This is a genomic window from Pseudomaricurvus sp. ABR4_320 (assembly GCF_056159445.1).
This window is the reverse complement of the sequence record NZ_JBSWVF010000003.1, coordinates 461,373-519,043: the sequence shown is the minus strand read 5'-3', so window position 1 is coordinate 519,043 and position 57,671 is coordinate 461,373. Positions and strand designations below refer to the sequence as shown.

General features: G+C 52.4%; 50 protein-coding genes and 1 pseudogene (1 of these 51 only partly in view). 21 read left to right on the top strand and 30 right to left on the bottom strand.

The window, feature by feature from the left end; translation table 11 throughout:
- The first annotated feature begins 86 nt into the window (after positions 1–86).
- On the top strand, positions 87–770 hold the full coding sequence (locus tag ACXAFR_RS08445; protein WP_475175503.1) for a hypothetical protein: 684 nt from the start codon (positions 87–89) through the stop codon (positions 768–770).
- A 156-nt stretch (positions 771–926) separates the two neighbouring features.
- On the opposite strand, the gene ppa is transcribed toward ACXAFR_RS08445, so the two are convergent.
- Positions 927–1,463: an inorganic diphosphatase gene (gene ppa, locus ACXAFR_RS08440; protein ID WP_475175499.1), complete on the bottom strand. Its 537-nt coding sequence runs from the start codon at positions 1,461–1,463 to the stop codon at positions 927–929.
- A 219-nt stretch (positions 1,464–1,682) separates the two neighbouring features.
- Between ppa and ACXAFR_RS08435 the strand changes: the two genes are divergently transcribed.
- The 3 genes from ACXAFR_RS08435 to ACXAFR_RS08425 all read left to right on the top strand — a co-directional run bounded on the left by ACXAFR_RS08435 (position 1,683) and on the right by ACXAFR_RS08425 (position 5,135).
- Positions 1,683–3,176 carry an alanine/glycine:cation symporter family protein gene (locus tag ACXAFR_RS08435; protein WP_475175492.1) on the top strand — a complete coding sequence of 498 codons (1,494 nt, stop codon included), beginning with the start codon at positions 1,683–1,685 and terminating at the stop codon, positions 3,174–3,176.
- A gap of 52 nt (positions 3,177–3,228) precedes the next feature.
- Positions 3,229–4,227: a glycosyltransferase family 2 protein gene (locus tag ACXAFR_RS08430; RefSeq protein ID WP_475175487.1), complete on the top strand. Its 999-nt coding sequence runs from the start codon at positions 3,229–3,231 to the stop codon at positions 4,225–4,227.
- Positions 4,228–4,367: 140 nt separating this feature from the next.
- A complete protein-coding gene (locus tag ACXAFR_RS08425) occupies positions 4,368–5,135 on the top strand; it encodes a ParA family protein (RefSeq protein ID WP_475175483.1) in 768 nt (255 codons plus the stop codon).
- Positions 5,136–5,142: 7 nt separating this feature from the next.
- On the opposite strand, the gene ACXAFR_RS08420 is transcribed toward ACXAFR_RS08425, so the two are convergent.
- Genes ACXAFR_RS08420 through ACXAFR_RS08395 form a run of 6 tightly spaced genes read right to left on the bottom strand, consistent with a single transcriptional unit; the run spans position 5,143 to position 12,167 of the window.
- Positions 5,143–5,946: a symmetrical bis(5'-nucleosyl)-tetraphosphatase gene (locus ACXAFR_RS08420; protein WP_475175479.1), complete on the bottom strand. Its 804-nt coding sequence runs from the start codon at positions 5,944–5,946 to the stop codon at positions 5,143–5,145.
- A gap of 21 nt (positions 5,947–5,967) precedes the next feature.
- Positions 5,968–6,339 (bottom strand): Co2+/Mg2+ efflux protein ApaG, encoded by a 372-nt coding sequence (apaG, locus tag ACXAFR_RS08415; protein WP_475175476.1) that lies wholly within the window; start codon positions 6,337–6,339, stop codon positions 5,968–5,970.
- 22 nt (positions 6,340–6,361) lie between these two features.
- Complete coding sequence (rsmA, locus tag ACXAFR_RS08410) at positions 6,362–7,153, bottom strand: 16S rRNA (adenine(1518)-N(6)/adenine(1519)-N(6))-dimethyltransferase RsmA (RefSeq protein ID WP_475175472.1); 792 nt, start codon at positions 7,151–7,153, stop codon at positions 6,362–6,364.
- A gap of 9 nt (positions 7,154–7,162) precedes the next feature.
- Positions 7,163–8,152 carry a 4-hydroxythreonine-4-phosphate dehydrogenase PdxA gene (pdxA, locus tag ACXAFR_RS08405; protein ID WP_475175470.1) on the bottom strand — a complete coding sequence of 330 codons (990 nt, stop codon included), beginning with the start codon at positions 8,150–8,152 and terminating at the stop codon, positions 7,163–7,165.
- Positions 8,153–8,155: 3 nt separating this feature from the next.
- Positions 8,156–9,487, bottom strand: coding sequence for a peptidylprolyl isomerase SurA (surA, locus tag ACXAFR_RS08400; protein WP_475175468.1), 1,332 nt, complete (start codon positions 9,485–9,487; stop codon positions 8,156–8,158).
- A 4-nt stretch (positions 9,488–9,491) separates the two neighbouring features.
- Positions 9,492–12,167, bottom strand: coding sequence for an LPS-assembly protein LptD (locus ACXAFR_RS08395; protein WP_475175466.1), 2,676 nt, complete (start codon positions 12,165–12,167; stop codon positions 9,492–9,494).
- A gap of 264 nt (positions 12,168–12,431) precedes the next feature.
- On the opposite strand from ACXAFR_RS08395, the gene ACXAFR_RS08390 reads away from it, so the two are divergent.
- Both ACXAFR_RS08390 and murU read left to right on the top strand, forming a co-directional pair.
- Entirely contained in the window at positions 12,432–13,520 is a 1,089-nt protein-coding gene (locus tag ACXAFR_RS08390; RefSeq protein WP_475175464.1) for an aminoglycoside phosphotransferase family protein, read from the top strand.
- Positions 13,517–14,224 (top strand): N-acetylmuramate alpha-1-phosphate uridylyltransferase MurU, encoded by a 708-nt coding sequence (gene murU / locus ACXAFR_RS08385; RefSeq protein WP_475175461.1) that lies wholly within the window; start codon positions 13,517–13,519, stop codon positions 14,222–14,224. Before ACXAFR_RS08390 ends, murU begins: the two co-directional genes overlap by 4 nt.
- A 10-nt stretch (positions 14,225–14,234) precedes the next feature.
- Here the strand turns inward: murU and ACXAFR_RS08380 are convergent, their stop codons facing one another.
- On the bottom strand, positions 14,235–15,329 hold the full coding sequence (locus ACXAFR_RS08380; RefSeq protein ID WP_475175454.1) for a DUF3530 family protein: 1,095 nt from the start codon (positions 15,327–15,329) through the stop codon (positions 14,235–14,237).
- A gap of 134 nt (positions 15,330–15,463) precedes the next feature.
- On the opposite strand from ACXAFR_RS08380, the gene rpe reads away from it, so the two are divergent.
- The 6 genes from rpe to trpC all read left to right on the top strand — a co-directional run bounded on the left by rpe (position 15,464) and on the right by trpC (position 21,284).
- Complete coding sequence (gene rpe, locus ACXAFR_RS08375) at positions 15,464–16,150, top strand: ribulose-phosphate 3-epimerase (protein WP_475175449.1); 687 nt, start codon at positions 15,464–15,466, stop codon at positions 16,148–16,150.
- Positions 16,150–16,866 (top strand): phosphoglycolate phosphatase, encoded by a 717-nt coding sequence (locus ACXAFR_RS08370; protein ID WP_475175443.1) that lies wholly within the window; start codon positions 16,150–16,152, stop codon positions 16,864–16,866. The genes rpe and ACXAFR_RS08370 overlap by 1 nt, the downstream gene beginning before the upstream one ends.
- 327 nt (positions 16,867–17,193) lie before the next feature.
- Positions 17,194–18,678, top strand: a complete 1,485-nt coding sequence (trpE, locus tag ACXAFR_RS08365; RefSeq protein WP_475175438.1) for an anthranilate synthase component I — start codon at positions 17,194–17,196, stop codon at positions 18,676–18,678.
- Entirely contained in the window at positions 18,675–19,256 is a 582-nt protein-coding gene (locus ACXAFR_RS08360) for an anthranilate synthase component II (protein WP_475175436.1), read from the top strand. Before trpE ends, ACXAFR_RS08360 begins: the two co-directional genes overlap by 4 nt.
- 22 nt (positions 19,257–19,278) lie before the next feature.
- Positions 19,279–20,328, top strand: a complete 1,050-nt coding sequence (trpD, locus tag ACXAFR_RS08355; protein ID WP_475175842.1) for an anthranilate phosphoribosyltransferase — start codon at positions 19,279–19,281, stop codon at positions 20,326–20,328.
- A gap of 158 nt (positions 20,329–20,486) precedes the next feature.
- The gene (gene trpC, locus ACXAFR_RS08350; protein ID WP_475175434.1) at positions 20,487–21,284 is read left to right on the top strand and encodes an indole-3-glycerol phosphate synthase TrpC; all 798 of its coding nucleotides are present in this window, start codon (positions 20,487–20,489) and stop codon (positions 21,282–21,284) included.
- 58 nt (positions 21,285–21,342) lie between these two features.
- Here trpC and crp read toward each other — a convergent pair whose 3' ends face one another.
- The gene (gene crp, locus ACXAFR_RS08345) at positions 21,343–21,993 is read right to left on the bottom strand and encodes a cAMP-activated global transcriptional regulator CRP (RefSeq protein WP_475175430.1); all 651 of its coding nucleotides are present in this window, start codon (positions 21,991–21,993) and stop codon (positions 21,343–21,345) included.
- 294 nt (positions 21,994–22,287) lie between these two features.
- Between crp and ACXAFR_RS08340 the strand changes: the two genes are divergently transcribed.
- Positions 22,288–22,716: an OsmC family protein gene (locus ACXAFR_RS08340; protein ID WP_475175427.1), complete on the top strand. Its 429-nt coding sequence runs from the start codon at positions 22,288–22,290 to the stop codon at positions 22,714–22,716.
- A 109-nt stretch (positions 22,717–22,825) separates the two neighbouring features.
- On the opposite strand, the gene coq7 is transcribed toward ACXAFR_RS08340, so the two are convergent.
- The gene (coq7, locus tag ACXAFR_RS08335) at positions 22,826–23,473 is read right to left on the bottom strand and encodes a 2-polyprenyl-3-methyl-6-methoxy-1,4-benzoquinone monooxygenase (RefSeq protein WP_475175425.1); all 648 of its coding nucleotides are present in this window, start codon (positions 23,471–23,473) and stop codon (positions 22,826–22,828) included.
- Positions 23,474–23,572: 99 nt separating this feature from the next.
- Here coq7 and ACXAFR_RS08330 point away from each other — a divergent pair, with 99 nt between their 5' ends.
- Positions 23,573–25,099, top strand: coding sequence for an AAA family ATPase (locus tag ACXAFR_RS08330; RefSeq protein ID WP_475175422.1), 1,527 nt, complete (start codon positions 23,573–23,575; stop codon positions 25,097–25,099).
- A gap of 21 nt (positions 25,100–25,120) precedes the next feature.
- Here the strand turns inward: ACXAFR_RS08330 and purD are convergent, their stop codons facing one another.
- From purD to ACXAFR_RS08285, 9 genes are all read right to left on the bottom strand, one after another.
- A complete protein-coding gene (purD, locus tag ACXAFR_RS08325) occupies positions 25,121–26,413 on the bottom strand; it encodes a phosphoribosylamine--glycine ligase (protein ID WP_475175420.1) in 1,293 nt (430 codons plus the stop codon).
- Between the two features lie 87 nt (positions 26,414–26,500).
- Positions 26,501–28,084 (bottom strand): bifunctional phosphoribosylaminoimidazolecarboxamide formyltransferase/IMP cyclohydrolase, encoded by a 1,584-nt coding sequence (gene purH / locus ACXAFR_RS08320; protein ID WP_475175418.1) that lies wholly within the window; start codon positions 28,082–28,084, stop codon positions 26,501–26,503.
- A 150-nt stretch (positions 28,085–28,234) separates the two neighbouring features.
- A complete protein-coding gene (gene fis, locus ACXAFR_RS08315) occupies positions 28,235–28,543 on the bottom strand; it encodes a DNA-binding transcriptional regulator Fis (RefSeq protein ID WP_475175414.1) in 309 nt (102 codons plus the stop codon).
- On the bottom strand, positions 28,540–29,529 hold the full coding sequence (gene dusB / locus ACXAFR_RS08310) for a tRNA dihydrouridine synthase DusB (RefSeq protein ID WP_475175411.1): 990 nt from the start codon (positions 29,527–29,529) through the stop codon (positions 28,540–28,542). The genes fis and dusB overlap by 4 nt, the downstream gene beginning before the upstream one ends.
- A 209-nt stretch (positions 29,530–29,738) precedes the next feature.
- A complete protein-coding gene (locus ACXAFR_RS08305; protein WP_475175407.1) occupies positions 29,739–30,509 on the bottom strand; it encodes a DUF3426 domain-containing protein in 771 nt (256 codons plus the stop codon).
- Positions 30,510–30,611: 102 nt separating this feature from the next.
- Entirely contained in the window at positions 30,612–31,514 is a 903-nt protein-coding gene (prmA, locus tag ACXAFR_RS08300) for a 50S ribosomal protein L11 methyltransferase (RefSeq protein WP_475175402.1), read from the bottom strand.
- A gap of 22 nt (positions 31,515–31,536) precedes the next feature.
- Positions 31,537–33,462 (bottom strand): 1-deoxy-D-xylulose-5-phosphate synthase, encoded by a 1,926-nt coding sequence (dxs, locus tag ACXAFR_RS08295; protein ID WP_475175396.1) that lies wholly within the window; start codon positions 33,460–33,462, stop codon positions 31,537–31,539.
- Positions 33,463–33,576: 114 nt separating this feature from the next.
- Positions 33,577–34,482 (bottom strand): polyprenyl synthetase family protein, encoded by a 906-nt coding sequence (locus ACXAFR_RS08290; protein ID WP_475175391.1) that lies wholly within the window; start codon positions 34,480–34,482, stop codon positions 33,577–33,579.
- A 3-nt stretch (positions 34,483–34,485) separates the two neighbouring features.
- The gene (locus ACXAFR_RS08285; RefSeq protein ID WP_475175388.1) at positions 34,486–34,779 is read right to left on the bottom strand and encodes an exodeoxyribonuclease VII small subunit; all 294 of its coding nucleotides are present in this window, start codon (positions 34,777–34,779) and stop codon (positions 34,486–34,488) included.
- Between the two features lie 207 nt (positions 34,780–34,986).
- Here ACXAFR_RS08285 and pomA point away from each other — a divergent pair, with 207 nt between their 5' ends.
- The 4 genes from pomA (at position 34,987) to ACXAFR_RS08265 (ending at position 38,030) form a co-directional block, all read left to right on the top strand.
- Positions 34,987–35,748 carry a flagellar motor protein PomA gene (gene pomA, locus ACXAFR_RS08280; protein ID WP_475175386.1) on the top strand — a complete coding sequence of 254 codons (762 nt, stop codon included), beginning with the start codon at positions 34,987–34,989 and terminating at the stop codon, positions 35,746–35,748.
- Positions 35,749–35,753: 5 nt separating this feature from the next.
- On the top strand, positions 35,754–36,734 hold the full coding sequence (locus ACXAFR_RS08275; protein ID WP_475175383.1) for a flagellar motor protein MotB: 981 nt from the start codon (positions 35,754–35,756) through the stop codon (positions 36,732–36,734).
- 60 nt (positions 36,735–36,794) lie between these two features.
- Positions 36,795–37,382, top strand: a complete 588-nt coding sequence (locus tag ACXAFR_RS08270) for a PilZ domain-containing protein (protein WP_475175381.1) — start codon at positions 36,795–36,797, stop codon at positions 37,380–37,382.
- Positions 37,383–37,547: 165 nt separating this feature from the next.
- Entirely contained in the window at positions 37,548–38,030 is a 483-nt protein-coding gene (locus ACXAFR_RS08265; RefSeq protein WP_475175379.1) for a hypothetical protein, read from the top strand.
- Between the two features lie 92 nt (positions 38,031–38,122).
- On the opposite strand, the gene ACXAFR_RS08260 is transcribed toward ACXAFR_RS08265, so the two are convergent.
- On the bottom strand, positions 38,123–38,959 hold the full coding sequence (locus tag ACXAFR_RS08260) for an SDR family NAD(P)-dependent oxidoreductase (protein WP_475175376.1): 837 nt from the start codon (positions 38,957–38,959) through the stop codon (positions 38,123–38,125).
- 553 nt (positions 38,960–39,512) lie between these two features.
- On the opposite strand from ACXAFR_RS08260, the gene ACXAFR_RS08255 reads away from it, so the two are divergent.
- From ACXAFR_RS08255 to ACXAFR_RS08245, 3 genes are all read left to right on the top strand, one after another.
- Positions 39,513–40,073 (top strand): HNH endonuclease, encoded by a 561-nt coding sequence (locus ACXAFR_RS08255; protein WP_475175374.1) that lies wholly within the window; start codon positions 39,513–39,515, stop codon positions 40,071–40,073.
- Between the two features lie 129 nt (positions 40,074–40,202).
- Positions 40,203–40,517, top strand: a complete 315-nt coding sequence (locus tag ACXAFR_RS08250; protein ID WP_475175368.1) for a c-type cytochrome — start codon at positions 40,203–40,205, stop codon at positions 40,515–40,517.
- Positions 40,518–40,535: 18 nt separating this feature from the next.
- Positions 40,536–41,306 (top strand): competence/damage-inducible protein A, encoded by a 771-nt coding sequence (locus ACXAFR_RS08245; protein ID WP_475175364.1) that lies wholly within the window; start codon positions 40,536–40,538, stop codon positions 41,304–41,306.
- A gap of 8 nt (positions 41,307–41,314) precedes the next feature.
- Here ACXAFR_RS08245 and ACXAFR_RS08240 read toward each other — a convergent pair whose 3' ends face one another.
- From ACXAFR_RS08240 to ACXAFR_RS08195, 10 genes and pseudogenes are all read right to left on the bottom strand, one after another.
- Positions 41,315–42,196: a transglutaminase family protein gene (locus ACXAFR_RS08240; RefSeq protein ID WP_475175356.1), complete on the bottom strand. Its 882-nt coding sequence runs from the start codon at positions 42,194–42,196 to the stop codon at positions 41,315–41,317.
- Between the two features lie 35 nt (positions 42,197–42,231).
- Positions 42,232–44,790 (bottom strand): circularly permuted type 2 ATP-grasp protein, encoded by a 2,559-nt coding sequence (locus ACXAFR_RS08235; protein ID WP_475175350.1) that lies wholly within the window; start codon positions 44,788–44,790, stop codon positions 42,232–42,234.
- Positions 44,791–45,027: 237 nt separating this feature from the next.
- Complete coding sequence (locus ACXAFR_RS08230) at positions 45,028–48,441, bottom strand: transglutaminase family protein (RefSeq protein WP_475175344.1); 3,414 nt, start codon at positions 48,439–48,441, stop codon at positions 45,028–45,030.
- Between the two features lie 159 nt (positions 48,442–48,600).
- Positions 48,601–49,536 carry an alpha-E domain-containing protein gene (locus tag ACXAFR_RS08225; RefSeq protein ID WP_475175343.1) on the bottom strand — a complete coding sequence of 312 codons (936 nt, stop codon included), beginning with the start codon at positions 49,534–49,536 and terminating at the stop codon, positions 48,601–48,603.
- Positions 49,536–51,002 carry a circularly permuted type 2 ATP-grasp protein gene (locus ACXAFR_RS08220; RefSeq protein ID WP_475175341.1) on the bottom strand — a complete coding sequence of 489 codons (1,467 nt, stop codon included), beginning with the start codon at positions 51,000–51,002 and terminating at the stop codon, positions 49,536–49,538. The genes ACXAFR_RS08225 and ACXAFR_RS08220 overlap by 1 nt, the downstream gene beginning before the upstream one ends.
- Before the next feature lie 500 nt (positions 51,003–51,502).
- Positions 51,503–52,519 carry a class 1 fructose-bisphosphatase gene (gene fbp / locus ACXAFR_RS08215; RefSeq protein WP_475175337.1) on the bottom strand — a complete coding sequence of 339 codons (1,017 nt, stop codon included), beginning with the start codon at positions 52,517–52,519 and terminating at the stop codon, positions 51,503–51,505.
- A gap of 680 nt (positions 52,520–53,199) precedes the next feature.
- A pseudogene (locus tag ACXAFR_RS08210) lies at positions 53,200–53,472 on the bottom strand (methyl-accepting chemotaxis protein); the annotation flags it as partial.
- A 688-nt stretch (positions 53,473–54,160) separates the two neighbouring features.
- Entirely contained in the window at positions 54,161–54,661 is a 501-nt protein-coding gene (locus ACXAFR_RS08205; RefSeq protein WP_475175334.1) for a hypothetical protein, read from the bottom strand.
- Between the two features lie 360 nt (positions 54,662–55,021).
- Positions 55,022–56,293 (bottom strand): ABC1 kinase family protein, encoded by a 1,272-nt coding sequence (locus ACXAFR_RS08200; protein ID WP_475175331.1) that lies wholly within the window; start codon positions 56,291–56,293, stop codon positions 55,022–55,024.
- A gap of 162 nt (positions 56,294–56,455) precedes the next feature.
- A protein-coding gene (locus ACXAFR_RS08195; RefSeq protein ID WP_475175329.1) for an AarF/UbiB family protein crosses the window boundary here: on the bottom strand, positions 56,456–57,671 show its 3' portion. 128 nt of this gene lie beyond the right edge of the window; 1,216 of the gene's 1,344 nt are visible here — the last part of the coding sequence; its start codon lies off the right edge, out of view — the gene reads right to left on this strand; its stop codon occupies positions 56,456–56,458.

Below are 57,671 nucleotides of genomic sequence, written 5' to 3'. Positions count from 1 at the left end.
AGCTGTATTGAAAATCCAGGTGGTGATCGCTAATTCGGATGTAGGAAATCGCCTACGCCGAAAGGTGGATAAAGGAGAGCATTGATATGTCCGGTTTTGACATCGTCTTTCGAGGAGACATTTTACCCGGATTCCAGATCCAGCAAGTCAAACGAGAAATGGGGCGGCTTTTTAAGGCGGAAGAAGCGGTCATTGATAACTTGTTTCGTGGTGGTGCTCAGGTTTTAAAGAAAAACCTCGATGAAGCAGCGGCACAACGTTATCACCAGGCATTAGCGTCCGTTGGTGCGGCAACGGAATTGGCCCCTTCTGGAAGTGTACGCACAGCAAATCGCGCGCCGTCTTCGGGCAGTGCCCAAGCTGCGGAATCACCACGTAAATCTCTACAGGAGCGGCTGGCCGAGCAAAAAGACGAGACGCCTGCGCCACCTCAGCAAACGGTTGCGGGCAGCGTAAGTTCGACACCTTTTCAGTTGGAAAATGATGTGGATACGTCGCATTTGTCACTTCGCGAGGCGACTGGCGACCTTCTTGATCCGGATGAAGTTTCGAGGCCTGAGTCTGTACAAGTGGTCGATCTGAATGTGAACCTTGCAGAATTGGGTGAGGATTTACTGCATTCTGATGAGCGGAAGCCCGCGGCTGTGGTCAGTATCCCGGAGTTGGACGCAGACGTTTTACCGGTAGGTGCAGATCTAGGTGAAATGAAGGTTGTAAAAGAGAGCATCTCTCCAGACATCAGTCACATAACGCTGGCGGATACTTTGTGAGCCGTGCAATTGAAGGTGTAAATACTGGCTCTGCACTCTGGTGGTGCAGGTTGCTGTCTGTTTTGCATCAAATTGGTTCGCTTTGGGCGCTCGTCTCGCGGCAACCCAAAGCCAACTCAAAGCGATAAAAGCCTATTTTTCATAGGCTTTAGTGGTTTAGCCTTCGCCTTTCAAGTAGTTCTCACGTGAATCCGTGATTTCTTTGCAAGCTTCTGCAGCATCACCCCAACCATCAATTTTAACCCACTTGCCTGGCTCGAGATCTTTGTAGTGCTGGAAGAAGTGTGCGATCTGGCCTGGAATCAGGTCATGTAGATCAGCGATTTCTTTTACGTTTTCGTACAGCGGCGTAACCTTGCTGTGAGGCACGGCGACAATCTTGGCATCTTCTCCGCCGTCGTCCGTCATCTTCAGTACACCAATCGGGCGGCAGCGGATTACGGCGCCAGGGGCAACGGCGAAAGGCATAATCACCAGCACGTCTACCGGATCACCATCACCGCAAAGGGTGTGTGGGACATACCCATAGTTGCACGGATAGCGCATGGACGTGCCGAGGATTCGGTCAACAAAGAGTTCTCCGGAGTCTTTGTCCACTTCGTACTTAATGGGGTCTCCGTGCATTGGAATCTCAATGATCACGTTGATGTCGTTGGGTAAGTCCTTGCCGGGGGAGACGTCGTTATAGCTCATCGTATCGCTTCCAGTTTCGTAATTTTAAGTGGGCCGAAGTGTACCACATTGGTGGGTCTGCTCAATTGCACGAAAGTCGGCAAGTGTTCGCCAGCCTGATGCTTTTATTACAGAAGGGTGGACTGGCAGCGAGTTTGCAGGCAGTGTCGCCAATGTTGAGCGGGGCTCTGGTTGTCGCCGCCTTCTTCTGATTAAAAAGAACGAGCAGGGAGTTTGTTAATGGGGGATATCATCAGTCGTTTGAACGACGTTATCTGGAGTCCACTTCTGGTGTATTTGTGTTTGGGGGCTGGAATCTATTTCTCTATTAGAACGCGCTTTATGCAAGTGCGCGGTCTGGCGGAGATGTTGCGTTTGATGTTCAAAGGCGAAAAGTCTCCCGCCGGGGTGAGCTCCTTTCAGGCGTTATCCATTTCTCTGTCTGGTCGAGTGGGTACGGGCAACATCGCCGGTGTGGCGACGGCAATCACGTTTGGTGGGCCTGGCGCGATTTTTTGGATGTGGACTGTGGCATTTCTCGGAGCCTCAACAGCTTACGTCGAGTCAACCCTGGGGCAAATCTATAAAGAGCTGGACGAGAACGGACAGTATCGAGGCGGCCCTGCGTTTTTTATTGAAAAGGCAATGGGACAATCCTGGTACGCCTGGGTATTCGCGGTTGCAACCATTATCGCAATGGGCTTTCTTTTGCCTAGCGTTCAAGCTAACAGTATCGCTTCCAGTATTGAAAATGCCTGGGGTGTTTCACCGGCTGTCAGTGCCTCTGTCGTTGTTGTCGCCTTAGGGTTCATTATTTTTGGTGGCATTCGCCGCATTGCCAAGTTTGCTGAATTGGTCGTGCCGTTTATGGCGTTGAGTTACATACTCGTTGCAATGGTCATCATTCTTTTAAATCTGACCGAAATCCCCAGCTTGTTTATGCTGATCCTTAAAAGCGCATTCGGGCTTGAGCAAGCGTTTGGAGCTGTGCTGGGGCTCGCTGTACAGTGGGGGGTCAAACGGGGTATCTACTCTAATGAAGCCGGTCAGGGTACCGGACCTCACCCGGCCGCTGCTGCTGAAGTTTCGCACCCAGCCAAGCAGGGATATGTACAAGCTTTTTCTGTCTATATCGATACGTTGTTTGTTTGTACGGCGACAGCACTCATGCTGCTGGTTACTGGGAAATACAATGTGGTGACGCCCTCGGGAGAAGCCTTGGTGGAAAATTTGCCTGGTGTGGAAGCTGGCCCTGCCTACACCCAAGCGGCGATCGAGCAGGTCTTACCTGGATTCGGCAGCAGTTTTGTTGCCCTGGCATTAATGTTCTTCTCATTTACGACAATTGTTGCCTACTACTATATCGCCGAAACGAACATCGCCTTTATTAACCGCAAGGTACATCGCCCCTGGTTGAGCTTTGCGTTGAAGCTAACCTTACTGGTTTCTGTCACTTATGGTTCCGTTAAGACGGCCGCGGCGGCATGGGGGTTGGGTGACGTTGGTGTTGGAGTTATGGCTTGGTTAAATATCATCGCAATCTTAATTTTGCAGAAGCCTGCATTGCTTGCCTTAAAGGATTACGAGGAGCAGCGGCAAAGAGGTGAAGACCCATTGTTTGACCCGGATGCACTTGGCATTCGCAATGCGGATCTATGGCACGATATTCGTAAAAAACAGATTGCCGCGAGAAATGAGGCCGCCACTAATACAATTTCAATAAAACAAAGTTAAACTAGGTCCTGGCATACATTTTTGGTGTTTGAGTCATTGGCTCATGGGTTTTATGAAAGTTTCAGTCATTATCAAAGCATTAAACGAAGAAAAGAACATAGAGCGGGCGTTAGAGTCTGCTCTGGCTGCAGTTGAAGCTGTTGGAGGCGGTGAGGTTATTCTGGCGGATAGTCTGTCTACGGATCGGACTATTGAGTTGGCAGAAAAATATCCAGTCAAGATCGTTCAGCTTAATCATGCAAAAGATAGATCATGCGGCATCGGTGCAGAGCTGGGTAGGCAAGTTGCTACTGGCAAATATTTGTACATTCTCGACGCAGATATGGAGTTTTGTGACGGTTTCCTCTCCGATGCGATAGAAGAAATGGAAAAAGATGCGAAGCTTGCGGGGGTCGCTGGGACTATAGAAGAAATGTTAGCCACTAGCGTGGCTTTCAAAGAGCGCTATAAAAGAAAGAACTCTGGGTTGATTGCTGGTGAAAGTGTAACTGTTCTCAACATGGGGGGGCTGTATCGAGCCAGCGCTTTAGAAGATGTCGGTTATTTTACAAATCGTAATTTACGCGCTTTAGAAGAATACGAGCTTGGTGCACGGCTAAAAGTTCAAGGCTGGCGACTCACGCGTTTAGATCGACCTGGGGTAAAACACTATGGCCATGATGTTAGTAGCTTTCGTCTGCTTGCCAAGCGAGTGAAGTCTGGGTACATCTTCGGGATCGGTGAATTGATACGGTCGGCTGTTGGCAAGAAGCATTTTAGCTTTATTCTCAGGAACTTACATGAGTTTAAAGTCTACTCGGGGTATTTGGTGTGGATGTTAGTGCTTTTGTTTACCTTAATTGCGGGTGTGTTTTTTCATCAGCTTTTACCCTTCATTGTCGTTTTAATCATGCCGTTTGCTGCAATGGTCGCAAAGAAAAAAAATATTAATTCGGGTGTCTACTCTGTTGTTGCATCTTCATGTTTTGCTCTCGGGATGTTATTTGGGTTTTTTAAGGCGCATGAAGTTGCTCCAGATTCTCCTATAGATTATCGAGTCGTTAAAGCCTAGGACGAACTCATTTTCTGTAGGGATTGGCGTAGAAAGTCATTCTTTTCGTGAGTTCTTGCTAGCCATAGAGGTAGGGCTCTGTCACCACGACAAATTTTTCAGTACACTCAGAGCGACTAAGCCAGACTAGGAAAGCCGGCATGCGCAGAGTGGTTTTTAATGAGAAAGGCGGGGTAGGAAAGTCCAGTATTGCTTGTAATTTAGCGGCAATAAGTGCGACACAAGGCAAGCGAACATTGGTGGTTGATTTAGACCCCCAGTGTAACTCCACTCAGTATTTACTGGGCGAGGTTCCCGAAGAAAAAACCATCGCCCAGTATTTTGAGAGCACCCTGTCGTTTTCATTGCGAAGCCTAAAGCCCCAGGACTTTATTCACGAAACACCGTTTGAATATTTGTATGTCATTCCTTCCAGTTTCGAATTGCTGACGCTAGAGCATAAGCTGGAATCCCGCCACAAAATCTACAAGCTTCGCGATTTACTGGATAAAATTGACGAGGAATTTGATGAGATTTATATCGATACCGCGCCTGCACTGAATTTTTTCACCCGCTCCGCGTTGATCTGTGCCGGGGCCTGTTTGATTCCGTTTGATTGTGATGCGTTTTCCCGACAGGCGTTGTATTCGATTTTAGGCGTCATTGAAGAGATCCGTGAAGATCACAATGATACGCTGGAAATTGAGGGCATCGTTGTTAATCAATTTCAGCCAATGGCCAAGCTGCCAACCCAGTTGATTGATGAGCTTATCGCTGAAGGGCATCCCGTATTGCCGATTTATCTCAACCAGTCGGTAAAAATGCGTGAATCGCACCACGAATGTAAGCCCCTGATATTTTACGCGCCCTCCCACAAACTAACGCGCCAATATGTCGAACTGTACGAGCACCTGGAGGCGGCCGGTTGACTGTGATCTAACAATCACAGTTAACGAAACGCTGATCTTCTAGGCAGTAAGCTGTCAGCTTTCCGCCCCAGACGCAGCCGGTATCCAAAGCGGTTATGTTTTCGCCTGGAGCGATGCCTTGTAGGGCGGCCCAGTGACCAAAGACAATCGGAACGGTTGCTGTGTGACGTCCTGCCACTTGAAACCAGGGGAGAAACCCTTCGGGTGGATCGGTCAGTGTACCCTTCGATTTAAATTCCATCGTGCCATCTGGACGACAAAATCTCAGGCGAGTAAAGAAGTTGGTGATGGCTCTTAGGCGATCCATTCCCTCGAGAATGCTTTGCCACCGGGCTGGTTCGTTGCCATACATATTCTCCAGAAATCTCTGTGGATGGTTCTGCAGGATCCAACTAACTTCGTTGGAGAGAGATAAGGCATCTTCCAGCGTCCAGGTTGGTGAGACGCCTGCGTGAACCATTAGGGTATTGAATTGGGCGTCGTAGTGGGCCAGAGGCAGATGGCGGAGCCAATCCAACAAAAGTTCTCGGTCCGGAGCTTTGAGGATGCTTCCTAGTGTGTCGCCTTTCGCGCTTTTGCGACCGGTTCGCGCGACCGCCAGCAAGTGCAGATCGTGATTACCAAGGACGGCGGTGATATTAGCTCGGCGTTCATATAGGAAACGCAAAGTAGTTAGTGAATCGGGGCCACGGTTGACTAAATCGCCAACCAGCCAAAGCCGGTCTCTATCCCAATGAAAATCGATGGAACGCAGCAGAGTTTTCAGAGGGCGCAGGCAGCCCTGAAGGTCGCCGATAACGTAGGTGGCCATAAGTAGATTACTAGGCTTGGATCAATGCAGTTGGTTTGGGGATACCAGGGCAAAAGCGGGAATGGTGACCTCAAACAGATCGCCATTGGTGTTGCGCATCTGGTAAGCACCCTCCATGGTTCCGGTATCGGTTTCTATGACGGCACCACTGGTATAGGTGTAGACCTCTCCGGGTGCAAGTACCGGGGTTTCACCGACAACACCGATCCCGGAGACTTCTCTCTGTTCGCCGTTACCGTTCGTGATCAACCAACGGCGGCTGATCAATTGTGCTTGTTCTTCACCTTCGTTCGCGATGGTAACCGTGTAGGCGAAAACAAATTTGTGCGATTGAGGCTGCGACTGCTCCTGCAGATACTTCGCCTGTACGCTGACACTGATGGTTGGATTCATCGGGCACACTTCCTGTTTGATCTTACGGCAGTGTATCACTCAGACGCACAAAGTCAGAGAGGCTGAGTACTTCTGGTCGCGCCATTGGATCAATACCGACGTCTGCAATTGCCTCTGCGGTCATAAGTTGTCGCAGCGCATTGCGCAATGTTTTGCGACGCTGTTGGAAGGCAAGGCGGACGACTTCTTCCAGTTTGGCGACATTGCGTGCTGGATGAATGGGGGATCTGGGTCTTAGGCGAACGACTGCCGAGGTGACTTTGGGGCGGGGGGAGAAGCACTCTGGCGGCACCTCGAATAAATTATCAACGTCGCAGTAGTACTGCACCATGATACCAAGGCGCCCATAATTTTTTTCTCCGGGGCCTGCGGCCAAACGCTCGACAACCTCTTTTTGCAGCATGAAATGCATGTCTACGACTGAATCGTGAAACGACAGTAGGTGGAAAATCAGCGGTGTGGAGATGTTGTAGGGTAGATTGCCAACAATACGGAGTCCTGGTGAATCGGCTTTAACAAATTGAGTAAAGTCGACTTTCAGAGCATCGGCTTGATGAATGCGAAAGTCCGGGTAGCGAGGGGCGAAGGCAACGGTTAGTTGGGGTACCAGGTCGCGATCCAGTTCCACAACCTGTAGGCGCGGACAGCCGGCAAGTAGCGGTTCGGTCAGAGCGCCTTGGCCCGGGCCAATTTCGACGAGAGAATCGTGTGGTTTGGGATTAATCGCACTCACGATACGATCAATAATGCCTTGATCCCTCAGAAAATTCTGGCCGAAGCGTTTGCGTGCCCGGTGTTGCGTTGGCGATGTCAAAAGTAGTCCTCAAGCTTGGCGACGAGCTGTTGCCATATCAGCAGCATACTGTTCAGCTGTGCGAAAGCTGCCTTCGTCTGCGATTCCCTGGCCGGCGATATCCAGCGCCGTGCCATGGTCTACGGATGTTCGTATAAAAGGCAGCCCGAGAGTGATATTTACCGCGGCTCCAAACCCTTTGTACTTTAGCACGGGTAGACCCTGATCGTGGTACATGGCGAGTACCGCGTCAGCCTGCTCGAGGTAGCGGGGTGTAAACAGGGTGTCGGCGGGTAAAGGCCCGGTCAGGTGCAAGCCTTTGCCTTGGAGCTCTTCCAGAACGGGCTCGATGATTTCAATCTCTTCGCGCCCCAGGTGGCCACCTTCGCCCGCGTGAGGGTTCAGGCCGGTGACCAGAATTCGCGGATTGTCCAAACCAAAATGGGATTGTAAGTCGGAATGTAAGATCGTGATCACCCGGCGGAGCAAGTCGGGAGTGATCGCGTCGGCCACCTCCCGTAAGGGGAGGTGAGTGGTTGCCAGAGCAACTCGCAAGCCTTCGGTTGCCAACATCATAACGACCTGATCACGGCCACTTCGATGGGCGAGGTATTCGGTATGTCCGCTAAATGGTGTGCCCCCATCATTAATGACACCCTTATGAACCGGACCTGTAACCATGGCGGCAACCTGATTTCCCAGGCACGCATCAATGGCTGCATTTAAGGTGGCTAGCACGTAGGAGGCATTTCCCGGACGTAATACCCCAGCATGGGATGCGGTTTGCAGCGTCACGGGAAGGATCGTGATCTCCCCTTCTTTTGACGCTTGCGGGGGGTGTTCCCAGTCGAGTCTGCGAATCCTCAGAGGCAAATTCAAGGTGTTGGCCCTTTCTTGTAACAGAAAGGGATCCGCGACCACAATTCTCTCCCAGGGGCTGGATTTCTGGGCGAGCCGGATCAGGATTTCGGGTCCAATACCGGCGGGCTCTCCGGGGGTGAGCGCGATGCGCAGAGTCACGGTTTAGGTCTGGCTGTCGAGAACTTTGATATACGCTTGGTCACGAATTTCCTGTAACCAATTGATGCGCTCTTCATCAAAGCGACGATTGCGAAGAAGTTGAGCGGCCTGATTAAAGCGCACTGTGTCACTCATGTCTTGCTGGCGACGGTCATCCACTTGAATAATGTGCCAGCCAAACTGTGAGCGAAATGGCTCGCTGATTTCCCCGACAGGGGTTTCTTCCAGTACTTTCTCGAATTCAGGGACAAATTTGCCCGGTAGAGACCAGCCCAGATCTCCGCCACTTAACATCGAGCCGACATCTTCTGAGTATTCTTTGGCCATGTCGTTAAAACTGGCGCCGTCGAGAATTTTTTGGCGAATATCCGCGAGCTTATCTCTAGCCTGCTCTTCGGTCAGAATGGCTGAGGGCTTGATAAGGATATGTCTGGCTTTGGCTTGCTCAATGACTTTGTCCTGATCGCCACGCATCCCGTAAACTTTCAGAATGTGGAAGCCAGCGCCACTGCGAATCAACTCTGAGGTATCGCCCTCTTTCAGTGGTGTAATGGCTTCGGCGAAAATTTCCGGCAGCTGATTGGCTTTGCGCCAGCCGAGATCACCGCCCTGTAGGGCGTTTTGCCCTTGAGATTCGGCCACGGCCAGCTGTCGGAAATCAGCGCCATCCTTAAGTCGGTTGAGGATGGACTGGGCTTTTTCCCGAGACTGTTCAATGACTTCCGTGCTAGCGGAAGAGGGCACGGCAATGAGAATGTGTCCCAGGTCATAGTCGGGAGACGACCAGAAGCGCCCTTGCTTAGATTTGAGAAAACTCTCGATTTCCTGATCCGTAATGTTGATACGTCGATAGACGCTGCCTTTCTGGACTTGATCGATGATCATATCTCGACGAATCTGCTCTCGAAACATGTCATAAGAGATACCGTCGACGGCCAGCTTGGCGGCAAACTGCTGATCGGTCAGATTGTTTGCGGCTTTCATTCGCTGCATGGTTTCATCCAGCTCATCGTCACTGATGGTGACGCCAACCCGTTGCCCTAATTGCAATTGCAAGGCTTCGTTGATGAGCTGGTCGAGAATCTGAGATTTCAGCGTCTCTTCGTCAGGCATCGGGGTATTGTTTGCCGCCAGCTGTGCCTTGACCATGTTCATACGCTGACTCAGTTCACTGGCCATCACCACGTCGTCATCGACAACGGCGATAATGCGATCCAGAAGCTGGGCAGCGGCACTGGCTGGCAGAGGTAACAAGGTTGTCACACCCAGAAGGGCGCCGGCGGTCAGAGAGAGCAGCTGCTGGCGAAAATGTCGTTTGAGATTAAATAGTTTCATAGCATCACATGGCATCCGGGTCTTGATACCCCGGAATGCTTTCAAACAGAATGTCTTTTATCTTACGTCCCACGCTTCCCAGCGATTTAAACTGGAATTCGACAAACCAACCTTTGTCTTCTTCCAGATCCAGGCTGTCGATGATACTCACCAAGTCGTTGTCGAGCCAGCGCCGCCACACAATGCGGGCGGCATAGCAACAGCTGTTATATTCGACGCCGGCCAGGGTTTCAAGTTCACGCTTGAAGGTGAAATCGTAATAGTAGCGTCCCAGTAGGTTCCAGTTGCCGAACACCGGCATTGAGAATGACACGTCGCCCTGCTCAATGGTGTAGGGAATTTCGTCGTAGGTATCGCCGTCGCCATCGGCGTCATAGTAGTCGCGGACAGGGTCGTCGCGGGTAAATCGATACCCGAGATTCAGAACACTGCCTTCATCGCCCCGGTAACTTAAACTGGTACTGCCGCGACCCACTCGATCGCTGTCGCGTTCGTCCCAGGTAATTGAGCTGCGCCATTGCCAGTGATCGCCGAGGCGTGCATAGACTTCGGCAGCCAGCTCGGATTCTGTCCGGTTGTTGTCGGTGTTTGTGATGGCGCTGTCGGATGGCGTGAGCAAGGTGACCCGCCGGTCTTCGAAATAGAAGATCTGGCCAATACTGGCGCTAAAGTTTTCGACGCCGGTTTGAGGGTCGAGAAAACGGCTGGTCAGCCCCACTGAAACGCGATTGTCATCGTCCAGACGGTCGCCGCCAGAAAAGCGGGTATCGCGAAACAGTTGACTGTAAGAGAAGGTCAAATCGGCGGAATCGAAGTCTACAGAATTGTTACTGGTGGTCAGGCGAATCAAGTCGTCCTGGTTTTCGTAATCGCTGTAGAAGTAAAACAGGCGGGGTTCCAGCGTCTGTAGAAAACTGTTGCCGAAGAGATTGGTATCTCGCTCAAAATACAGGCCAGTATCTAGAGACCCCTGGGGTACGACGTAGTCTTGGCTGTCATCAAAGCCATCACGCAGGTACTCGTCGTCAAAACGGTAGGAGAGGGTCTTAACGGCTGCTTTGGGTTTGAAGAACCCCCATTGCCACTGACCGTTCCACGTTAGCGAATAGTTGAGCCTTGTGCGTTCGCCTGTGATCAGTTGGCGTTCATCGACATCGCTGTGGTCAAAGTCGGCGTATTCGTGTTGCAGGTCGACAATCCAGTTGTCGCCAAGCGTGTAGTTACCATCGATGTTGACCCGGGGTAATTGGGTATAGAGGGTCTGTACCAAATCACTGATAGGCAGGTGCTTTTCGGCTCGAATGCTGGAGGTCCAGTGATCGGAGCGGTAGCCGGCGACACCTGATTGCAGGGCATATGTGGAGGCGTTCACCTGCAGGCTGGGGGTGTCTAAATCCCGGAAATAATCGACATCGCTGACATCGGTATAGTCGATATCGGTAAACCAACGAGCGTTGCGGCCCCCTTCCTGTTCAACGTTAATCAACCAGCGGTCTTCTTCGCGGAAAGGGTAGGCCTCTTCTTCAGTGATGCTGCCAGCGGTGATGAGATCGTCCAAGTCATCGTCTTGCCCGCCTTTGTCATTGCTGAGGTAAGCGGCGCTAACTTTGGTTTCAAAATACGTGGATAAATGCCGAGCTTCTGCTTCCAGCATCTCCCCTCGGTCGTCGATGTACCGCGGGCTTAGAATCAGATCGTAGTTCGGTGCCAGATTGAAGTAGTAAGGCACCGTGAGGTCCAACCCACCATTGTCGGAGGTGGAAATGGATGGAAACAGAAAGCCGGAGAGCCGCTCATCACCAACGGGGAAGCGCAAATACGGCATATAGAACACCGGGACGCCGTGCACGTTCATGCGTACGTGTTTCCCGGTCCCTTGGTGGGTATTGGGGTTAATGGTCAGCTGACTGGCTTTCAACATCCACGTGTTGGAACTCGGTTCGCAGCGGGTCAGGGCGCCATTGTCCAGGACCAGCACTTGTTCTTCATCTCGATGAATTCGACCCGCTGCACCGCGAATGCCTTGGTTATGAAGGACATAGGTCGCATCGGTGACCGTTGCTTCGCCACTGTCCATGTTCATGGTGGCATGCTCGCCACGCAGTAGCATGTTGGGGTCGCGCAGAAGAATGTTGCCGTTTAGCGTGGCAACATCGGTGCCTTGATCCAGTTCCGCTTCATCTGTCAGCAGCTTTAACCAGCCCTTAAGTAGCTCAACATTGCCGCTGAGGCGGGCGCGGTTTTGTTGCTCTAGCTGGGATTGGTCGGCGCTGGCCTGAATCGCGGATTGTTCGGGATCTTTGTTAGCGTCAGCGTCTGTGCGCTCGGGTGCCCGATAGATTCCGCAACAGCCGGTTTTCACCTGCTCTAACTCTTCCGTCGATAATTTGTCCTCGGGTACCCAGTCGGTTTCAGCCGCGGTGCCAACAAAGAGGGCTTCGGTGATCTGATTGGATTTGGTCACCAGGTCGCTTTTGCGAAATTCAGTTTCTCGCCGATTTATACTCTCTTGGCTGCAGCTCCAGGACTCGCCAGAGGCATCGGTACCGCAACGCCATTCGACGGCTTCTTCGGCTTGGGCCATGCCCGCAGCAGACAGACCAATCAAGAGGAGGCGGGAGGTATAGGGGAAAAATCGTCGAATAAAGGGGGATGGGCGCAGGCGCTTGCTGGAAACCATGGCTGTCTTCAGAACGGGTTTGTTGGATCGGCTGCGGTTTATGTCGGTCACCTTCACGAATGCCCGGCGGCAGCGTTATTCAGTTTGGGGAGGGCGATTCTACTTGTCCAGCTGGACTATGGCCAGCATCGGGCCGTCTTGAGGCAGAAGTGAGGAGTTTCGGCATTCTTTCCGTGCATTTTCTGAACCGTCCTCTAAGCGTTTGATTTGCTTTAGTGCATTCTTGAATATAATGATTTGAGTTTAGCAATGGGAGAGGGCTTTGTGGCCAACCTTCGGGACGATGATTTACAGGATTGGATTGTGCAGGCTGTGGCAGAGTCTGATCAGCTGTCAGGAGTGGAGGCTGAGCTAGTACTCAAGCCTCTTCAAGGCGACGCGGGTTTTCGGCGCTATTTTAGGTTGGACACGCAGCCTGCGGCACTGGCGGTCGACGCCCCTCCAGAATCTGAAAATAATCCGATTTTTGTCGCGATCGCAGAACATCTCCGATCGCTAGGGGTGGCGACCCCTGCGATCTACGCAAAGGATTTGGAGCGGGGATATCTGCTCGTTGAGGATTTTGGTGAGCCATTAGTCGGCAGCATGCTGACAAGCGATAATGTTGATCGCTGCTATCGCCATATTCTGGAGACGAGTTTGTTGCCGCTGCAGAAATGTCCTTTAACCGACCTTTCTAATAACGAATCCAGGCTGGAGTGGTTGCCAGACTACAGTCCAGAAAAACTGCGGCAGGAAATGGAGTTGTTTCCCGAGTGGTTCTGCTCTCGACTTTTGTCCTATGAGCTGTCCAGCGCTGAACGGCAGTTGCTGGAAAACGTCTTTAAAAGGCTCGAATTTAGTGCGATCGAGCAGCCTCAAGTCTGGGTTCATCGTGATTACCACAGCCGAAATCTCATTTGGCGAGATGCTTTACCGCCGGGTGTCATCGATTTCCAGGATGCTGTCAGAGGGCCCGTTACCTATGACCTAGTATCGCTCTTAAAGGATTGTTACGTTCGTTGGTCGCCCGCACAGGTTGCTCAATGGCGGGATGATTATCGTGACATGGCTTTGCGTGAAGGCATTTTGACGGAAGTTCAGCTTCAGGATTTTGGGCGCTGGTTTGACTGGATGGGCTTACAGAGACATATCAAGGTGCTGGGGATATTTGCTCGCCTTTGGTTGCGTGACGGTAAGCCCAGGTATCTTCAAGATTTACCCCTGGTGATGCGCTATACCCTCGAGGCCGCCGATGAGTATGTAGAATTGCAACCTTTCGCCGCCTGGTTTAGAGAGCAGTTGTTGCCTTTGTGTTTGACTCAGGATTGGTATAGCGATTTTGCTACGGCTGGCGAGGTTCATACCGAATGAAAGCGATGCTTCTGGCTGCGGGTTACGGGACTCGCATGCGCCCGCTGACGGATTCTACTCCCAAGCCGATGCTGGCGGCCGGTGGTAAGCCTTTGTTGGTGCATCTGATCGAGCAACTCCGCGCTGCAGGCATCCGTGAGTTCGTTATCAATCACGCGTGGCTCGGAGAGCAAATTGAAGCCGCTCTCGGTGATGGTAGCGACTTCAGTGCGAGCATTCAGTGGTCACGCGAGGGGGAGCCTCTGGAAACGGGTGGCGCATTGATCAAGGCTCTACCTCTGCTCGGGAATGAACCCTTTTTATTGGTTAATGGCGATATCTGGACGGATTTCCCTTTTGAGCATTTGCTGGAGGAGCCGCTTCTTAACAATATGCTAGGTCGACTGGTTCTGGTGCCGAATCCGGAGCACAACCCTGCCGGAGATTTTGTTTTGGAGAGCGGACTGCTTAGACGGCAGGATAAGAAGGAGCCTAGAGATCAGGAGGGGTTTACCTTTTGCGGTATCAGTGTCCTAGATCCCAGGTTGCTGTCATCTTTTATGGCGTCTGGCGAGGATGTACCTGTCTTCCCTCTGCGAGATGCCTTTTATAAAGCCATAGACTCGAATCAGTTGACTGGCGAGATCTACAGAGGGCATTGGTGGGATATCGGCACACCGGAGCGATTGGCACAGTTGGATGCCTGGCTACGTCAGTCGCCGTAAGATCATGACATCAGTTGATGATTTTGGCGTTGTCGACTTTGACACCTCGAGCATGGGTTTCCAAAAAGCCTCGGACTCGGCGAGATAGTCGGTTTTCTCCGAGGGATCGATAATTAGACATTTCTGGCATTCTCAGCTGTTGATAGGTGCTGTAGCCGGCGCGTTTGGCGGCAGTCATTCTCAGTCGGGCATCTTTTAATTCGCGGGAACTGCTACCTGTGTATAGGTCTAGTACCGGCATGTCAGAATGCCTGAGACAGTCTGTGATTTTGCGGCCTGCGGTGACGATGTCATTGCGTGGATTGATCAATACCAGCGCCCTGACGATGCGTGTTTGGGTATTCGGATCGGCGGCCGGCAGTGTGCCAACAAAGCATGCTGCGCGGGTTGCGCCTATGCCTTCGCCAGCCAATACCAGGTTGAACTGACCTTTTTGCTGTAGGTAACTAACTGCAGATTTCAGTCGTTCTACGGCGAGATCTTCCGGTGGAATTCTCATTTCCGGCGCGTCATCCGGCACCATCCAAGAAGGTGGGCGTCGGGATGGCGTACGGGTCTCTGGGGCGGTATTTTCTGTAGTTTCTTCTGCCGCTGTCGTTTCTTCATGGTCCGTATTTTCAGGCGCAGATGCGTCCTCCGCGTCTTCCTGGGGCTCTTCAGTTGGCTCCTGTGGTGCGGGGTCAGGGCGCATTTCTCTTGGAGGAACCGGCATTCGTGATGGCGAGGGCAGTTCGATGGATAACGTGTTCCAGCCAAATTCGGGCAGGCTCAAACGAATGCGTTCACTGGTTACCGGCCAGTCGCCGTGCTGGCCCTCAGCGTTGACCATGAGCAACGCTCCCACGGGTTCGCCGGTTGTCTCTGCTTCAAAGAGACCGAGAAATTCACCCTCCAATCCTTTCAGCCAGACTACGCTATCGGGATTTTGTTGGCGTGCCAAAAGCTTCATATCTCTTTCCGAACGTGATCGGTAAAGAGGTGGCGGCGGTGGCTCCGGAGGTGTTTCCGCCTCAGCCGGAGCCTCATCTTTTGTCTCTGAGTTATCTCCGGGTTCTGGATCCGCAGCAAAGGTTGCCACAGAGAGGGTCGAGGCAAGGAGTGCCATGGAAATGATCCGGTAACTCAGGCGCGTGAGATTTGCAACTGGGCGAGTTACTAGGAGTGTTTGCTGTTGTTCAGTACAATTCGCGCTTTTCATACACCGTGACGGTTTGTTACCAGCCTTCGGAGACTTAAGTTATGCGCCAGCCATTCAAGATAGCGCCTTCTATATTATCGGCCGACTTTGCGAAATTAGGAGAAGAAGTCTCCAATGTTTTAGACGCTGGCGCCGATATCGTCCATTTTGATGTTATGGATAATCACTATGTGCCGAATCTCACGATTGGCCCCATGGTCTGTAAAGCGCTACGCAACTACGGCATTACAGCGCCCATTGACGTGCATTTAATGGTGGATCCGGTCGATGATTTGATCGGACAATTTGCCGATGCTGGCGCCAGTATCATTACCTTTCACCCGGAAGCGTCTCGTCATGTCGATCGCTCGTTGCAGTTGATCAAGCAGGCTGGGTGTGAAGCCGGCTTGGTTTTGAATCCTGCAACGCCGCTTTCTTTGATCCAGCACGTTTTGCCGCAATTGGATATGTTGCTGCTGATGTCGGTAAATCCGGGATTCGGTGGGCAGAAATTTATTCCCTACACGTTGGATAAGTTGCGAGAAGCAAGAGCGGCTATTGATGCGTTGGGCAGTCAGTGTCGCCTGGAAATTGATGGTGGAGTGGGTGTCGCTAATATCGGTGAGATTGCTCGGGCCGGGGCAGATACCTTTGTCGCGGGTTCGGCCATCTTTAATGCCGATGATTACGCCAAAGTCATCAGCGCCATGCGCCAAGAGTTGGCCATCTTCGACGGGGAGCGTTGCTGATGAGTGAGTCGACGTTGCCGCCGGTGGTTAAACCCTCGGTCGAATGGCGCCCAAACTTAGTCATGTTCGATCTGGACGGTACGCTGGTGGATAGCGTGCCTGACCTGAGCGCGGCGCTTGATGCCGCGCTGCGAGAGCATGGGCTGCCTGAGGCAGGCGTTGAGCTTGCGCGTACCTGGGTGGGTAATGGCAGTGAGATGCTGGTACGTCGAGCGCTGGGCCATGTTCACTCGCAAACGCCAGAGGCGGTTTCCGATGAGCAGACCACTGACGTTCTGGCGAGCTATTTTTCCCACTACAAGCAGATCAGCGGAGCGTCCTCGGTACTTTACCCAGGCATCAGAGAAGGGTTGGATCGGTTGCGACAAGAAGAGATTCCCTGTGTGGTGATCACCAATAAGCCCGCCAGATTTATCGATGCGCTTCTGGAAAAGTTATCGATTGCCGAGTATTTCAAAGACGCAATCGGTGGTGATAGCCTGCCTGAGAAGAAGCCTGATCCAGCGCCTTTAATCCATATGTTACAGCGTTGTGGCGTCGTGGCTTCTGAGGCGTTGATGGTGGGCGACTCTCACAATGACTTGGAAGCTGCGCGGGCCGCGGGAGTCGCCAGTCTTGCCGTGACTTACGGTTATAATCAGGGGCGCAGTGTGAACGTTGAGCCGGCTACCTGGTATGCCGATCATCTCGACGACTTTTTGCGTTCTTGGTTTTAAGTGCCAAATGGATAAGCCCAGCTGTACAGGGCTGGGTTGACTCGCTACACTAGCGCCAGTTTAAGCACAGGCCTCCGCACATGGCGTTCGCTTTTCAGCTTAACATACAGGATTCGCGAATTTCGCACCCAATAGGATAATGTAGGCCAGTCGTGATCAACCCGATGACCCCAAAATCACCCGTTCGCAATACTGGCGCAGGCGCGCTGGTCTGGCGATGGCGTGTTTGGACCAATCTCTAGTCATCGCAATTTGGCCGCACTCAGTGTGGCAGGCTGATCCGGAAGCCCTTCCGGGTCTGGGTATGAACATGAAGAAGGACGGCTTATGTCCCCCGAAGTTTTCAATGCCTTGGTTGCCCAAGGTTATAATCGCATCCCTCTATTTCGTGAAATCATTGCCGATTTAGATACGCCTCTTTCCAGCTATCTTAAGTTGGCTGACGGCCCCTATAGTTACCTGCTTGAATCCGTTCAGGGCGGTGAAAAATGGGGGCGCTACTCCATGATTGGCCTGCCTGCAGCCACCGTTGTAAGAGCCTGTGGCAATACCGTCACCGTGGAGACGTCAGGGCAGGTTGTTGAAACGGTGGAAACCGACGACCCCCTGGCTTTCGTCGAAGCCTTTCAACAGCGTTTCAAGGTAGCAGAGATCGATGGTTTACCTCGATTTACCGGCGGCTTGGTGGGTTACTTTGGATACGATTGCGTCCGCTATGTCGAGCCGAAACTGCGTTCGGTCGAGCAGATTGATACGATTGGCACACCGGATATTCTGTTGATGGTGTCCGACGAAGTGTTGGTGTTTGACAACTTCTCCGGCACACTCACCATTGTTTTAAACGTTGATCCAGCTGCTGAAAACAGCTATGAGCAAGGGCTCGCGCGGTTGGATGTGCTCGAGGCTAAGCTTTATGAGGGGGCTCGCAATCCTGGCGCAATTGCCCTGACCACACCGGGAGTAAGAGAAACACAGTTTACCTCGAGTTTTGGTGAAGATAATTTCCAGCGAGCGGTGGAAGAGATCAAAGAATATGTGCTCGCGGGCGATATCATGCAGGTGGTCATTTCCCAGCGCCTGTCCATCCCGTTTGCCGCTCAACCGATGAATCTCTACCGCGCCCTGCGCAGTCTGAATCCGTCTCCATACATGTATTTCCTGAATCTCGGGGATCACCATGTGGTGGGGTGCAGTCCGGAAATTCTGGCGCGCCTTGAGTCGGGGGAGGTCACTGTTCGCCCGATTGCAGGCACGCGCCGTCGTGGCCATACACGTGCAGAAGATCTGGCGCTGGAAAAAGACCTGCTAAACGATCCCAAAGAGATCGCAGAACATGTCATGTTAATCGATCTGGGACGCAACGATGTAGGGCGGGTTTCCGAGACGGGAAGCGTGACCTTGACCGATCGCATGGTTGTGGAGCGATACTCCCACGTGATGCATATAACGTCCAACGTTACCGGGCGTTTACGCGAGGGGCTGTCGGCGATAGATGTTCTTAAAGCGGCACTGCCGGCAGGAACGCTTTCCGGCGCACCGAAGATTCGCGCCATGGAAATTATTGATGAATTAGAACAGGAAAAGCGCGGCATCTATGGCGGTGCGGTGGGCTATCTCTCTTGGAGTGGCAACATGGATACCGCGATCGCAATTCGCACGGCGGTGATCAAAGATGAGACGTTGTATATCCAGGCCGGAGCTGGAATTGTGGCGGATTCTGTACCCGCTCTCGAGTGGAAAGAAACCATGAATAAAGCGCGGGCGATCTTCCGCGGCGTTGAAATGGTTTTGGCAGGGGAGCGTCGGCAATGATTTTGATGATCGATAATTACGATTCGTTTACCTATAACATCGTTCAATACTTGGCGGAGCTGCAGGCCGACGTCAAAGTGGTGCGTAACGACGAAGTGACCATCGCCGACATTCGAGCTATGCAGCCGGAAAAGCTGGTAATTTCACCTGGGCCTTGCACGCCGTCTGAGGCCGGCATCTCATTAGAAGCCATAAGAGAATTTGCAGGAAAGCTACCCATTTTAGGAATTTGTCTCGGCCATCAGAGTATTGGCCAGGCATTTGGTGGTGACGTCGTCCGTGCGCGTGAGGTCATGCACGGTAAGATTTCGCCAATGTACCACGACGGCAAAGGCGTATTTCGAGATTTGCCGAATCCCTTTAATGCGACACGCTATCACTCTCTGATTGTTGCCAAAGAGTCTTTGCCAGATTGTCTGGAGATCACTGCCTGGACCCAAAATGATAACGGTGAGATAGACGAAATCATGGGCTTGCGCCATCGCAGTTTGGATATTGAAGGGGTTCAATTTCATCCAGAGTCAATTTTGTCCGACCACGGGCACGACTTGCTGCGCAATTTTTTAGTGGAACGCTGATCTAGGGAGCAAATCTATGGCAATGGAAATTAAGCAGGCCCTGACGCGATTGGTGGATGGACAGGATCTCACTCAAGCCGAAATGACAGATGTGATGCGGCAGGTGATGACGGGGCAGGCCACTCAGGCACAGATTGGCGCACTCCTCGTTGCGCTGCGCATGAAAGGCGAGAGTATCGAGGAGATTGCCGGTGCAGTTGCCGTTATGCGCGAGCTCGTCACCCCGGTTGATCTGCCGGTTGCCAATCTGGTTGATTTGGTGGGAACTGGCGGTGACGGAGCCAATTTGTTCAACGTTTCGACATCGTCCTGCTTTGTCGTTGCTGCGGCTGGTGCTCAGGTTGCCAAGCATGGTAACCGGTCGGTCTCAAGCTCTTCCGGTAGTGCCGATTTACTGGAAGTCGCTGGGGTGAGTCTTGATCTGACGCCAGCTCAGGTGGCTAGGTGTGTGGAGCAGCTGGGTGTGGGTTTTATGTTTGCGCCGGCGCATCACAGCGCTATGAAGCATGCGGTGGGGCCGAGGCGTGAGCTTGGCTTGCGGACAATTTTCAATATTCTCGGTCCTCTCACCAATCCGGCCGGTGTGCGGCGTCAGGTACTGGGCGTTTTCAGTCAGGCTTTGTGTGAACCGCTGGCAAAAGTGTTGGGCATGCTCGGTAGCGAGCATGTTCTCGTGGTGCACTCTGACGATGGGCTCGACGAAATCAGTATCGCCTCTCCGACGTGCGTGGCGGAATATCGTGACGGTGAGGTGAGCACCTATACGATATCACCAGAGAATTTTGGCTTGGAAACGGCGACGCTTGAAGGTTTGAGAGTTGACGATGCCCAAATGTCGTTAAAGTTGATCCGCAAGGCGCTGACCAATCAACATGATGACCCCATAGCGTCACGGGCGGCAGATATGATCGCGTTGAATGCCGGGGCTGCGATATATGTTAGTGGCGTTGCAGATACCTTGGCTGAGGGTGTCAGTCGAGCGCAGGATGTGATCGGTACGGGGCTGGCCTGGGCGAAGCTACAAGAGCTGGTTTCTTTGACGAGATTTCAGGTGGAAAACGCCGGCGAATAGCGGCGGTTTTATTTTGCGAAGAACGGTTAATCGCTGAGATTTGGCGAGTTTGAGCTATTTTAAACATGGTGAACGTGTTCAGAATATTCACCATGGCCATACCGGGCACGTCGCTGTATGTGTCGCGGTTATGATGGAGATATTGGATTGTGACGGCTATGAGTAAAATTCCAACGGTCTTGGAAAAGATCGTAAGGCGCAAGATCGACGAGGTAAAGGAGCGGCAGCTACAGTATTCTGTCGCCGACCTTGGCGAGCAGATTTCCTCGAGGGATGACTGTCGAGGCTTCGTGGCTGCACTTGAGCGAAAAGTGGCCGCGGGTGATGCCGCAGTCATTGCCGAGATCAAGAAAGCATCCCCCAGTAAGGGGGTGATTCGCGAGGATTTTTATCCTTCTGAGATCGCGATCAGCTATGAGCGAGGTGGGGCAGCCTGTCTTTCAGTGTTGACCGATGTCGATTTCTTTCAGGGCTCCGATGCCTACTTACAAGAATGTCATGTGGCTTCGTCGCTGCCCATTTTGCGTAAAGATTTTATGATCGACGAGTATCAAATCTACGAGGCGAGAGCGATAGGTGCCGACTGTATTCTATTGATCGCGGCGGTGTTGGATTTGCCCAAGATGCAAGCATTTAGTCAGTTGGCAACTGAATTAGGATTGGATGTCCTCGTAGAAGTCCACAATCAGGAAGAGTTGGAGCAGGCTTTGCAGCTTGATACCCGTATGATCGGTATCAACAACCGCGACTTGCACACCTTCGAGGTGAGTCTCGACAATACCTTTTCCCTGTTGCCCATGATTGGCGCCGATCGTCTGGTTGTTACGGAAAGCGGGATCCATACCATTGATGATGTGTTGGCCATGCGCGGCCATAACGTTCACACGTTTTTGGTTGGAGAGGCGTTTATGCGATGCCCGGATCCGGGTAAGAAACTACTGGAGATGTTTAATTAGGTCGATGATTTCAGGGCCTTTCTGTCGGCCCTGATTTTAGTGACTCGCCAGCGAGTGCTTAGCGGGTTCCATAGACCACCATGGTCTTCCCCGATACAGACACCAGGCCTTGATCTTCCAGAGTTTTCAAAACTCTGCCGACCATTTCCCGAGAGCAGCCGACAATGCGGCCGATTTCTTGGCGAGTAATCTTAATCTGCATTCCATCTGGGTGAGTCATGGCGTCGGGTTGTCTGCAGAGATCCAATAATGTGCGAGCTACTCGGCCAGTAACATCCAAAAACGCCAGGTCACCAACTTTACGGGTGGTGTTGCGCAGGCGATAGGCCATTTGATTGCTGACCGCAAACAGAAATTCCGGATGACTTTTCACCAGATGGCGAAAATTGCCGTAGCTGATTTCAGCGACTTCGCATTCTGTTTTAGCTCTTACCCAGGCACTGCGAGAATCAAGCTTGTCGAACAGTCCCATCTCACCAAAAAAATCGCCGTCGTTCAGGTAGGCGATAATGATCTCCCGACCTTCGTCATCTTCGATGACAACCGTAACTGAACCTTTCACGATGTAGTACAGTGAATCGCAACTGTCACCAGCGTAAATCAGTGTGCTTTTTGCCGGATAGCGGCGTTTATGGCAATGACGCAAAAATTCGTCAACATTGTTGATGTGTGGTGTTATCGGAACCGCTCCCAAAGCTCTTTCCCTCATAACGTGTCCCCGCAGGCGGCGGATAGTCTGACTGCACAGTGGCAGTTGGTTTAGTTTTAACCATAGTCCGGGAAGCGCGAACTTACCAATGCTGACGGGTGATAAAATGTGACATAAATAGCGGTTTATCGCTTGTTTGTTCTGTCGTTTAACTCGTTTTTATGAGTTGTCATCAATTGTTTGGAGTGATCCATACAAAGAGAGCTGTGGTAATCTAGCCGACTTTTCAATTCTGAACGACTAAGGTAAGCGAGCAGCCTCTTCAGAAGGCGGCAATTGCATTGGAGAATCAACATGCAGGCAACAGTGAAATGGATCGATGGGGTAATGTTTCTGGGTGAGTCCGGTAGCGGCCATACGGTTACGATGGATGGTTCGCCGGATCATGGCGGTCGTAATATGGGCCCTCGGCCAATGGAGATGTTGCTTCTCGGTGTTGGTGGTTGCGCCAGTTTTGACGTGATTTCGATCTTAAAAAAATCACGTCAACAAGTCATTGATTGCCGAGTGGAGTTGAATGCTGAGAGAGCCGATGCGGTTCCCTCGCCGTTTACGAAGATTCAAATGACCTTTGTGGTATCCGGCGTTAAATTGAAAGAAGCTCAGGTGCAAAAAGCGGTGCAGCTGTCTATTGAGAAGTATTGTTCCGCGTCATTAATGATGCAACAGGCGGGTGCCGAATTGAGCTTTGATGTGCAGATAGAAGAGCGGGAATTTAAATAGAAAATCGCTTATCCCGTAACCCGCGGGAGAGCCTCGGGAACAGCCTTCGACGAGAAGTCCATTCCCAGGTGTCTATCATAGCGCGTGTGAGGCGAGGGTATTTGGCGCTCTATATTTTATAGCTGCTCGCGGTCATGGCTTTGGATACAAGTGTCATCAGCGACTTTACTGGCCTTGGGAAGTCGTGACCGCCGGCTTCCAGAGCGCTGGTGGCGTGCTTGGCCTCATCCTCAAGCATCGTCTCTACTACCGCGCGACTTTTGTCGTCACCCGCGGGTAGAGTGCCCAAATGATTGCGTAGGTGTTTGCAGACTTGCTCCTCAGTCGCCGCGACAAAACCCAAACTGACTTTGTCACTGACTAAGCCTGCTGCGGCACCAATCCCAAACGACATGCCGTACCACAGCGGATTTAAAACACTGGGTCGGCCTCCCAGGTGATCAATACGATCCTGACACCAGGCGAGATGATCCACTTCTTCTGCAGCCGCTTCTTCCATGGCTTCTCTTACCTGCGGCAGCTTTGCCGTTAACGCCTGTCCCTGATAAAGGGCTTGCGCGCATACCTCTCCCGAGTGATTCACACGCATCAATCCCAGAGCATGGCGGCGCTCAGAGTCTGACAGTTCTGCGTTTTCAGGAGCCTTCGCTGCGGGCGATTCCCGATAGGCAGTCGCACTGCCGGGTACCAGAGTTTTCAAGGCTTTATCGGCCTGAGAGAGGAGTCTGTCTGCCAGTGAAAAACGGCGCTGTGTCATCGTGCTATACCTACAGAATGTCATTTTCCGATTTACCCACAGTATAAAAGATGACGCTCCAGTGAACCAAGGCGCAGGATCGAAAACCAGGAGTTAGATGTGAAGTTAACATTGAGCAGGGATATCGATTGCCTCATGGCGCGACCACTCCCCATTATTGTCATGGAAACGGCTCGGGAAAACGCAGCCCTGGATCTACTGTTGCGTAGCAGCCGTGATCATCACCAGCGGCTATGGCGCTGGAGTGTCACCGATGGTTTGGAGCTGCTTGGTTTTGGCCCTCGAGTGGTCGGTACAGGCAAGCCTTTGGATGCTGAAGCTCTGTTGGAACATATAAAACAGAGCAATGAGTCGGGAATCTATGCGCTGTGCGATTTTCACCCTTACCTGCAAGATGCGCCTCGAGTCGTGAGACTCCTCAAAGACATTGCTCTCGATTTCGAGCGATGTGAAAAACGCGTGGTTTTGCTCAGTTATCGGTTGGATATGCCACCGGAATTACACGTGTTCAGTGCTGCCGCGAGTTTACGTCTGCCGGATGACGATGAAATTCTTGCCATAGTACGCAAGCAAGCTCGACGATACGCCGAGCGACGCGGACAGCAGCGGGTGTCCACCGACGGCCGAGCCTTGAAACAAATGGTGCAGGGGTTGAGGGGGCTGACGCGGGAAGAAATTGAACCTCTGGCTTATGATTGCATCGCGAATGATGGGGCCATTACCCGTGATGATATCCCTGGGTTACGCCAGGCGCGGTTTGAATTGTTGAAAGAGCATGGATTGCTCGAATGGATTATGGCCAGGGAGCCACTCGATGAATTGGGAGGGCTCAATAACCTCAAGGCCTGGCTGCAAAATCGTCGATCCGCATTTGCACAATCTGCCGAACACTGGGTGCCTGTGCCAAAGGGGCAAGTAACTGCGGAAGCACTACGTCAGGATTGTCCACGAGGAGTGTTATTGGTTGGCGTGCAGGGGGCGGGTAAGAGCCTGGCGGCTAAAGTGATAGCAGGTTCCTGGCATCTCCCGTTACTGAGGCTGGATATGGGGAGTCTGTACAACAAATTTATCGGTGAAACTGAAAAAAACCTGCGTGATACCCTGGCTCAGGCGGAGCAGCTGGCGCCGGCAGTACTGTGGCTGGACGAGATAGAGAAGGCGCTGTCGTCTGGTTCTGGCGATGAGGGGCTGGGGCGGCGCTTGCTAGGGTATTTATTAACCTGGATGGCCGAGCGACAGGCGCCTGTATTTCTCGTTGCCACCAGTAATGATATCAGTGCTTTGCCGGCAGAGCTGGTTCGCAAGGGGCGGTTCGATGAAATCTTCTTCGTGGATTTGCCCGAACAAGAAGAGCGTGAACAAATCCTCATCATTCATCTACGCAAGCGGCAGGTTGCCCTGGATGACATTGATTGCACTCGGCTGGCAATTGCCGCAGAAGGGTTTTCGGGGGCTGAGCTAGAGCAGGTGGTGGTCTCTGCGCTCTACCAAAAGGCGGAGAATCAGCCCATGACGACCACACTGCTTCTCTCAGCAATTCAGGCTACGTCGCCCTTGTCTTCCGTCATGGCTGAACAGGTACAGATGATGCGGGAATGGGCCCAGGGGCGCACCCGACTCGCATAAAGCGAGCGGGCTGAGATTTTTCTACGACGGCTGTTGCTCGCGAGCGATTGCTCGATAGCCGATATCTTTGCGCATGACTCGATTTTCCCAGGTGATGGATTTAGCCAGCGTATAGGCTTTCTGTTGTGCTTGCGCAACGGTATCGCCAAGTGCGGTTGCGCAAAGCACGCGCCCACCATTGGTGACAACCTTACCGTCAGTGAGCTTGGTGCCTGCATGGAAGACCTTGGCGTCCATGTCGTCACTGTCGGGCAGACCGCCGATCACATCGCCCTTCGGATAACTGGAGGGGTAACCTTTAGCCGCAAGAACAACGCCCAGCGACGGTCTTGGATCCCAGCTGGCAACTTCAAGATCGAGCTTACCTTCGATTGCGGCAAGGCAATGGGATACCAGGTCTGATTGTAGGCGCAGAAGGATCGGCTGGGTTTCAGGATCGCCGAAGCGACAGTTGTATTCGATGACCTTCGGGGCGCCTTCGGGGGTAATCATAAGCCCAGCGTATAAAAAGCCCGTGTAAGGATTGCCCTCTGCGGCCATGCCAGCAACCGTTGGCACAATGACTTCATCCATAATGCGTTGGAAGACAACATCTGTGACAACGGGGGCTGGTGAGTATGCGCCCATACCACCAGTGTTGGGGCCGGTATCGCCGTCGCCAATCCGTTTGTGATCCTGGCTGGTGGCCATTGGCAAAATGTTTTTACCATCGACCATAACAATAAAGCTGGCCTCTTCACCGGCCAAAAACTCTTCAATCACGACTCGGCAGCCAGCATCGCCAAAAGCATTCCCGGCGAGCATATCAGTCACGGCTGCACGTGCCTGATCATCGGTTTCCGCGACAATGACGCCTTTTCCCGCAGCGAGGCCATCGGCTTTGACGACGATCGGCGCAGGATGGTTGTCGAGGTAAGCCAGCGCTGCATCTAGATCGGAAAAGGTTTGGTAATCACCGGTAGGAATTTGCTGGCGGGCGAGAAAGTCCTTGGTGAAGGCTTTCGAGCCTTCCAGTTGGGCAGCCGCCTGGCTTGGACCAAAGGCGGCGAGTCCCCGGGCGTTGAATTGGTCGATGATACCGGCAACGAGGGGGGCTTCGGGGCCGACGATGGTCAGTTCACATTGGTTGGCGGCGGCAAAGTCGGCCAGTCCTTCAATGTCCATCACATCAATGTCGACATTTTCCAGGCGCGGTTCTAACGCCGTTCCCGCATTGCCAGGTGCAACGAAGATTTTTTCAGCCAATGGGCTTTGGGCTGCTTTCCAGGCAAGGGCGTGCTCGCGGCCGCCGCTTCCCACAACAAGAATATTCATGAGCTTGGTGTCCGTATATTTAAGTCGGCAAACGCAAGCCGAAAGCGCGATTATCGGAATCTTTTATACGCATTCGGCTGCGGGTCATCAATGACGGAAATGACGCATTCCAGTGAAGACCATTGCAATACCATGTTCGTCAGCAGCGGCGATGACTTCGTCGTCTCGCATGGATCCACCCGGTTGAATGACCGCGCTAATACCTGCGGCAGCGGCATTGTCGATGCCATCACGGAACGGGAAGAAAGCATCGGAGGCCATAACGGCGCCTTTCACTTCCAATCCGGCATGCTCCGCTTTAATGGCCGCAATACGTGCAGAGTTCACGCGGCTCATTTGTCCTGCGCCTACACCGACTGTCTGACCGTTGCGAGCGTAGACGATGGCGTTGGATTTCACCATTTTGGCGACTTTCCAGGCGAACAGCAGATCCTGCATCTGGGCTGCATCTGGTTGCTGTTTGGTAACGACCTTAAGCTCCGCCTCAGTCACCATCCCGAGATCTCGCTCTTGAATGAGCAATCCGCCGTTGACGCGCTTAAAGTCAAAGTAGGATGATTCAGGCGTGGTGAAGTCACCACAGCAAAGCAGTCGCACATTCTTTTTGCTGGCGACGGCGGCCTCTGCGGCAGGGCTTACGCCCGGTGCAATGATCACTTCGACAAACTGCCGCTCAACGATCAATTTTGCGGTGGCTTCATCCAGCTCACGGTTGAACGCGATGATGCCACCAAACGCCGATTCCGGGTCGGTAGCAAACGCCAGCTCGTAGGCGGTGAGGATATCTCCAGCAGCGGCAACGCCACAGGGATTGGCGTGTTTTACGATGACGCACGCGGGGTCGCTAAACAGCTTGACGGTTTCCAGAGCGGTATCGGTATCGGCCACGTTATTGAACGACAGTTCTTTGCCTTGCAGTTGCTTGGCGCTGGCGACGGACGCCGCCGGTGGATTTGCCTCGGTATAAAAAGCCGCTTGCTGATGCGGGTTCTCGCCGTAACGCATTTCCTGAGCTTTCAAAAATTGGCTGTTGTAGGTGGCAGGGAAAGATTTAACGTCGCCACCCGGAGTGAAATCACTGTTGCGGGCACCGAAGTGGTTGGCAATCATGCCGTCGTACGCTGCGGTATGTTCAAAGGCGCTAACCATCAGCTGATAACGCGTTGCATAAGAGGTGCCGCCGTTTTCCTTTAATTCTTCCAGAAGTGGCTGATAGTCCGAACTGTTGACGACGATAGCGACATCTTTGTGGTTTTTTGCCGCAGAGCGAACCATGGTGGGGCCGCCGATATCGATGTTTTCGATGGCCGTAGGCAGGTCGCAATTGGGATCTGCCACTGTCTGAGCAAAAGGATAGAGGTTGACCACGACCATGTCGATTGGCTTGATGTCGTGGCTGGCCATAACGTCATCGTCCTGACCACGGCGGCCCAGTATGCCGCCATGAATTTTAGGGTGCAGGGTTTTTACCCGGCCGTCCATCATTTCAGGAAACCCGGTGTGGTCGGAGACTTCGACGGCGGCGACGCCTTCCTGTTGCAGGAGGCGAAAGGTGCCGCCCGTCGAGAGAATCTCGACGCCCATGGCTTGCAGCTCACGGGCAAAGTCGACAATACCGGATTTATCAGACACGCTGATCAGAGCGCGTCTTACCTTTACGAGTTGGGTCATTGGTGTTTCCGTTCTGGAGTTTGTGACGCCTAGCTGGTGACGTCGATGCAAGGTGTTAACGGGTTTATCCCCAGGTCCTAGTTCATCGATTAAGGTCATTGGGGATGTGGAGCGACGGGTTGTCAGCTCCACCTTAAGCGGCTGATCCGCTTATAGAAGGTCGTATTGCTTGAGTTTTTTGCGCAGTGTGCCGCGGTTAAGTCCGAGAACCTGGGCAGCTTTGGTTTGATTGTGACGGGTGTACTTCATAACAATTTCCAGCATGGGGGCTTCAACTTCCGCCATGACGAGATCATACACATTGCTGACACTCTGACCATCGAGGTGTTTGAAGTAGTTGTCCATCGCCTGTTCAACACAGTCCCGCAGAGATTGGTTCTGGGCTGTGGCCGGGGCTGGTTCGCTGTTGGCTGTCAATTCGATGGGCGCATCGGCCATGAGCGTTTCGGCGGTATTCATGCTGCTTTGTCCTCTTTTGTGGTGAGCCGCTCAAACATGGATTCTAAGTAGTTTTTCTGTCCCTGAGCGTCGGTGATCTGATTAAAGTGTTTTCTGTGTTTCTCTGTGTCGGGCAGGTTTTGAAAGTACCAGCCGACGTGTTTGCGGGCTATCCTCACACCGAGGTAGTCACCGTAAAATGTATGCAGTTGGTCTAGATGCCCCTGCATGATGGCAAAAATGTGTTTGGCTGATGGAGTGGCGCTTGATGTACCACAGTCCAGATAGTCGTGAATTTGTTGGAAAATCCATGGTCTCCCCAGGGCTCCCCGGCCAATCATAATGGCTGCTGCGCCTGTGCTATTCAGGACTTCGGCGGCGATTTCAGGGGTGGTGATATCACCGTTGGCGATCACTGGAATATCGATGCTTGCAACGATTCGTTCTATGGCGCCGTAATCGACTGGGTCGCCGTAACGGCATTCACGGGTACGCCCGTGTACTGCCAGAGCGGTTATGCCTGAATCTTCCGCCATTTTGGCAATGGTGGCGCCGTTGCGCTGTTCGCGGCTCCAGCCTGTGCGGATTTTCAACGTGACCGGAACGCTGACGGCGTTCACGACACTCTTTAATATCTCTGCGACCAGTGGTTCGTCTTTGAGCAATGCGGAACCGGCCGCGCGCTTACAGACTTTCTTCGCGGGGCATCCCATGTTTATATCGATGATCTGGGCGCCACGAGCAACGTTTTCTTGGGCGGCAGCGGCCATCATCGCGGGATCACTTCCGGCAATCTGCACAGAAAGCGGGGCGATTTCGCTGGCAAAATTTAAACGCTGGCGGCTTTTTCGGCTGTTCCAGAGGTTGACGTCAGAGGTGACCATTTCGGTGGTGGCAAGGCCCGCACCAAATTGCCGACACAGCTGCCGATAAGGGCTGTCGGTTACTCCAGCCATGGGCGCGAGCAGAACTCGGCTGGCAATTGAGTAATGGCCAATGCTAAACAACTTGCTCTCCGAGAAAACAATCATTGATCGAGCGGTACGGCTGGGGCCGATCCGGTCATTGGAAGAATGGTTCAGGGTGCTCCGTCAGGGGGTCGTATAATACCTGTGAAGGCCCCGAATTTGGAAGGAGAAAATAACCATTTCGTTTAATTTCCGAGCGTTTTTTCCATCGGGTTTGAGTTCCGGTAGTCTCGCCTGGCAGGCTAATCTCAACGCTCTACGAAAGAAGTATTGTCCGACAGCGAAAGTTTGTAGCTGGCGGCCGAGTCTGGTAGTGACTCAAGCTCAATGGAAATATGAATTGGGCGCTTCGAGGGCATCAAGTCCGTAGCCTTTAGATCTCCAGAGAGGTAACCTTCTGGGGGCAGCAAGATACGCCCCGCTGGACGTCCCTGGCTGTCTTTCATGGTGAGAGCCAGTGTTGGGAAGGGTTGCTGGAAAGGCGCGTGATTCAACAGTATGCTGTCCATGAGCGGGCGCGGGGTAGAGTCGTCCTGGTTCTGTACCTGGCGCACGTAGAGTTGCTGAATTTCGATGGCATCTAAAGCGGTTGGCGCTGAACAATCCATGCCTAACGCTGAGCATGCTTTGTAGAATGTGACGTGGAGACGCTGCCCGAGAAATGCTGGCTGGGTCATGATGAGCAGAACTCCGGCGATGATCACTCCGGTGACGAGTACGACTAGAATGTTTCGCCCGAATGTGGAGTCAGCGTCACTTTCGGACGATTGGTATTTTAGAAACAGTGGCGCTTTTACTCGAATCGAGGCAATTTCACAACGAGCGGCGTAGAGCAGAGACAGGCACTTTGGGCAGGGCACAATATCCTTAGTCGCCTGGCGCTGTTTTGCGGTCACGTGAAAGTTGTGGAAACAATAGGCGCAGCGCAGATCAGCGGCCTCCAGGGAGTTGATATCGCGGGAGTTTTCAGACTTTTCCGGTGCTGGATTGGATTGATCGGATGTGTGCGGAGTTAACATCAAATTCGATTCTGGACGGTAAACGACTCTTTCCAGTGTAGTTCCTGTTGCGGAACCAGCGATGAATCTCCGCCGGTGCAGGCGCTGGAGTCTCTTCTGACGTTAGCTGTGGCGTCTTACTGCCGTCAGACAGCACCAGCCCTCATGGATCCTAGGTGAGTCGAAATCGAAATCCGTTGAGTAGGTTTCGATCAGTTCTGCTGCTTGCGATTCCAACAGGCCCGACAAGCACAGAAATCCACCGGGCCGAGTTAGGCGTGATAATTCTGGCGCCAGTGACTGCAGGGGACCGGCGAGAATATTGGCGCAGGTTACATCTGCCTGAATCTCTGGCAGCTTTGCGGGTAACATGGTCTGCAGTCGATTATCTTCAATGCCATTGCGCCGGGCGTTGTCTGCAGTGGCCAGCAGTGCTTGGTGGTCGATATCCGTACCAATCATTGAATCGGCACCCAGCAACAATGCCGCGATGCCAAGAATGCCAGAGCCGCAGCCATAGTCGAGAACTGTTGTGGATGGCTTGCTTAATGTGTCTGTGTTGGCAGCCATCTCAGCCAGCCATTGCAAGCACAGAAACGTAGTTGGGTGAGTGCCGGTTCCGAATGCCAGGCCTGGATCGAGCAATAGGTTAACAGCATCAGGATCTGAGATTGGCTTCCAGCTTGGGCAGATCCAAAGTCGGTGGCCGCAATCGATAGGTTCAAAATATTGTTCCCATTCTTTGACCCACTCTCGGTCTTCCAGTTGTTCCCAGCGGCCCTTTAGGCTATTGCCGGTGAACTCAGCAATACCATCTAGAGTTTTAGCTGTATCGATATCCGCGTCGAACAGACCTATGACCTGTGTGGCATTCCACAGTGGAGTGGTGCCCAATTCCGGTTCAAGAATTGGCTGGTCTGCATTGTCCTGTAATGTCACGGATACCGCGCCGTTTGCCAGCAGTGCATCTTCGATAACGGGTGCCTGCTGTGAGTCAGTGTCAATGCGAAGTTGCAACCAGGGCATAGGGATTCTGAATCTTGTAAATTTATGGGTTGCCAACAACAACTTTGCTTGGAATGGCAAGTGCTTCCAGGCGCTGTTTAATACGGGCTTCAATTTGATCTGTCGACAGGCCAGCAGAATCGAGCAGTGAATCCCGTTTGCCATGCTCGGGGAAAACATCGGGTAATCCCATAGGTAACACAGGCACGGCGACGCCTTCTCCGGCCAAGGTTTCCAGCACTAAGCCTCCGGCACCGCCGGTTGTGCTGCCTTCTTCTAGGGTAACGATGAGATCGTGGCTGGCGGCCATGCGAAGAACCATTTCCTGGTCGAGCGGTTTGACGAAGCGCATGTCACACAAGGATGCATCAAGTCTTTCTGCTACGGCACTGGCACGATCAAGTAGGACGCCAAAGTTCAGAATCGCCACGCGAGAGCCTGCCAGCAATTCACGGCCTTTGCCCAATTCAACTGCAGACAACTCGTTGTCTATAGTGACGCCTGTACCTTTGCCGCGCGGATAGCGTACCGCAGCTGGCCCGGCATGCTGGTAAGTTGTTGTCAGTAGCAGGCGACATTCGTTTTCGTCAGAGGGGGCCGCGATGACAAGATTTGGAATACAGCGCAGAAACGCCAGATCGAAGTTGCCCGAATGGGTAGGTCCATCTTCGCCGACGAGCCCCGCTCGATCAATCGCAAAGGTGACGTCCAGATTCTGAATGGCGACATCGTGAATTAGCTGATCGTAGGCTCTCTGCAAGAAGGTGGAATAGATAGCTACGACGGGTTTTTGTCCTTCGCATGCCAGTCCGGCTGCCAGGGTAACTGCATGTTGTTCCGCTATAGCGACATCATAGTAGCGTTCGGCAAAGCGCTGGCTGAATTCCACCATGCCAGAGCCTTCGCACATGGCTGGAGTAATCCCAATCAGGTGTTGATCCGTTTCTGCCATGTCGCAGAGCCAGCTGCCAAAGACATCCTGGTACTTGGGAGCAGGAGGTTTGATCTTGTCGCTGCTGACAGCGGATATCTTAGGTTTGGGTTCGATCTTGTTCAGCGCGTGATAGCCGACGGGGTCGGCCTCGGCTGGCGCAAAGCCTCTGCCTTTTTTGGTGATGATGTGCAGCAATTTTGGCCCGTTAATACCGCGCAACACGCTGAGATCATGAACCAGGCGATCCATATCGTGGCCGTCGATAGGGCCGACATAGTAAAATCCCAGCTCTTCAAATAAGGTCGCTGGAGACACCATGCCCTTCATATGCTCTTCCGCGCGACGAGCCAATTCTCGTGCCTGCGGCAGGTGGGCGAGGACCTTTTTGCCGCCTTCTCGGAAATTTGTATAGAGTTTGCTTGACCAGATCCGAGAGAAGTAGTCGTTGAGTCCCCCGACGTTCTTCGAGATGGACATGTTGTTATCGTTGAGAACGACCAGCATGTCTCTCTTGCAGTGAGCTGCATGGGTCAGGCCTTCAAAGGCCATACCCGCCGTCATGGCTCCATCGCCAATGATCGCGACGGACTTACGGTCGGTTCCCTCTTTGGCGCTGGCAAGCGCCATCCCCAAAGCGGCACTGATGGATGTGCTGGAGTGTCCAACGCCAAAGCTGTCGTAGGGGCTTTCACTGCGCTTGGGAAATCCTGACAAACCGCCTTCCTGGCGCATTGTGAGCATTTGCTCCCGACGCCCAGTGAGTATTTTATGAGGATAGGTCTGATGACCTACGTCCCAAACCAGCCGATCTTCTGGCGTCTGGTAACAATAATGGAGGGCGATGGTTAGCTCGACAACGCCGAGACCGGCGCCGAAATGGCCCCCGGTTTGCCCCACACAAAACAGCAGATATTTGCGCAGTTCCTCTGCGAGTTCTGGTAATTGCTCCTGGTCGAGCAGCCGCAGGTCCGCCGGGCTGTTGATGGTGTCCAACAGCGGCGTGAAGGGACGGTGCAGCGGTATCTCTTCAAACATGGCGCTCGGGAATCTTAAAAATCGTGAAATCGGCAATTTTAGGCGCAAGGCAGTCGCTTGCCTAGCGCTTTGTTACATATCTGTCATTTGTCGCACACTTAAACGGAGATCGCTTTAGTGGCTTCGGGCGATGGTGTAGTCGGCCAGCTGGCACAACAATTCCGCACCTTTGCCTAAGGGCTGGGCAATTTCGTGGGCTTTTCTGACCAGTTCATGAGCTTTGGCTTCCGCGCCATCGAGCCCCAATAAAGAGACATAGGTGACCTTAGCGTGTTCGGCATCGGATCCTTGGCGTTTCCCCAGGGTTTCTGTGGCGCTGGTAACATCGAGGATGTCATCTTGTACTTGAAAGGCCAGCCCGATGATTCGACCAAACTCTTCCAGTTGGTCCAGGATTGCGTTGTCCGACAGGCTGCCACAGATGCCTCCTGCAACGATGGCCGCCGTAATGAGAGCCCCGGTTTTGCCATTGTGCATTTGTTCCAGGCCAATAAGATCCAGACTCGTGTCCTGGGCTTCAATGTCCCTTGCTTGCCCCTCAACCATACCTTTTTGGCCCGCGGCGTTGGCAAACAATTGTACGATCCGCAGCCTTGCTTCTGCCGATAATCCAGTCTCGTTGCTGATGATATCGAATGCCAGGGTTTGCAGAGCATCACCTGCGAGGATCGCCAAAGCTTCATCAAAAGCAATATGGCAGGTCGGCTTACCTCTGCGCAGTGGATCATCATCCATCGCGGGCAGATCGTCGTGAATAAGGCTGTAGGCGTGAATGCATTCGATGGCGCAGGCCACCGTATCTACCGCGGCTGGGAGTGACGCTAGGTCGTTCTTACCTGCAGCGGCTGCTCCGGCGTAAACCAGGGCGGGGCGAATACGCTTACCTCCGCTGAGCAGGCTGTAGCGCATGGCGGCCTGCAGGCGAGTTGCTTCCGTTGCTGATTCTGGAATGAGACGCGATAGTGCGTTGTTAACGCGTGTTTGACTGGCGCCAAGGAAGACTGAAAACTCCGCAGCCATATATCAGTGCTCGTCCGCAGAGGCATCCGAGGATGTCAGCGGTTGCGCCTGAAGCTCACCATTCTTTTCCAGTAGCAGCTGAACTTTCTGTTCTGCTTCCTGTAATCGCAACTGGCATTCCCGAGTTAACTTAATACCGTTTTCAAAGGTTTGTAGGGCATCTTCCAAGCTGAGGTCGCCGCCTTCCATCACGGTGACAAGAGACTCCAACTCCGCAAGGGATGCTTCGAAGCTGACGGGCTTTTTCTTGGGAGGCATAACAGTGTGCTCGGAATGGATGTTGAGTGCGGTAACCATCGGAGGCGGCACCCTACCGGAGTGAGGCAACAGGGTCAAACTTCGGTTGCACGGGTACCTGCCAGCTGGGTGCCTACTTAACCAGCGTGCTGCCATAAGCCTGCTAGACTTGATGAAGTTACAGCAGCTTTTAGCGAAAGCAGCCTCTGGAGTGATGCTAGCGATCTTACCACAGCCAGCTGCTGAGTGTCTGACAGGAGATATGGCTTGGATTTAGCAACGATAATCGGGCTTTTGGGCGCGATTGGTCTGATCGTCGTCACCATGTTGATGAGTGGCGATTTGACCATGTTTGTCAATGTGCCCTCGTTGGTGATTGTAGTGGGCGGCAGTATTTTTGCTGTTATGGCCAAATTCGGTTTGGGTCAGTTTCTTGGTGCGGGAAAAGTAATTGGCAAGAGCTTTAACGCCAAGCTCGCTGATCCCATCGCTTTGATCGACGAAATCGTCGAATTGGCGGACGCGGCTCGCAAAGGCGGGTTGCTCGCACTGGAAGGGAAAGAGGTTTCTTACGAATTCCTATCAAAAGGCATTCAGCTGCTGGTCGATGGGCACGATCCGGATGTTGTGAAGTCTTTGATGGCAAATGACCGCAACCAGGCGGAAGAGCGTCATGGACAGGCTGCGACCATTTTGTCCTCTATTGCCAGTATGGCGCCAGCCATGGGAATGATCGGGACTTTGATTGGTCTGGTGGCCATGTTGGCCAACATGAGTGACCCAAAAGCTATCGGGCCGGCGATGGCGGTTGCCCTGTTGACGACGCTGTATGGCGCGATCATCGCCAACGGTTTTGCGGAACCTGTGGCCGACAAGTTAAAGCTTCGAGCGGCGGAAGAAGTGGTTTTGAAAAGCCTGGTTATTGATGCATTGCTGGCGATTCAGGCAGGCCAGAATCCTCGTGTTATTGACAGTATGCTGAAAACCTATCTGGCCGAAGGCAAACGCGCGTCTGCTGACGAAGGCTAGCGGCCATGAGTGACGAGGAACATAAATGTAAATGTCCTCCAGAGGGCTTACCACCGTGGATGGGGACATTTGCGGATTTGATGTCGTTGTTAATGTGCTTTTTCGTGCTCTTATTGTCGTTTTCAGAAATGGATGCGATGAAGTTTAAGCGACTGGCTGGTTCTATGGCGCAAGCGTTTGGTGTGCAGAACAAACTGAACGTGACCGATGTTCCTAAAGGAACCAGTATCATTGCCCAGGAGTTCAGCCCCTCTATTCCAGAGCCTACCCCTATTAATGAAATCTGGCAGAAAACCACGGAGTTGACCCAGAGTTCTCTGGATTTCCAGTGCGTTGAAGAGTTTGACGTAGAGCAGGGCGAAGAAGATTTAGAAGCTGGGACCATCGCAAAGATCAAGGAACAGTTAGAGGAGATGATTTCCGAAACCGAGCAGGACGCCATTGAGTTGGCCAACGCGCTGCACGATCAGATTGTAAAAGGTGAAATGGAGATCGAAACCCGAGGTCGCAAAATCATCATTCGTATTCGTGAGAAGGGTTCTTTTAAAAGCGGCTCTGCTGATTTAAATCCAGATTACTATGATGTCATCGATGAAATCAGCGAGGTATTGCAGGACAAGCCCGGCAAAATTCTGGTTGAAGGTCATTCGGACAATATTCCCATCAAGACAGCACGCTTCCGCTCCAATTGGGAGCTTTCCTCTGCGCGAGCAGTATCCGTTGCCCAAGAGCTCATGAATGGGCCGATGGACCCGAATCGCTTTGTCGTTTCGGGGTTCGCGGCAACGAAACCCCTCACAGACAACGAATCTGAAGACGGACGGGCTCGCAACCGACGGGTTGAGATTGTCGTTCAGCAAGGGTTGGATGACTCTTTGTCTGATGAAGATAAGCAGCTACTAAAAGATGAAGGTCAGGATCTATTGCGTGAGTTGGATTTGGATCCTGAATATCTATTTGATTTGCAAGATGATGAAATTTTCTAACGCCACACCTGTGGGCAACTCAACCTCTGTAGTGCGAGATCAGGAGGAGACACAGACACTGTGAAAAAGCCGATCACTAATGAGCGACGCAAATATTTTCGTATTGATGACCGGGTTGGCGTCGCCTACCGCAAGTTGGAGCGGGGGAGGGCTGATTATGCGGTTCCATCCGGCGGAGAGCAGTTGGGCTTATTGACGGCTCTGGCGAGCTACGAAAAAACCATCACCTTGTTATTGGGTGAGCTGCAGATGAAAGACCGACATATGGCTGAATTACTGCAGGCAATGAACAATAAAACCAACGCCATTATGTCTTATCTGCAATTGGATGCTCGCCTCACCCAGGAGCTGGCCTGTCGGATTCGACAAGTGAACATCAGTGCCTGCGGAATGGCGTTGACTGTGGACGAAGAATACGACCCAGATACGGAGTTGGAATTTAATCTACATTTGCTTCCTGGAACGCTCAAAATTACCTGCCAGGCCCGTGTGATTCGAGTGACAGACACCATTGATACCGCTGGCTTCTACACACAATTCGAATTTTCGCACATGGATCCCAAGGATCAGGAGGTCTTGATACAACATATTGTTCAGCGCCAGAGTTCCATGCTGAACAGTGCGCGGGCTAAGCGGGACCTCCAATAGCCAATCTGAATTGCATCACAATTATCAATCAAACCATCAGAGTCGTGATGCTGCTCTGCTGTTTTCTCTTGAGAAGAACTGTAGAATTACGCGCCGTCGGAGCCGCTTCAGGTAGGTGTTGCCGGTGAGCCCCGAATGGATATTGTTTTATTAAAGGAGAGTCTTTTGAACAAAGTTTTAGCGATTGCCTTGCTTGCCAGCCTCACTGTCACCGCCCAGGCTGGCGTCAAAGAAACCAAAGCGAAAAGAGCGGCAGAACAGAAAATCAGCGAAGCGGTTACCGGGATGCAAGCTGCCTGCGGTAACGCCCAACTCGAAGCTGGCGTCAACTGGGACAGCGTGGACGCGATGATCAGTGGCAATACAGCTGTCATCGAGGATAAAGGGTCCCGTACGGACTGGATCTATTCCCAAGTGGGGGATCGTACCGCATCGACCGCTGAAGCCCTGGCGAAAATTTGCAGCGATGATGAGGATTACAAGGCAGAAATCGCCAAGATCACGAACATCAGCGTTACCGCTAAAGAAAAATACGACGACTACAAGTCAGCTTTTGAGCTGGATGGTACGACTCTGAACGTTCAGAACGGCTGGTATATGACCCGTTCAGCAAGCGATTTTACGACGCGTTTGCTCAACTTGTTCTGATGTTGTCCGGGCAGCTGATTCAGCTGCCCCCCCAATTTTTCATGCCGAGTCGCGAAATTGCCGTGATGGTCGATATATTCGCTTCAGTGCTTTCAATCCAGTAGTGGCACAATAGACCCGTCAATAATGTTCGCACCGCCGTCGGCAATCAGATAGGTCCCGGTGATAAACGAGGCGTCGCTGGATGCCAAAAAGGCGATGGCTGCAGCCATTTCCCGCGTGTCTCCCATTCTCCCTAAGGGAACGGCTTTTAGGCTGTCTGAGACGGTTTCATTGAAGTTGCCACCTTTAGATTCAATCAGAGTTTGCAACGTGAGAAGGCTCATATCGGTGGGAGCCCAGCCAGGGCAGATGGTGTTGCACCGAATACCTTCTTTTCCATAGTCTGCTGCGATGGATCGATTTAAGCCAAGCATTGCGGCCTTGCTGGCAAAGTAGGGCGCGCTGGCATTTCCTCCCGTGAGAGCGGCCATTGAGGCGACGAGAACGATACTGCCGCCGCCTCGCCGCCGCATTGCCGGAATGGCGTATTTGCAGGCGAGCATCGCGCCATCAATGTTGATCCCGAAGTTTTCGCGCCAGGTTTCGAGAGACACATCTTCTGTTTTGCCGAACATGGCTACGCCCGCACTGACAATCAGCACATCCAGCCCGCCATAGGTGGCCACCACTTTTTCGACGGCAGCGGCCATAGCGTTTGCATCGGCTGTATCGGCAGCGATAGCCAGGCCATCAATGTCTTTGGCGACCTTCTGGAGGGGCTCTGATCTTCTACCGGTAACGGCGACTTTGGCACCCTCAGCGGCCAAGCGCTGTGCAGTAGCTGCGCCTATTCCGCTGCCACCGCCTGTAACCATGGCGATTTTACCGGTAAAACGTTGGCCAAACTGGGATTCGGGGGTACCTATAAGTGCGGGTTGTGAGGTCATTTGCTGCCTTTCGTCGTTGTTATTGTTTGAAAGATTAAGCGACTGCTTGAAGAGGCTTTGCTGTAGAGCCTAACGGACCAATGTCCTGAAGGTCGATGGTCTCAGCAGGTTTGCCCTGTTGCATCTATGGAACGGTGTCGCCTGATTCTTTTTTATGCTGAATGTACATAAACTCTTCATGGAAATGTCTTTGAAATTCGTTAAAAAGGGGATTATGGTTACTAAATAGACGATTTCATGTTAGCCCAAGGCGTTGGCCGTCTTTTATTGGGAGTTGCCGCTTTCAAGTTTCTTCACTGGATAGTTCACCACCTTCTGTCTTGTTCCACAGCCATTTGTCGATGGCGGGCCTGCGAGCGGACCAGTTTCGTTAGGCACTATTGTCGTTGCTTCCTGTACGACGCGCTCCATCTCAGGTGGGGATACTCGTCGCACACCCTTATTCATCACCATTGCCCTTTCAAAAACTCTTCAGAAACCCCGACTCCCCAGCAGGTGTCGGGGTTTTTCTTTTTTGGTCGACTGATTGTTGGTTTTGTACGAGAAAAACCTTATGACTTCTGAGCGAATTCTGCGATTAAATTTGGCTGGTCAGCCAATGGAGTGGGTGGATTGGCAGACAGCGGTCTGCCTCTATGCTCGAGACTTGGTTGCCTGGAGCCTTGGCGGCGTCGTCCGCAAAATTTATGGGGGCTATTCCCGCTTTTCGGGTTGCCGCAGTTATATTGAGGTGCCGGCGATCCTTGCCTGTAGCGGCAGTCGGCTGTCACCTTATCGCTCCATGCCACCTTTAAATAATCCTGCGTTATTTGCACGGGATAATCATCAGTGCCTTTATTGTGGCCACTATTTTACGGTGAAGGATCTGTCGCGAGATCATGTGATGCCGGTAAGTCGAGGTGGGCGCAACCGTTGGGAAAATGTCGTCGCTGCGTGCAAACGGTGTAACCAGCGCAAGGGTTCATGGTTGCTCGAGGAAATTGATATGGAGTTGATCGCGCTGCCGTACCGCCCTAATCCAGCTGAATATCTCGCATTGGTTAATGAGCGCAGAATTCGGCCAGACCAAGTTGAGTATTTGCGTCCGCAGTTTTCCAACCTACTCCATTTGTGATCATTATTACGACTAAAGTGGCAGCGAAAATCCGGCGCTGTGTGAACAACGTAAATGTCTGTGGGGCCCACAATCGTGTATCCTTGCCGCCCTAACCTGTTGTAACAATAAGCAGACGTAGGAGTTTGCATGAAAAAGAAAATATTAGCCGTATTAAGCCTGTCACTTGTACCACTGTTCGGCCACGCCGCCGGAGACCCTGAGGCGGGAAAAACCAAAGCACCAATCTGCACGTCCTGTCACGGTGCTGACGGAAAAATGACGATGATGCCAAGTTATCCAAAATTGGCGGGGCAAAACGCCGCCTACTTGGAAATGGCCATCAAAGCCTATAAAAATGGGGAGCGCACGGGTCCTCAGGCGATGATTATGAAAGGAATGGCTAGCCCCCTCTCCGACCAGGATATCGCTGATCTTGCCGCCTACTTCAGCGCTATGGAATAACGCAGAGTTACCGATTCTGTGAACATAGGGCTTATCTTGGTCGGAGATGAAATTCTCTCCGGCCGCCGCATCGATAAACATTTGCCCAAGGTCATTGAGCTTTTGACCGCTCGCGGTCTATGTCTCGACTGGGTAAAAATTGAAGGTGATAGCCTGGACCGGCTTGAGGCCTGTTTTCGAGAGACTCTGGCGTCTGATGACCTGGTATTAAGCTGCGGCGGTATCGGTGGCACGCCAGACGATCTCACTCGATTGGCCGTCGCGAAAGCTATCGGTGTTGATACCGAGCGGCATCCAGAAGGTCGGCGTCTGTTGGAGGAATTCGCCCGGGAAACCGGTCGTGCGTTGACCCCTGAGCGTTATCGTCTGATTGAGTTTCCCGCAGGGGCAGATTTGATCCCCAACCCCTACAACGGTATTCCGGGGTTTCGCATTGAGCACCACCATTTCGTGCCGGGTTTTCCTCAAATGGCATGGCCGATGTTGGAGTGGGTTCTGGATGAACGCTACCCTGAGTTAGCCAATCAGCAATATGTTGAGGATTCTGTGTTGATTCTCGGCGTCAATGAAAGCGAAATTATTCCTATCATGGATGCCGTTCTGACGGATTATGACGGCGTGAGGCCTTTTAGCCTGCCAATTCTGGAAACGCCAGCCCGTATTGAGTTAGGCGTAAAGGGACCGACGAGCCTCGTGGCTGACGCGATGCGGATGATAAAAACGCGTCTCGACGAGATGAGTGTGCGTTGGTATCGGGATGCGGCACAGATTCCGCAGGAAGACGGCTAATACGCGTCTTAGCTTACTCTGGCAACATCCACCGAGACATTCAGCGAGGGGGTATCGCCTCCGCCAAAAATGACCCCTTTGAGCGGGGTGACATCGAAAAAGTCTCGTCCCCAGGCTGTGATGATATGTTGCTCAGAGGCCATGCACTCGTTCGTGGGATCAAACTCAAACCAGCCTTCTGTGGGTGAATAGACCGACAGCCACGCATGGCTGGCGTCAGCACCGACCAGTTTCTCTTTGCCAGGTGGCGGCAACGTTTCGAGATACCCAGAAACATATTTCGCCGGGAAGCCCATGGCTCGCAGGCAACCGATCTGCAAGTGAGCAAAATCCTGACAGACGCCTTTGCGCGTTTTAAGGACTTCTGAGAGGGGCGTGGCGACCGTCGTTGATAGAGGCGAGTAGTCAAAATCCTTAAAGATTCTTCGAGTCAGTTCCATCACTGCTGAGAGCAGGGGACGATTATCTTCAAAAGACGGTGATGCGTACTCGCGGAGTTCATCATTCGCTTTGATCATGGGTGAATCCAGCAAAAATTCACGGGCGAATAACGTATCCGGTCGATTCGATTCGGCCAGCTGTTCTAAGGCTTCAGCGCAGGTAATGCCAATATCCAAATTGATGGAGGAGTGCTGAGGCCCGGTTTCCACTTCGCTGGTCGCTGTAATCACCAATTCTTTGTGTGGGCGCTGGATCTCAAAATGGTAGGCCTGATTGCCGAAATAGTCTTTGCGCCGGGTGGTGTGGGCGGCGAAGGGAGTCATGCGAATATGGCTGTGCAGGCAGGCCTGGCGCAGGGTGTTGCGCGGAATCATATGGGCGAGATTATAGCAGTGGGTAACCCTGTCGCCGTAAAGATATTGAGTAACGTGTTTAACTCTGTAGCGCATGCTCAAACCGGTATTTGCACAATCATTGTGTGCGGCTAGTTGTTTTCCCAGAGGCTGTTGACCAGCTGTTGTGAGGTTTCGCGGTGATCAAAATATTTGTCACTGATCAGCTCACTGATGGCCGCAAGTGAGAGAGAAACGTCGTCTAGAGTTTTTTCCAGCAGCAATCGCTTGCCATCACTGCGGGTACTTAACTCTGAGAGCAGTGACAATTTGATGATGCTCTCTGCCTGCAGTGCCGCTCGCTCTTCTGGCAGCAACTCATGTCGAGACTCTGGTGCCTTCGGCAGACTGTTGATGTGCGCATTGAGCTGTTCCAGTTGGTGGAGCAGGGAGCGAGGATTGGTGGTGTCCATCATGACGAGGTCAAGAGTCGGCTGAATGCCCATACGTGCCCGGTAACGGCGACGATAGCTGATCAAGGCTTCGACCGAGAGGAGCAGCGATTGCAGAAGAATGTTCTGGTCTGATTCCGGGGCTTCGACGACCACCAGGCACTTGATGATGGTAATCGTTTGCACGGCTCGTTCCAGCCTGCGCCCCAAATCCATAAAGCGCCAGCCAAGATCTCTCACCATACTTTCGTGGGCGAGACCAGACAGCGCCATCAATGCAGTGACCAGGGGATCCAGCGCTTCTTCCGGTGCGGAACCCATGCCACCGGACAGATCGTCGTCCAGCTCAGCCAGGGTGTCGCGGATATCGTTGATCACCCGCAGGGTATCAGACGATAAAAGCTCCTTGGATTGGTCGGCACAGTAAAGCATCGCATTGAGGTTAAAGCGTACACTGCCACTCAATTCTGGATCTCTGACCAGACGCAGTAAGTCTTTTTCTGGCTCGCGGATTATCGCTGCCGGTGCACCAATAAAGCCGGGCTGGGTGGCAGTGACGGCGCTAACGGTTTCGAGAAGAATGCGCTTACAGGCTTGATTGATCGGTTCTTCGCCATTGAACATCATGAATACAGTACGCAGTATCCGCAGCGATGCCTCGGCACGTTCGGCGTAGCGACTCATCCAGAAAAGATTCTCAACCACTCGGCTAGGCAGGCTGATGAGGTCTGCGTCGCGAACAGGGCTGATACTCTCATCGACCTCGGTCGCAATCTTAGTTGTGACCGGTTCGGAGTTGATGATCCAGGTGTCCTTACTTAACGATCCCGTCTGACTGGATATTGCGAAGGAAGATTCTTCCATACCAACCCGAGTTAAGCCTCCTGGCATAATGGTATAGGAGTTGGTGTTGGCAACGGCGAAGCTTCGCAGGATTGCGGGGCGGGGCTCTAAACCATTCTCACAAAAGGTTGGCACTCGGCCAGACGCGAGGACGGGTTGAGCGACAAAGTGCATCGGATTCTGCTGAATTCGAGCCCGTAGTTCAGCCAAAGTCTCGCCACTGGCATTGGCGGCGCAAATACTCAGGCTGCTGGCGGCGCGAAAGATTGGCTTGACCACTAATTCCGGTAAATGGTCGAGAACGTAGGCTAAATCCTCCGGGTCGCCACACCAGTAGTTTGGTACTGAGGTGAGTCGGGGTTCGCGACCGAGCAGTTCTTTCGATATCTGGGGAAGATATTTCAAAAATATTGGGTTTTCCAAAATGCCCGACCCCAGTGGATTGGCGATCACCACTCGCCCGGCTCGGGCAACATCCAGCAGGTTGGCAACACCCAATTGCGAGTCGGCACGCAGCTCAACCGGGTCGCAATACCAGTCGTCTACCCGCCTGAGTATCACGTCGACCCGGCTCAGCCCTTCCAGAGATTTCATCCACACATAGCCATTGCGGACCATCAAGTCGCCGCTTTGAACCAAGTGCAGGCCGAGATAGTTGGCAAAATAGGCGTGTTCGAAATAGGTTTCGTTGTGGGCGCCGGGTGTCAAAACCACGACCCTCGGTTGGTCGTGATTGGGCGACAGGGAATTCAGTTTGGCGCGCAGCTGTTGAAAAAAGCCCGCCAGTCGATGCACCTGGCTGTCGCGATAGAGGCTTGGTAACACCCGCGACATGACGGTGCGGTTTTCCAACGCGTAACCGGCGCCGCTCGGAGCCTGGGTTCGGTCGGTGAGCACACACATGGTGCCATCTTCGCCACGCATTAAATCGACCGCGTGGATAATCAGTTCGTGTTTGCCTGGCATATGAATGCCCTGGCAGGCGCGCAAGAAGCCCTGATGGCAGTAAAGCGCTTCCGGCGGAATAACGCCCAGGCGAATCAGATCGCGAGCGCCGTAGATATCTTTCAACAGTAGATTAAAAAGTTCTGCCCGCTCCAGCAGACCGGCTTCGATCTGTCCCCACTCTTCGCTACTGATCAAGGCGGGAACCAAATCCAGCGCCCAGGTGTGGGACGGGTTTTTGATATCGCTATAGATGTTGTAGGTGGCCCCGTCATCGCGAAGGATACGCTGGGCTTTGTTCATACGATCGCGAAATGCGACGGGACCGAGAGCATTGAGACTGTGCAGAAGCTTGGCCCAATGGGGTTTGATCTGGCCTCGGGCGTCGAAAACCTCGTCGTTTAGCCCGGTGGTGTGGCTGTAGACCAATTCCGGTAGTGCGGTCATCTCTTTTTCAACAGATTGAAACACAGTGGGCACCTTGACGAAACTTTGGGAAATGCTGGCGTTTTGTCCAGGGCGACCCGTCTAGTTTTTGTACGGTCGCCACAGAGGGGGGCGACATTATGTCATCTTAAGCAGACTCTTCAACTCGTTTATCTGCTGGTACGCCAAAAAGGCGCACAGAGTGCTATGCCGATTTCCCTCGATGCCAATGAGTTACAGTACCGGCATCGAGGGCTGAGTTTAATCCCCTCTCAGATAAGTTTAGCCAAAGAAACCCGGCTTCCTACGTAAATCCAGTGTGTGGGGATATTCGTCTGGAGATTCCTCTGCCGGTGGCGCCATAGGCCGCGGAGGATGGCTTGCCGGGTAAAATTCACGCAGCGCGTCCACTTCCGGCCTTGGCGTGAAGGGCCCTTGAGTGTGACTGGTATTATCGTAGCGATTCACCCGTCGCGATTCTGCTTCAAAGGCATTCACCGGAAAGGCGTCGTAGCTGCGGCCTCCAGGATGGGAAACATGGTAAGTACAGCCGCCAATAGAGCGACCGTTCCAGGTGTCGATCAGATCAAAGACCAGAGGTGTGTGGACGCCGACGGTCGGATGGAGTCCGGATGGTGGGGCCCAGGCTTTGTAGCGAACGCCAGCGACATACTCACCTTTGCGCCCGGTATTGGAGAGCGGAACCCGACGGCCGTTACAGGCTAAAACATAGCGACTGCCCACCATATCAGAAACCTTCACCTGTAAGCGCTCAACAGACGAGTCCACATATCGAGCGGTGCCAAAGCTATTGGACTCTTCACCGAGAACATGCCAAGGCTCAACGGCCCAGCGCAGCTCGATTTCGATGTCGTCAATCTTGGTGCGACCATAGTGAGGGAAGCGGAATTCTTCAAACGGCAGCAGCCATTCCGCTTTGAAGGGATAGCCAAAGGCGTTCAAGTCGGCAACCACCTCTTCCATATCGCGCCAGAGGTAGTGGGGGAGCATGAATTTGTCGTGCAACTCCGTGCCCCAGCGTACCAGCGGTTTCTTGTAAGGCTCCTTCCAGAAGCGTGCCACCAGTGTTCTGATCAAAAGAGCCTGTACCAGAGACATACGGCTGTGGGGAGGCATTTCGAAACCGCGAAATTCGAGGATGCCCAAACGTCCGGATGGGCTCCCTGGCGAGTAGAGTTTGTCGATACAGAGTTCGGCGCGGTGGGTGTTGCCGGTGATATCGATCAGCAGATTGCGCATGAGACGATCGATCAGCCAGGGGTATTCCGCCAGACCATCGGGCATCTGTTGGAATGCGGTTTCCATTTCATAGAGCATTTCATCTCGGCCTTCGTCCGGGCGCGGTGCCTGACTGGTCGGTCCGACGAAAGCCCCTGAAAAGACGTAGGAGAGACTGGGGTGATGTTGCCAATAGGTGACCAAGCTACGCAGTAAATCCGGCCGGCGCAGCAGTGGGCTGTCGCCCGGAGTGTTGCCGCCGAGGGTGATGTGGTTGCCGCCTCCGGTACCTGTGTGACGGCCATCGAGCATGAATTTCTCCGTGCCCAGTCGGCTCTCCCGCGCTGCGGCATAGAGTTCTTGAGTGTTGGAAATCAAATCACGCCAGTTATTGGACGGATGAATGTTCACTTCAATCACACCCGGATCCGGGGTGACCAGGAGCTTCTGCATGCGAGCGTCGCGAGGCGGCTCGTAGCCTTCAATGATGACAGGTAAATTGAGGGCGCTGGCAGTTTCTTCGATGGCAGCGATCAGTTCTATGTAATTTTCCAAGCTATAAACAGGCGGCATAAAGATATGCAATTTGCCGTCTCTTGGCTCGATACACAGGCAGGTGCGAATGACCGGCCGCTGCAGCTTCTCCGTTACACCGCTTTTTTGCTCGCGAGACTTTTTCTTTGGATCGAGCGGAGTCTGGGGGGCAGTGGGTTGTCCCTGATCGAAATACTGCACCACCGAATAGCCGGACATCGGAAAGTGCATGTCGGTGCGTTTTTGTAGGGGTTCGCGTGGTTCAAACGGATCTCTTTCGACAAATATTTCGGTTTCTGCAGACCAGGGTAAATCGTTCAGCGGTAGGCGCAGGCCGAGAGGGGAGTCGCCAGGAATAAGTGTCAAACGATCGCGGCGAGTCTCCCAGGTACAGGTATTCCAAACGCCAGACCAGGAATCCCATTCCAGAGGAATAATAAAGCCCGATGGTGTATTGAGTCCCTGAGCCAATACTTTTGCCAGACGTGCTCTTTCAAGGTCATCAGACGCCTCAGCAATCTGGATGTCGATATTGACTGGAATTTTCTGCTCCTGGAGCAGATAGTGCAGAGCATCTTCATAGACGGGTTGAGCGAATTTGTCGGGTAACCCCAGTGTTGATGCCACGCGTTTTGCAAAGGCCGCAGCGTTGTCTGCCGTGTGCCCGTAATCTTGATCTACACGGGCCAGCAGTTTGGGATTTAGCCACAGAGGTTCGTCGTCCTTGCGCCAGAATACGCCTAGCGCCCAGCGAGGAATCTCTTCTCCCGGATACCATTTACCCTGACCGTAATGCAGCAGGCCTTGTGGGGCGAAATGATCGCGCAACTTTAACAGAAGAGTTTTGGCGAGCCGCAATTTGTCGGTGCCGAGAGCCGCAGTGTTCCACTGGGCGGATTCCATATCGTCGACGGAAACAAATGTGGGTTCGCCACCCATGGTCAGGCGTACGTCGTTGGTTTCGAACTCTTTGTCGACACTGTCCCCCAAGGCGACGATATCGATCCACTGGTCGTCGCTGTAGGGTTTTGTAACTCGAGGATCTTCAAGAATACGTGTTACGTCGTTGACGAAGTCGAACTCCACTTCGCATTTGTCGGTGAAGCCCTGAATCGGAGATGCGGATACGGGATCGGGGGTGCAGGCGAGGGGAATATGCCCTTCGCTGGCAAAGAGTCCAGATGTTGGATCGAGTCCAACCCAGCCGGCGCCCGGTAGGAAGACTTCACACCAAGCGTGCAGATCGGTGAAATCTTCTGGCGCCCCGGCAGGGCCGTCGAGAGGTTTTTCATCGGGTTTCAGCTGTACGAGGTAGCCAGATGCAAAGCGAGCGGCCAATCCCATTTGACGCAGAACCTGAACCATCAGCCAGGCCGAATCGCGACAGGAGCCGATGGCTTTTTCCAAGGTTTCTTCCGGCGCTTGTACCCCTGGTTCCATACGAATGGTGTACTCGATCATCTGTTCCAGCTGCATATTGATTTCCACCAGGAAATCGATCGTGCGGCGTTTCTCCAGAGAGATGGAGTCCACGAGCTTTTTAAAGAGCGGCCCTTCGTCACTGAGTTCCAGATAGGGACCCAGTTCTTTTTTCAGCTGTGCCGGATATTTGAAAGGATAATGCTCAGCATACTCTTCGAGGAAAAAGTCGAAAGGGTTGATGACGGTCATGTCCGCTTGAACTTCAACCTCGATCGACAGCTTCTCCGTCAATTCAGGAAAAACCACGCTGGCAAGGAAGTTTCCAAAGGCATCCTGCTGCCAGTTGATAAAGTGATTGGCCGGTTCAATCTTAAGACTGTAGGCATGAATTTTGGTGCGGCTATGTGGTGCCGGCCGTAACCGGATGGTATGCGGAGACAGGGTGACCGGGCGATCAAATTTATAGTAGGTATTGTGGTTTAGGGCTACTCGTATGGTCATAATTCGGTGATTTCCCCATAAATAAAGTGTTGGCTACAGCCACAAGCGGGCCGAGTCCCGGGCTCGGCAAGCGCGTTGTGCGTCTGCCATTTGGGGGGACGATCGACCGGGCTGCCAATGATGACCCGGGCCTGCAGGTCTTATCGTGTTGCGGCGCGTTTACGGCTCTAAATTAAACCAGGTGTCCGCGAAGATCGCGTGCATACTGGACAGTTGTATTTGCAATTCATTCAAATATTCCAGCAGCGGCGGTCCCATGCTGTCGTAGTCCAATTCGATGGCGACTTTCTTTTCAATGGCCTTCATCTTTTTGACGGCAGCTTCGGCTCGAGGAAGATTCTCGCAGGAATATATGATGGAATGGATACAGCGAGTGATCGACATCGGAAAATAGGTATCGCTGAGGAGGTACTCCACAACCGCGGGACCTTTCACCGGCGTCTTCATGGCTTGCAGATAATATTGTGTCCCGGACAGAGAACGCAGGACACTGCCCCAAATGATCTGCTGGGCATTGATGGCGAATTCATCATCTTCCAGTTCCAGTGTCGCGGCGAGCCCTGCTTCGAGGTAGCGCGACGTCATGTCAGCACGCTCCAAGTTGCGGCCGATATGGAGAAACTCCCAGGCGGCATCGTGGGGCATGGCGCTGAACAGTAAGCCGTTAATCTGCAGACAGCCTTTGATAATATTTTCCAGAAACTCGTGACGGCCCTTGCGGTTATAGCTGGATTCAATGTGATCCTGAGCATAACTGGACAACTCACAGATGAGTTCCCAGGCTTCTTCCGGAACCACATTGCGGGTGGTGCGAACGTTCTCACGCACGGCCTTTAGCGACATGATTAACGAAGACGCATTGCTGGTGTCACCGAGCAGAAATTTGACGATATTGCGTTCGGTGCGGTTGGTATAACGCTCATTAAACGCGTTTTCCAAATCGTTAATTTCGATCAGGCTATACCAGCTTAATTCGACATTTTTTGGCAGATCGTAGAAAACCGACTCGTAAATACTGATCAGTCGGGCAGTACGGCTGATGCGCTCCAGGTAGCGGGCAGCCCAATAAACTCGTTCGGCAACGCGAGATAACATTAGTTGGCCTCCGTTGTTGAATCATCGACAATCCAAGTGTCTTTACTGCCTCCTCCCTGGGAGGAGTTGACCACCAGAGACCCTTTCTTCATTGCTACTCGGGTGAGTCCGCCCATGGTGACATAACTGCTTTTGCCTTGAAGAATAAAGGGACGCAGATCGAGGTGTCTGGGCTCGGGGTGATTGTCTCTGCCAACAAAGGTTGGCGCGGTGGAAAGCGACAAGGTGGGCTGCGCGATGTAATTGCGCGGCTTGGCTTTGATCAGTTCGGCGAACTGATCGCGTTCTTTTTTCGTCGAGTGGGGGCCAATCAACATCCCGTAGCCGCCGGATTCGTTGGCGGGTTTGACAACCAGCTTGTCGAGGTTGGCGAGCACATAGTCGCGCTGTTTTTTGTCGTAACAGAGATAGGTTTCGACATTGGAAATTAACGGATCCTCGCCAAGATAATATTTAATGACTTCCGGCACATAGGCATAGACGACTTTGTCGTCAGCGACGCCTGCCCCCGGTGCATTGGCGAGGGCGACGTTGCCTCCTTTCCAGGCGCGCATTAGTCCTGCGACGCCGAGTACAGAGTCTTTTCGAAAGGCTTCCGGGTCAATAAACATATCATCGATACGACGGTAGATAACGTCGACGCGCTGTAAGCCAGAAACGGTCTTCATATAGACGCAGTCGTCGTCCTGTACAACGAGATCACTACCTTCCACCAGTTGTGCGCCCATTTTCTGGGCGAGAAATGCATGTTCAAAGTATGCGGAGTTAAAAATTCCCGGTGTTAACACGGCGATGACCGGCTTTTTCATGCGGCGTGGCGACAGGCTTGCCAGGGTTTCAAACAACTTGGATGGATAGTCGCCAATGGGGGCAATATCGACTTTGGAGAAGACCTCGGGCAGGACTCGCTTCATCACTGACCGATTTTCCAGCATGTACGAGACGCCAGAAGGGACGCGTAAATTATCCTCCAGGACGTAAAACTCACCATCGTTGTCGCGCACCAAATCGGTGCCGCATATGTGGGCCCAAACACCATAGGGGGGCGATATACCTTCGCACTCTTTGCGGTAATTGACCGACTGCTTGAGAACGTATTCCGGAATGACGCCGTCTTTGATGATGCGTTGATCGTTGTAAAGATCATCAATGAACATGTTCAGGGCCTGCAGCCGCTGCTTAAGCCCAGCTTCCGTTTTTTCCCACTGCTTCTTAGTGATAATCCGCGGAATAATGTCGAATGGCCAGGCGCGGTCAATGTTGCCTTCGTCGGTATACACCGTAAAACTGATGCCCATATCCTTGATGGCAACTTCGGCAGCAAGCTTGCGAGAGGCGATCTCTTCCTCGGTAAGGGATTGAAGATAAGAGAAGAGTTTGCGCGCTGGCTTCCTGGCGTTGCCAGGGCTGCTAATCAGTTCGTCGTAAAAATTTCCAGGGTCGTAGTCGTCCCATGCTGTGGCCATAGAATATTCCCGATTCAATACTAAGGATCATCTCTGCTTCAATGCAGGAGTAGGAGAAGCGTCACCAGTCGACGCGGGGGGAGTGCGCAAAGTCAGCCATATCCTAGCCATGAGTTCATCCCGTTGTCGCGTCCTGGAGGTTAGTTTTTTAATACGTTGTCAGTGTCTAATACGGTGTACGCTACAACTCCAGATGATAGAGAATTAAAGCTGGAGCATTAACTGTACCAAGTTCCGGAAAATCAGACGCCAGGACTGCCAGTAAACTGGGCGAAGTATAACGCATCCCTGCGGCGGTAAAACAAGAGGGAGCGGCCGCAAAGTCGGTGAATCGGTGAGAAAAAATCTACGTTGCCGCTCGCTTGGGGCGAAACGTCAGCAGACTTGTTTAAATGCCGAGCGGTTGTGGGGAGGATTGGTAGAAAAACTGGGTGGGAAAGAAAGCGCTGGGAGGCGGCGCTATTATGCGCCGCTGCCGTTTTCTGATCGGCGGGTTGAAATTACTGATCAGGGTTAGCTGCCAAAAACTCTTCCAGAGTATTGACCATATTGGTGGATCCAACGAAAAGCGGAATACGCTGATGCAATTCTGTTGGCTTGGCATCCAAAATTCTCTGGCCTGGTGCGGCAATCGCTCTGCCACCTGCCTGTTCCGCAAGAAACGCAATCGGGTTGCATTCATACAAGAGGCGCAGTTTGCCACTTGGGTAACTGCTGGAAGTGGGGTAGAGGTAAATTCCGCCTTTGATCAGATTGCGGTGGAAATCTGATACCAGTGAACCAATGTAACGGGAGGTGTAGGGGCGGTTAGTTTCCTTGTCTTCTTCCTGGCAATATTTAAGGTACTTTTTCACGCCGGTTGGGAAGTGAATGTAGTTGCCCTCGTTGATAGAGTAGATTTTGCCATCCTCTGGGATGCGCATATCTGGGTGAGACAGGTAGAAAACCCCCAGGCTGGGGTCATAGGTAAAGCCGTTCACGCCGTTGCCGGTGGTGTAGACCATCATGGTTGAGGAGCCATAAACAATATAGCCTGCCGCCACCTGTGCTGTTCCCGGCTGTAGAAAATCCTCCTGTACGGCTTTTGAGCCAATCGGTGAAATACGCTTGTAGATGGAAAATATGGTACCTACAGAGACGTTGACATCAATGTTCGACGAGCCATCGAGAGGGTCCATCAGCACGACATATTCTGCGTCGTTATTCAGATCTTCATCAAAAGTGACGTAGTTGTCTTCTTCTTCTGAAGCAATACCACAGGCGACGCCACGGGCGGCGAGGGCGGCCTTGAAGCGCTCATTGGCGTAGACGTCCAGCTTTTGCTGTTGTTCGCCCTGGACGTTCTCGGAGCCAACGGCACCGGTAATATCAACCAGGCCGGCCTTATTGATCTCCCGGTGGACGACTTTTGCCGCCAGACGCAGAGAGGAGAACAGATAGGTGAGAGCACCGGTTGCCTCGGGATATTCGGATTGGCATTCGATGATGAATTCACCGAGGGTTTTTGTCGTTTCCATAATAAAGGGGGGTCCTTATCAATCGATTACGGAAACAGTGTCTCCATTGCCATGGGTTTGTCAACTCGACTTCCGTATCCGACTAAAGTTCGCTGACAAATATGTGGAAAAGCAGAAAAAGTTATTGGTCGGCATTAGGGAATAGATCGCTGGAGCATCACTGCGGGCGTAAATCAGAAGAGTTCGACTTCCTGCTCGTCGCCGGTATTGTTGCTGAATGCCCCTTCGAACCGCTGTTTTTCGTCGATCAAGGCGTCAACCTGGGAAACAAAGTCTTCACTTAGGGTTTCCACGAGTCGGAAGCGCTCAAGAATGATCTGGAAATTGTGTTGTTTATGATTCCATTCCGGGTCGCTAAACAGCTCGATAAGGTCCAGGAAGTGGTCGTGGATCTCATAGTAGGGCGCAAGCATTTTACTGAAGGAGGGCAGGTGCCCGTAATTGGAGCGCCCCTCATTGTTCAGCCATTGACCAAGATCGTATTCATCGGCTGACATTCTCAAAATGCGAGCTTCGGCACAATCAGTACCAGCCTCAATCAGTCGATAGCCGTTTTGCAGATAGATTATCAGATCCTGCTTGACGAGGTTAAAGCGGTTCAACATCTTGGCATAGCTAACCCGCTCATAAATCTTGCCCGAGGTATCCGCGAAATTTTCAAAATTGGCTGCAAACTCTCGTGAAGAGCTGGAAAAATTCTGTGCCGCGTCATTCATCATGGTTGTACCTTCGACCACCGACGATGCCGACTGGGAAATTTGCGCCATTGCCTGACCAATTTTCAGCGTTGCGTTTTTGGTGTCTTCGGCCAGGGATCGAACTTCGTCGGCAACCACTGCAAAGCCGCGTCCCTGCTCTCCGGCGCGGGCCGCTTCGATGGCCGCATTTAACGCGAGCAAATTCGTTTGGTCGGCAATTTTACCAATCATGTTAACCATGGTGCCAATGGAGCTGCTCTGTTCATCCAGAACTTTTGAACAGCTGTCCATATTCGCCAGCGTGGTTTCCAGATTTTCCAGTTGGGATAACAGTTCGCTGGCAGTCTGGCGGCCGGAAGCTGCTGTGGTAACAACGGACTGAGTGTCAGTTTCGACGCGTTCCAATTCGTCGGTGACAAAGCTCAGATCTTTCTGGTTGGCTCGCAATAATGTCAATAAACGCTGGGTTCTGAGGTCGGAAATTTGCGCGTCTACTTTGTCCCGCTCGGTGCGCAACACGTTTTCGACAACGCGCTGTGAGGTGTCTGCCACCCGGTCCAAGAGTCGCTGGAAGAGGCCGCCGAATTGCTTTGGTAAAGGTTTTCTGTGGTGTTCACCGTGGAGCGCTGCTGCAAAGACCTTGTTGATCTCTTTGAAGGTGATTTCAAGCTTGTCGAGAGTTTTGTTGAGATCTTCTGCCATGACTTGTTGTGAACCGCTGCCAAACTCGTTGGGCAGTCGGCTGTCGAAGTCGCCGCGCTGAATATTGGAAATGACTTCGGCAATTTTCCAGCCATCGCTGCTTTTGCGTTGGTTGATTAAATGGTCGCGAACCATGAGTCCAATTAGGATTCCCGCACCGGTAATGCTGACCAGATCCCCAGGCATGCGGTACTGGATGTAGGTAAGACCCACAACGGTCAGACCGATATTCCAGGGATAGCTAAGCGTTGTGGAGCGTGTGAACCAATTCTTCATAGGTCTTTGAGGAATCTTCGATAAGTGCGTCAAAATAGGCCTTTGCGCCTTCCAGTCCCTGATCCTTTTCCATTTCGCGCATTTTGTCGTAATGCGGGGAGAAAAAATCAATTGCGGCTTGAGAAGTGGTGTAACACACCATTTCATAGCCAAGCTGACCGCCGTTGGGATCAGCGCTGTAGCGCTTGGTAAAGTCCATCAGGGTCCAGTGGGAGCGACCACCTGCGCACACCAAATGAGAAATGACGACCGCATAACCGCGCTGTTTGGCTTTTTCAAGAAAGTCTTCCCGCAAGCTGCGGGGAGTCAGTGTGTAACTCAATGTGGAGTCGATGCCGTTTTCTATCTCTTGATAGCGTTCCGGTGTTTCAAGAAACTCCCTGAACAGCCCGTTGAGATAAACCGGTTTCATATGCATGTCGAACTTGGCATACATAAAATCGGAGTCTGCTCTGCCTGTCAGCATCTAAAAATCCTCCCGAATTGGAGGCTAATCTGGGTATGACTCAGCATATTTGCTCGCAAAATGGCTTCCCGCCACCGGCTGGAGGCCAGACGGCGAGAGGCGTTATCATTCTCAAAAGCTTTCTAAAACAGTGGCTTATCGACTTCATTTAAAACAGAGCCTGCTCAGCAAAGTATAGTCTGCCAATGACAGGCCTGCGAATCACATTCAGTGATCAATAGAGTATTTATCGGCAATGGTATAGATAGCTATAGCTCAGTGAATCCCAAAAGAAAACTATGGCGTCAATAGTTGCCTTGGAACTAAAAAATGATTCGTGAGCTAACGACCGCCCGGAAAAATGCAGGAGATTGTTTTTCTTTAATGGTTTTGATCAGGCTGAATGAGGATGCGATCATCGTCCAGGATGTGGAGATCCGGAGCGAGCGCCTGGGTATAGCGGTCAAAGTAGAGAAATTGCTTGATCAACAAAGTAAATGACCTGGGAAAGCGAATGCCGTAACGTTTCGCAAGGGAGCTCATCTGTAAAATCATGTCTTCGAGGGTGTCATCGATGACACCTGATTGCACGGGCGTCTGTTTCAGGCACTGGTTATAAAAGGTTTCTATATCTTTGGCGAACGCGGCCCTGTCCACCTTTTTACCTGTGGCTCCCAATTGAATCATAGCGTCAGCGGTGGCTTCAAAGTCACAGGCGGGCAGTGAAGTCCCCAGTGTCATCAGCGCTTGCCAGACCTCTTCGCCAATGCGCCCGACAATACCAAAGTCGATAAAGCCAATCTGCCCTGAATCGAGCATCATCACGTTGCCGGAATGCAGGTCCGCGTGATAGATACGGCATTGGCTGACACTGGCAAACCAGACGTTGAGCGCGTCGATCAGGGCTTGCTCGGGCTCAGTGTGGAAACGTCTTACCTGTTCGATGTCGGTCAGAGGAACGCCGTAAAACCTTTCCATGGTCAGAATTTTTGAGGTGGATGCTTCAGGATAGACCTTCGGAACCTTTACTCGGCTGGAGCCAATCTGACCTAAAAAATCGCGGTATATTTCTATGTTTTCCGCCTCTTTTTCAAAGTCGCATTCCTCCATCATGCTGGAGCGTATTTCGCCAACCATGTCCGCTAAAGACAAATGTTTTAATCGTGGGGCGATCAATTCCATGGCGCGAGTCGCCAAGTGTACGGTAGAGAGGTCAGCTTTGAGGATGCTGCGTGCGTTGGGGCGCTGAACTTTTATAACGACGTCTTCTCCGGTAACGAGTTCGGCCGCATGTACCTGGGCTATTGATGCTGACGCTAAAGGCTCTGGATCTATAAAACTAAAATGCTCGGCTGGATCTTTCAGCTCTTTACGTATGACTCGTTCGATAGTCGACCACGGCAGAGGATTGGTTTGATCGAGACATCCCTGAAAAGCTTTTACGTATTCATCCGGAAAAATCGACGGCATGCTGGCGATAAGTTGCCCCAGCTTGACGTAGGTGGTGCCGAGATCTTCAAAAATTTCTCGCATTAAAACCGGCGCCGGAGATCGCTTGCCGAGCGCCCACTTAAGAGCGTTTTTCTGAAGAACAAAATTGGTTTGTAAAGCCCGCCGCGCTCGCAGCCAGGGGCCGGACAAAAGTTCCTGCATGCTGGTCAATCTCAAAGGCCTTGAGAAAATTCTTCTGATTGTGCCAGAAGCGGTTGGTCGTTGTCTGTATTCTTATTCTTTGTGTGCCCGTACGAGAGTACTTTGGCGCCAATGATAATTTCTTGGCGCATATAAGTATTTTATGGGGGCGAGACAAGTAATTTAAGCGCGATACTTGTCGAGTAGTGGTGCGCCGTTAAACTCCGCTTGGAGAACGGAGATAAACGTAAAAACGCCGATCAACTTGCGAGTAACCAAGGCGAAATTTTGCGACGGCAGACTGAAGCTTCGACTGGCAACCGACTTCCCCGCAATTTTGGAGGCTCGCTTCATGAGCTTGGATTGGCTCCAGCAATATTGCCCGTCAGCATTGAGATGGGCTTCTGGAAGCTCGGACTCAGGTCGCATAGGTTCCATGATTTCAATACAGAAATTCACAAAGGTCTGCTGCGCTTTCTCCGAGGCGTCTTCCTGAAGGCATCCCAGTTTTTGAAGCCCGGCTGCGACGGCCTCGTGATCACAGGCTTGAGCGGCAAAAATGGTTTCGCCCAGAGCATCGAAAAATGCATCACCAGCGTCGAGTACCGAACCAAAGTCGAGCAGGACGAGCTGGTCGTTGCCGTCCTCATTGATGGCAATGCGATAATTCCCGAAATTGGGGTCCGCTTGAAACAGCCGCCATTCATAGATTTCTTTAAACAGTAACTCCAGCATATTGGCGGCGATTTGGTTGCGCCTTTCCAATGAGAGTTCAGCGACTTGTCCACTGGTGACCGGTTCGCCATCCAGAAACGTCATTGCAATTAATTCGTCGCTACAAAGCGTTGGATAGACCTGTGGGATGACATATCGAGTATCGCTACCAAGCAGGCTGGCAGCTTTTTGCGTCATGGTGATTTCCCGGTGGTAGTCCACTTCCAGCAAAAGCTGTTCACGTAGTTGCTGTAACCAATCGTCGAAACCACGGGAAAGCTTGATCCAGCTGGTTAACTTGAGCATGCGAACGACGGCACGGAAATCACTTTCTATCGTCTCCTTCACGCCAGGATAGAGGATTTTCAGGCAGATCTCGTCACCGGTAGCAATAATTCGCGCCCGATGTACTTGGGCGAGAGAAGCAACGCCGATTGGGAGTGGGTCAATATCCAGCTCGTGATAGTGAGCGCCCAGTCGTTCGTGAAGAATTGAATCGACTTCCGGCCAACCCATCGGCTCGGTGGCGGACTCCAAACTGTGTAAGGCTTCTGTCAGTTCTTGAGGAAAGACAAACTCGCCGACCAGGGCCAGCATTTGTCCCGCTTTGACATAAGTGCCTTTTAGGTTGCCCAGCTCGGCGACGAACTTTCGCGCTTCTCGGGCCAGTAGAGGGTTGCTGTCG

Bases quoted from the DNA above. Each gene is read 5' to 3' on its own strand.
- ACXAFR_RS08445 (WP_475175503.1), top strand. From the start codon at position 87: ATGTCCGGTTTTGACATCGTCTTTCGAGGAGACATTTTACCCGGATTC.
- ppa (WP_475175499.1), bottom strand. From the start codon at position 1,463: ATGAGCTATAACGACGTCTCCCCCGGCAAGGACTTACCCAACGACATC.
- ACXAFR_RS08435 (WP_475175492.1), top strand. From the start codon at position 1,683: ATGGGGGATATCATCAGTCGTTTGAACGACGTTATCTGGAGTCCACTT.
- ACXAFR_RS08430 (WP_475175487.1), top strand. From the start codon at position 3,229: ATGAAAGTTTCAGTCATTATCAAAGCATTAAACGAAGAAAAGAACATA.
- ACXAFR_RS08425 (WP_475175483.1), top strand. From the start codon at position 4,368: ATGCGCAGAGTGGTTTTTAATGAGAAAGGCGGGGTAGGAAAGTCCAGT.
- ACXAFR_RS08420 (WP_475175479.1), bottom strand. From the start codon at position 5,946: ATGGCCACCTACGTTATCGGCGACCTTCAGGGCTGCCTGCGCCCTCTG.
- apaG (WP_475175476.1), bottom strand. From the start codon at position 6,339: ATGAATCCAACCATCAGTGTCAGCGTACAGGCGAAGTATCTGCAGGAG.
- surA (WP_475175468.1), bottom strand. From the start codon at position 9,487: ATGAAACTATTTAATCTCAAACGACATTTTCGCCAGCAGCTGCTCTCT.
- ACXAFR_RS08395 (WP_475175466.1), bottom strand. From the start codon at position 12,167: ATGGTTTCCAGCAAGCGCCTGCGCCCATCCCCCTTTATTCGACGATTT.
- murU (WP_475175461.1), top strand. From the start codon at position 13,517: ATGAAAGCGATGCTTCTGGCTGCGGGTTACGGGACTCGCATGCGCCCG.
- ACXAFR_RS08380 (WP_475175454.1), bottom strand. From the start codon at position 15,329: ATGGCACTCCTTGCCTCGACCCTCTCTGTGGCAACCTTTGCTGCGGAT.
- rpe (WP_475175449.1), top strand. From the start codon at position 15,464: ATGCGCCAGCCATTCAAGATAGCGCCTTCTATATTATCGGCCGACTTT.
- ACXAFR_RS08370 (WP_475175443.1), top strand. From the start codon at position 16,150: ATGAGTGAGTCGACGTTGCCGCCGGTGGTTAAACCCTCGGTCGAATGG.
- trpE (WP_475175438.1), top strand. From the start codon at position 17,194: ATGTCCCCCGAAGTTTTCAATGCCTTGGTTGCCCAAGGTTATAATCGC.
- ACXAFR_RS08360 (WP_475175436.1), top strand. From the start codon at position 18,675: ATGATTTTGATGATCGATAATTACGATTCGTTTACCTATAACATCGTT.
- trpD (WP_475175842.1), top strand. From the start codon at position 19,279: ATGGAAATTAAGCAGGCCCTGACGCGATTGGTGGATGGACAGGATCTC.
- trpC (WP_475175434.1), top strand. From the start codon at position 20,487: ATGAGTAAAATTCCAACGGTCTTGGAAAAGATCGTAAGGCGCAAGATC.
- crp (WP_475175430.1), bottom strand. From the start codon at position 21,993: ATGAGGGAAAGAGCTTTGGGAGCGGTTCCGATAACACCACACATCAAC.
- ACXAFR_RS08340 (WP_475175427.1), top strand. From the start codon at position 22,288: ATGCAGGCAACAGTGAAATGGATCGATGGGGTAATGTTTCTGGGTGAG.
- coq7 (WP_475175425.1), bottom strand. From the start codon at position 23,473: ATGACACAGCGCCGTTTTTCACTGGCAGACAGACTCCTCTCTCAGGCC.
- purD (WP_475175420.1), bottom strand. From the start codon at position 26,413: ATGAATATTCTTGTTGTGGGAAGCGGCGGCCGCGAGCACGCCCTTGCC.
- purH (WP_475175418.1), bottom strand. From the start codon at position 28,084: ATGACCCAACTCGTAAAGGTAAGACGCGCTCTGATCAGCGTGTCTGAT.
- fis (WP_475175414.1), bottom strand. From the start codon at position 28,543: ATGAATACCGCCGAAACGCTCATGGCCGATGCGCCCATCGAATTGACA.
- ACXAFR_RS08305 (WP_475175407.1), bottom strand. From the start codon at position 30,509: ATGTTAACTCCGCACACATCCGATCAATCCAATCCAGCACCGGAAAAG.
- prmA (WP_475175402.1), bottom strand. From the start codon at position 31,514: ATGCCCTGGTTGCAACTTCGCATTGACACTGACTCACAGCAGGCACCC.
- dxs (WP_475175396.1), bottom strand. From the start codon at position 33,462: ATGTTTGAAGAGATACCGCTGCACCGTCCCTTCACGCCGCTGTTGGAC.
- ACXAFR_RS08290 (WP_475175391.1), bottom strand. From the start codon at position 34,482: ATGGCTGCGGAGTTTTCAGTCTTCCTTGGCGCCAGTCAAACACGCGTT.
- ACXAFR_RS08285 (WP_475175388.1), bottom strand. From the start codon at position 34,779: ATGGTTACCGCACTCAACATCCATTCCGAGCACACTGTTATGCCTCCC.
- ACXAFR_RS08275 (WP_475175383.1), top strand. From the start codon at position 35,754: ATGAGTGACGAGGAACATAAATGTAAATGTCCTCCAGAGGGCTTACCA.
- ACXAFR_RS08260 (WP_475175376.1), bottom strand. From the start codon at position 38,959: ATGACCTCACAACCCGCACTTATAGGTACCCCCGAATCCCAGTTTGGC.
- ACXAFR_RS08255 (WP_475175374.1), top strand. From the start codon at position 39,513: ATGACTTCTGAGCGAATTCTGCGATTAAATTTGGCTGGTCAGCCAATG.
- ACXAFR_RS08250 (WP_475175368.1), top strand. From the start codon at position 40,203: ATGAAAAAGAAAATATTAGCCGTATTAAGCCTGTCACTTGTACCACTG.
- ACXAFR_RS08240 (WP_475175356.1), bottom strand. From the start codon at position 42,196: ATGCGCTACAGAGTTAAACACGTTACTCAATATCTTTACGGCGACAGG.
- ACXAFR_RS08230 (WP_475175344.1), bottom strand. From the start codon at position 48,441: ATGACCATACGAGTAGCCCTAAACCACAATACCTACTATAAATTTGAT.
- ACXAFR_RS08225 (WP_475175343.1), bottom strand. From the start codon at position 49,536: ATGTTATCTCGCGTTGCCGAACGAGTTTATTGGGCTGCCCGCTACCTG.
- ACXAFR_RS08220 (WP_475175341.1), bottom strand. From the start codon at position 51,002: ATGGCCACAGCATGGGACGACTACGACCCTGGAAATTTTTACGACGAA.
- fbp (WP_475175337.1), bottom strand. From the start codon at position 52,519: ATGGAAACGACAAAAACCCTCGGTGAATTCATCATCGAATGCCAATCC.
- ACXAFR_RS08205 (WP_475175334.1), bottom strand. From the start codon at position 54,661: ATGCTGACAGGCAGAGCAGACTCCGATTTTATGTATGCCAAGTTCGAC.
- ACXAFR_RS08200 (WP_475175331.1), bottom strand. From the start codon at position 56,293: ATGCAGGAACTTTTGTCCGGCCCCTGGCTGCGAGCGCGGCGGGCTTTA.